Here is a 54504-nt window from a genome sequence, read left to right as displayed (position 1 = left end):
AGATTTCGAGATGGCAATGAGCAAGGTGATCAGGCTGGTCGGTGCCAATCCTGACCGGGCCGTCGCCTTCATCTGCGTTCTGTGCGTCGCCTGGCCGGACGGCCACACCGAATGCTTTGAGGGCCGCGTTGACGGTACCCTGACCGCACCGCCACGGGGCACCAACGGCTTCGGGTATGACCCGATGTTTACCCCCGATGGCTACGATCAGACGTTTGGGGAAATGGACCCGACGGCCAAACACGCCATCAGCCACCGGGCCCGGGCTTTCACCAAACTGGTCGAAAGCTGCTTCACCGCCTGATATGGCACCCTGAAAAAGCCGGTCGCCGCAGGGCACCGGCTTTTTCCGGTCAGAATGCCTGCATTTTTGCAGACCATATCGGCAAATTTCCGGATTTTATCTGCCTGTCCGCAGAGAGAAGATGCCTTCAGAGCCGACCCCCGGCCTGTTCCTGCCTCTCTGACGGAGACCCCGATCATGACCCAGCCCAAGACCATTCAGCAGATGCGCGGTCTCGACCCGGTTCCGCCGCCGCTGGAAAAATCAGCCCTGATAATCATTGATGCTCAGGGTGAATATCAGGCTGGCCCCCTGGCCCTGCCCGGACTGGAGGCGGCCGTGGCCGAAGCGGCCACCCTGCTGAAGCGTGCCCGCGCTGTGGGGGCTCCGGTGCTGCACATCGTCCATCAGGGGGCACCCGGTGGGGCCTTCGATCTGGATGGCCCGCGTGGGGCGATCCTGCCGGATCTGGCCCCGCAGGACGGGGAGCCGGTGATCCGCAAGACCCGGGCCAGCGCCTTTTCCGGAACCGATCTTCAGCTGCGGCTGGACGCCCTTGGCAATCCGCCGCTGATTCTGGTCGGCTTCATGACCCACAACTGTGTTGCCGGAACCGCCCATTCCGCCTCGGCGCTGGGGATGACCGTCACCATCGTTGACAGCGCCAGCGCCACCCGGGCCCTGCCATTGCCTGCGGGGGGAGCCATTGATGCCGATGCCCTGCATCAGGCGACCCTGAGCGGCCTGAGTGACACCATTGCCCGGATCGTCAGCAGCCCGGCGGATATCCCCGACCGGTAAAACAGCGGAAACAGCCCCGGAGATATCCTGAGCCTCTCCTGATAATCCCTTTGCTGTCAGCCCCGCTGCGGGCACAGTAAGGAAGGAATCCTGTCCCGGCTGACACGGAGCAGCCGGGACTTTTTTACAGGAGGGTCAGATGGACCAGCTACAGGCCACTGTCATGAAATGGACCGATACGCTGGTGGCGATTGTCACAACGTATGGTCTTCAGGTGATTGCCGCCATTATCATTCTGGTGATCGGCTGGATTGCCTCCCGCTGGATTTCCGCCGGGGTGGCCCGGACCCTGTCGAAGATCAAGGCCTGCGACAGCATGCTGGTCGAATTCTTCGCCTCTCTGGTCCGCTACGCCATTCTGGCCTTCACCGTCATCGCGGTTCTGGAGAAGTTCGGGGTCGCCACCACCAGCTTTGTCGCCATCCTCGGCGCGGCCGGTCTGGCCATCGGTCTGGCCCTTCAGGGCACCCTGACCAGTGTGGCCGCCGGGGTGATGCTGCTGATCTTCCGCCCCTTCCGCGCCGGAGACACCATTGAGGTCGGGGCCCTGTCCGGAACCGTCAAAGGCCTGTCGCTGTTCGTCACCGAGCTGGCCACCGCCGACAACGTGAAAGTGATCGTTCCGAATTCAAAACTGTGGGGCGATACCCTGCGCAACCTATCGGCCAATCCCCGCCGTAAGATCGACTTTACCCTGAACATCGGATACCGCGAGGATGTCACCGCCGCCCTTGCCCTGTTGACCGAGGTGGTCGGATCGGATCAGCGGATTGACCCGTCCCCGGCGCCGAAAGCGGTGATTGCCACCCTTGGCGATGCCGGGCTGAAGATCTCGATCAGCGGCTGGTGTGCGGCGTCTGATGTCGGGGCGGTCAAGGCTGACCTGAACCAGCAGATCGTGACCCGCTTCACCGCCGCCGGATATGCCCTTGCCGTTGGCGGATAAACCGGGTTTCAGTCCCCGCCGGTCAGGTGCAGGACCAGATGGCGGGAATGCCCCCGGGCGCGGTGTTCCATCAGGTACACCGCCTGCCAGTTGCCCAGAAGCATCCGCCCCTCTCCGACCGGAATGGTCAGGCTGACATCGGTCAGCATGGTGCGGATGTGGGCGGGCATATCGTCATCCCCTTCAGCACTATGGCGGTAGCGGTGGGGATCTTCCGGGACGATCCGCTTCAGGAAGACTTCCAGATCATGGCGGACCGCCGGATCCGCGTTTTCCTGAATGGTCAGGCTGGCGGAGGTATGCTGACAGAACACTGTCAGCAGGCCGGTCCTGATCCCGGTCCCGTGCAGCCAATGGCTGATCTCGTCCGTTATGTCTGTCAGGTCTTGACCACGGGTGCGGATGGTCAGGATCGTCTGGCTCTGGCGCATGATGCCCCCCTGTTCGTTCCTGTCCGGAAACCACCGGCCTGTCCGGAAATCACCGGGCGGTTGCCAGTATACACCCCTTTTTAAAGAAGGGGCTTCAGGATTTCCCCCAACCAGTCCGCCACAACCCTGACCCGCAGGCTGCGCAGGACATCGGACTGCACCGCCAGCCACAGCGGGCGGCGCACCACCACCTCACTCAGCCGCATCACCCCCGGTGCCCGGTCCGCCAGAAGACAGGGCAACACCGCCCGCCCGAGCCCTGCCTGTACGGCGGACAGCAGCAACGCGGCTGAGGACGCCCGCAGGACCGGCCGTTCCCCGTTTTCTTCCAGTTGACCGGTCAGCCAACGCGCTTCCGGGACATCCTGAAGACTGTCATCGTAGCCCAGCCACGGCACCCTGTGCGCGTCGGCCCCTTCCGGGCCATAAACCGCCATCGCAACATCCCCGACCTTCCGCACCGTCAGCCCGGCATCCTGCGGCATTGCCAGCCGCAGGGCGATATCAGCCTCCCGGCGGTTGAGGTTGGCATTGGCCTGACTGCCCAGAAGCTCCAGCGTCAGCCCCGGATAGCGCTGATACAGGGTCGCCACCGCCGGGATCACCAGACAGCTCAGCACCGAATCCACCGCGGTCAGGCGGACAGTTCCGGTCACCGCGCCCCCTTGCCGCAGGGCATGGGCTGCCCCCAGCAATTCCTCCTCAACCCGGCGCGCATGGTGCAGCAGCACCGCACCGCTTTCGGTCGGGATCAGATCACCTTCAAGGCGATGAAACAGCGGCCTCTTCAGGGTCAGCTCGGCCGCCTGTAAACGCCGCGACACCGTGGTCTGGTTGATCCCCAGCCGCCGCGCCGCCGCTGACAGGGTCCGCCCCTCGGCAATGGCCAGAAGAAGCCGCAGATCATCCCAGTCGAGCGGAAACTCTTCTGCCTGTAAGGGATCGGTCATCGGGGGGTTTCCGTTATCGGAGACCGCTCAGGCACCAGCCCCCCAATGGCGGCCCCGCCCCAGACCCCGCTGCCGGTCAGACTGCGGACGGTGGAGAGCGACAGGCCGCCCAGCGCCAGAACCGGGATCCGGCTGTGCCGGACACAGGCCCGGACCGGCCGCAGCCCCAACACCGGAGATCCGGGATGGCTGAGGGTCGGAAACACCGGGGACACCAGAACCGCATCAATCCCGGCCCGCTGCGCCCGTAAAACCGCAGGCAGGGAATGGGCGGCGGCGGTGATAAATCTCCCAACCCCGCCCTGCCGCCACAGCCGCAACCGTGTCAGGCCGACCGACCGGAGAATTCCTTCCGGAAGATGCAGACCCCCGGCCCCGATCCGGAGAGCCAGATCAAGATCCCGGACCGGATCCTTCACCGCCAGCATCAGAACCAGCCGCCGCCGCCGGGCAACGGTTGCCAGCCGGAGGGCCAAAATCTCCCGCGCCGGATCATCATAATTGCGGATGAGGACCGCTGCCCCGGCAGGAAGGGCCTGTGCCGCCCGCAGCGGCGATCCCCGGCGGGTATCGGTCATCAGGATCACTGCCGGAAGGGCGCGGTCACCGCTTCCGGCAGAGCCGGAACGGAAGGACCGACACGTCTCGGAATTGAGCCGGAGAAGGCTGTCTGCTAGGGTCAGGGTCATCCCGGAACCATACCGGGTTCCTCCCCGTTTCAGCACCAGGATTTTGGTCATGTCTGCCGCTTCTGCCGTCGAAAATCTGCACGCCATCCGCACCGCCATCGCCGACAGTGCCCGCCGTGCCAAACGGGACCCCGATGCCGTGACACTGGTCGCGGTGTCCAAAACCTTCGAGGCTGAGGCGATCCGCCCGGTTCTGGAGGCCGGACAGCGGGTGTTCGGGGAAAACCGGGTGCAGGAAGCCCAGTCAAAGTGGCCAGCCCTGCGGGATGCCTTCCCGGATCTTGAGCTGCACCTGATCGGACCACTGCAATCCAACAAGGCCAAAGAAGCGGTGGCCCTGTTTGATGTGATCGAAAGCGTTGACCGCCCGAAAATCGCCGAAGCCCTTGCCGCAGAAATGAAGCGTCAGAACCGCTTTCTGCCGTGCCTGATTCAGGTCAACACCGGGAAGGAACCGCAGAAGGCCGGAATCCTGCCGGAGGAGGCGGATGCCTTTCTCCACAGCTGCCGCGATCTCGGCCTGACCGTCACCGGCCTGATGTGCATTCCCCCGGTGGATGAAGAACCGGCCCTGCATTTTGCCCTGCTGCGGGAAATTGCCCGTCGCAACGGCCTGTCGGTGCTGAGCATGGGGATGAGTGCTGATTACCCGACCGCCGTTGCCCTTGGGGCCACCCATGTGCGGGTCGGTTCTGCCCTGTTCGGCAGCCGCTGAAAACAGACCGGGGATCCTTTATCCCCGGATCTCCATCACGGTCTCCGGGCCGCAGTGCCGGAGCAGCCAAGCCAGATCCTCCCGGCTGAGGGCAACGCAGCCCTCGGTCGGGGGATATCCCTCCCGGGCAATGTGCAGAAAAATCGCGCTGCCGCGCCCGGGTTGCGGCGGGGCGTCGTTGTAACCAAGATCGACGATCAGGTCATAGACCGCCTCATCCCGCCACAACAGTTCATGACTGGCAGGATAAGGCAGCGGGACCGGGCGGTTATAGGCGCGATCCGCCGGATCGTCACACCATCCATCCTGCGGGGTCAATGGCTGCACCGGCAGGGCCGTTTCAGGGGCCACAGGCCAGCGGTCCGGCCGGTACATCAGATGCCGCAGCGGGAAAACGCCAACCGGAGTCCGGCCATCTCCCTCGCGCTTGTCCTCAGCCGGACAAAGGCCGCCTTTTCCCAGCGCACAGGCAAACTGCCGCTCCCCGGCGGTCAGAATCCCCCGGGATGGTCCGGTCACGGAAACAGTCAGTCGGTCAAACAGGGGCACGGCTTTCCCTTTATCCACAGAGGCTGTGTTCTTATCGCCGATAAACATCCGGGCAGCATTTTCCACCCGGCATATTTTTCCCGGTTGTCTCTGTCAGATCAAGTGGAACCCATTACGGGGCAGAGGTGACCTTATTGGTCTTCTGATAGGCGGCACTGGCCTTCATCATCGCGGAGTCAAACCACGCCGGAACATCCACCGGGGCTCCGGGCTGGGCCGCTGCATTCTCCGTTGCCGGGGGGGCCGTCGGGGTTGCCGCAGGCATCAGCTGCGTCGGGGCACCCGTGTGGGCCGCTGCCGGAGCCGACGCGGTCTGGACCGGGGCCGGGGGAGTGCTCTGGCCCTGTGCCTGTGCCTGTTTTTCCGCAGCAATCATCTGCGCCGACACCGCCGTGGCCGACCGGGACGGCACCGTGATCAGTTTGGACGGTTCCAGCCCCTGCGCCTGCATGGCCATCGCCAGATGGTCCTGTGAGGCCTGTGGCGACCGGGCCAGACGGGCCCGGGGACGGGTTGACTCGAGGGAACGGGTATTGGCCACAGCATCCTGTGCGCTCTGGCTGGCCACCGCCTGTGTGGACGCGGCCCCCATCAACCCCAGCGGGGCATTCGCCGGAGCGGCGGCCTGTGCGGTCTGGGCCGCGGCGGGGGCTGCCACAGACGTGAACAGTCCCAGCGGAGCAGTCGCCGCTTCAGCGGTGCCGATCGGGGTTGCCTCAACGGTCCCCCCGGACGTCCGGACATCAGTCGCCGGAGCTGCCGTTCCTTCGGCTTTGGCGGCTTTGGCAACCTTGGCGGCTTTCTGGGATTCCTCAGCGGCGGCAGCCACCCGGGCATTTTCCCCGGCATCTTCGCCTTTGATCATCGCCACGACATGTTCGTCGATCGCCGCGCCGGTCATTTCCTTAACGCCGACATCCAACGCGGCAAAGCCAAGACCGATCGGCCCGAAGAACAGGGCTCCCCCGGCCAGTTTGGCTCCGGAGGTGATTTTATCCCCGGTCAGTTCCCGGTAGACCGAATTGACGATCGGGATGTGCTGCAAAGGATTGATGACATCGAGAACATCCCAGAAGGAAAGCTCTTCCCCATCATCCCCTTTAACGGCGGACTCCGCCTGATACTCCGTCAGTTCCGCACGGGACTGACCGTTTTCGCTCAGATCCTGCTGGACGTAAGCGGGTTTTTTCTGGGTCGTGGTCGGGGTCAACGGCGGCGTCTGTGCCGGAACAGGCAGGGTATCAACGGAACTGATCGCCATCGTCTGTCCTGCCTCCTGTTGAAATCTGCCGTGGTGGGTACCGCTTTATCTTCGGTCATGAAGACGCCGCTCGGCACCACCAGAGGACGCCCCTATGGGACAAGACAGAGTAAGCAAAAAGCAGGCCAATATTACAAGACATTGATTTTTATTGATTTTCTCACAGATCCCCGGTTAGCCCGGAATCTTTTACCGGGCTAACCGACCCCGTCGGCACCGATTGGTCAGACCGATCAGAACAAATGACCGCCCTTCAAGGCCTTGGTCCGCAGGTACGACAGGTTATGTGTATTGGTTTCAAACACATGCGGGACCCGTTCTTCCACCTGTACGCCATGGCGGGACAGCGCGTCGACCTTGAACGGATTGTTGGTCATCAGGCGGATCCGGCTATATCCCAGCAGCCGCAGCATTTCGGCGGCGGGAAGATAGACCCGTTCGTCGTCATCAAAACCAAGCTGACCATTGGCATCCATGGTGTCGTATCCGGCATCCTGCAACCGGTATGCCCGCAGCTTGTTGACCAGACCGATGCCACGCCCTTCCTGCGCCAGATACAGCAGAACCCCGCTGCCGGCCTGATGGATGGCATCAATGGCCCCGCGCAGCTGATCGCCGCAGTCACAGCGCAGGGATCCCAGAAGATCCCCGGTAAAGCATTCTGAATGCAGACGGGCCAGAACCGGCTGCTCCGGATCCGGGGTTCCGATCACAATCGCCAGATGTTCAATCCCGCCATCTGCCGGACGGAACGCCAGAATCCGGGTGTTCTCCGCCTCCACCAGCGGCACCCGCGCCTCGCCGACCAGCCGCAGGCTGCGGGCCGCCGTCTGGGCATAGCCCAGCACCGCCGCCGCCTCGACCACCAGCAGGTTCCGGCTGGACGCCCAGGAGCGGACCGTTTCGGCGCAGGCCACCGGAGTGGTGACAATGCCGGGCAGAAGGCGGGCCAGCTTGGCCAGCTGTACCCCGGCATCCGCAACCGTCCCCGCCAGCAGCGGGACGACCGACAGATCATCAATCCGCCCGACACCGCCCATGTCCTCCGCCGTGCCCGGATCGGCGAGACGCAGCATCCGGTCAGCGGTCAGCGGCAGATCCGAGGTCAGGGCGGCAACCACCCCGGGGCCCGGATCAAGGCCGATCAGACGGGTGCGCCGGGCGGTCAGGCACAGGGCCAGCGGCTGTCCGGACAGATGCACCAGCCGTTCAAGACTGTCCCCGGTCACACCTTCCACCGACTGGATCAACAGCGGAGCCTGATCCGGCGCAAGAACAACAACCGGCCCCCCCCGGCGCAGTTCGGCGGCCGCACGGTCCACGGCAAGCAGCGGGGCAGGGGGAGGAGACGACAGCGGGGCAGCGGGGCGGAGTGTTTCAGTCATGACAAGCCTTATACTGTGCGCCCCGGCACCGGGCAAGAAACGCGACGTCATCTGTAAAGAGGACAGACCGGGGGTTTCTTGCCCCGGAATCCCGGTGAAACAGTCTGGAACAGAGTGTGATCGTAAGCACCCTTCCCGAAGACCGCGACGGAATGATAGATAGGGCATGATCTGCAAGCTGCAAAGAGGGGCAAATCAATGGCTGCCGGACGCTCCATCCTGATTATTGAGGACGACGACCTGCTGCGCCGGACCCTGACCGAACAGCTGTCCCAGCAGGAGGATGTGGCCACGGTGACCGCAGTTGCCACCGGAGCGGAGGGGATCGAGACCGCCACAGGCCCGGCCGGTCCCTTTGACCTGATCCTTCTCGACATCGGCCTGCCCGATCAGGATGGGCGGGATGTCTGCCGCGATCTGCGCCGTCTGGGGGTCCGGTCACCGGTGATCATGCTGACCGGGGCCGATAGCGATGATGACACCATCACCGGGCTGGATGCCGGGGCCAATGATTATGTGACCAAGCCATTCCGGCTGGCGGTTCTGATGGCCCGGATCAAGGCCCAGATCCGTCAGCACCGCCATTCTGACGATGCGGTGTTCCCGCTGGGGCCTTACCGCTTTCTGCCCGCCGCCAAAATGCTGGAAACCGCCGAGGGCAAAAAAATCCGGCTGACGGAGAAGGAAACCGCAATCCTGAAATATCTCTACCGTCAGGGGCGGATGGTGGACCGTGAAACGCTGCTGGCCGAAGTATGGGGATATAATTCCGGCGTCAGCACCCATACGCTGGAAACCCACATTTACCGGTTGCGCCAGAAAATTGAACCGGTCAGCGGGGAAAATACCCTGCTCCTGACCGAAAGCGGCGGCTACCGGCTGGCCGGGCCGGGCTGATCAGGGACTGAAAACACAAAAAGGCGGAGGATCACATCCCCCGCCTTTTTTCATGCCCTGTAACGGCAAAAGCTTCTGATCCGGACCGGATCAGTTGTTCATCGCTTCAAAGAAATCATCATTGCTCTTGGTTTCCCGCAGCTTACCCAGCAGGAATTCCATGCTGTCCTGCACCCCCATCGGGTTGAGGATCCGGCGCAGCACCCACATCTTTTGCAGGTTCTGGCGGCTGACCAGCAGCTCTTCCTTCCGGGTGCCGGAGCGGGTGATGTCAATGGCCGGGAAGGTCCGCTTGTCAGCGAGCTTGCGGTCAAGGATCAGTTCGGAGTTCCCGGTGCCCTTGAACTCTTCGAAGATTACTTCGTCCATGCGCGATCCGGTATCGATCAGCGCGGTGGCGATGATGGTCAGCGACCCGCCTTCCTCGATATTCCGGGCGGCCCCGAAGAAGCGCTTCGGACGCTGGAGGGCGTTGGCATCAACACCGCCGGTCAGCACCTTGCCGGAAGACGGCACCACGGTGTTGTAAGCGCGGGCCAGACGGGTGATCGAGTCCAGCAGGATCACCACATCGCGCTTGTGTTCGACCAGACGCTTGGCCTTTTCGATCACCATTTCCGCCACCTGAACGTGGCGGGTGGCCGGTTCGTCGAAGGTGGAGGAAATCACTTCGCCCCGGACGCTGCGCGCCATGTCGGTGACTTCTTCCGGGCGTTCGTCGATCAGCAGGACGATCAGATAGACTTCCGGATGGTTGGCGGCGATCGAATGGGCGATGTTCTGCAACATCACCGTCTTACCGGTGCGCGGCGGCGCCACGATCAGGCCACGCTGGCCCTTGCCGAGCGGGGCCACCATTTCAATGACCCGGGGCACCATGTTGCGGGTGGTCGGGTCATCGACCTCCAGCTTTAGCTTCTGGTTCGGGTACAGCGGCGTCAGGTTATCGAAGTTGATGCGGTGGCGGACCGCTTCCGGATCTTCAAAGTTAACCGTATCGACCTTGACCAGCGCGAAATAGCGTTCCCCGTCCTTGGGGGCGCGGATCTGGCCTTCCACCGTATCGCCGGTGCGCAGGGCAAAGCGGCGGACCTGACTGGGGCTGACGTAAATGTCATCCGGACCCGGCAGATAGTTTGCTTCCGGGGAGCGCAGGAACCCGAACCCATCCTGAAGCACTTCCAGCACACCGTCGCCGTAGATGGCGGTTCCGCGGTCGGCAAAGCCCTTAAGGATGGCAAACAGCATATCCTGCTTGCGCAGGCTGCTGGCGTTTTCGATTTCCAGTTCCTCTGCCAGCTTCAACAGCTCGGCCGGGGACTTTTTCTTCAGTTCCTGCAAATGCATGGGAGAGTCGCCAGTGAAGGTCCATAACCTGCGGCCAGCCGGTCCATCACCATCTGATGGTCAGCCCCGCAGGGGGATAGTCAGAAAGCCGCAGATCAGGCAGACACGGAAAACACCGGATCAGAACAGGAAGGCCCGGAAAACACCGGCTCTGTCGGTGAATTCAGACAGAAAACCGGGGTCCGGACGGCGGACTGGACGATGTTTTATGGTCAGGAAGCAGCGGCACAAAGGAGGGACCGGCCATCGTCAGACCGGTATTCCCGTCAGTCCGCATCAGGCCGTGCGCCTACGGTTAGGCGCATTGTCCGGCCTTGTCAAGCCTTACGGCGGCCCGATCCGGCAGGATCAGAACGGCTTGAGGACCACCAGCAGCACAATCCCCAGCAGCAAGACGGTCGGGATCTCATTGGCAATCCGGTAAAAACGGTGATCCCGGACATTGGCATCCCCGGCAAACTGGCGGCGCCAGCGGGCATAAAACCCATGGCACGCCGCCATTGCGATGACCAGAACCAGCTTGGCATGCAACCAGCCCTGTCCTGTCAGCCAGGCCGGGGCCATGGTCAGCCCGGTGATGAACACGACGATCATCGACGGTGTCATGATCGCCCGGTGCAACCGCCGTTCCATCACCTTGAAGGTTTCCGACAGCTCGCTGCCCGGGGTTGCCGAAGCGTGATAGACGAACAGCCGCGGCAGGTAGAACATCGCTGCCATCCAGGTGATGACGCTGATGATGTGCAGCGCCTTGACCAGCGCATAGGCGGTGGTGCCGGGATCAACAAGAGTGGGCATCAGGGTCTCTCCGTATCGGCAGGCAGCAGGCCGACAGACTGGGGCCTTTTCCGACCCGGCAGACAGCGGTCAACCGGGGCAAGGCTCGCGGGATCAGGGCTGGCAGGGGCATTTGCCCCAGCGGTCGGCACACCGGCGCAATCCGCCATCCGGACGTGGGGTTGCCCCCTGTGGCCAGTCAAGGGTCTGCCGGACCAGACCGGCAAGTCCGCCGATAAAATCCGGATGGCTCTGCACCGTTGCCGCCCGCAGGTAGAGGGGAACCCCGGAGTCTGCCGCCAGCTTCCCGTATTCGATATCCAGTTCCACCAGCGTCTCGGAATGTTCCGACACAAAGGCCAGCGGCATCAGCACCAGCGGCACCCCATCGCGGCCCGCCCGTTCAATCTCGGCATCGGTTGATGGCCCGATCCATTCCAGCGGCCCGACCCGGCTTTGATAGCAGACCTGCCAGTCGAGCCCATGCCACTGCGGGTCCCGCTGTTCCAGCACCCGGATAACGGCGGCGGCGGTCTGTTCGACCTGAGCCTGATAGGGGTCCCCACCGTCGACCACCTTTTTCGGCAGCCCATGGGCGGAGAACAGCAGACGCGGGGTCCCCGTTTCCATCGCCTGCCGGAGGAGGGGAACAAGCGTTTCGACCATCGCGGAAATAAACCCTGTCTCCGCCGGATAACAGCAGACCGCCTGCGTCGGCACCGTCAGGCCCTGACGGGCGGCCTCCTGCTGCCACAGCTTCAGGGACGATCCGCTGGTGGTGGTGGAAAACTGGGGATACAGCGGCAGCAGAACCACGGCATCCGGCGCATAGGCCTTCACCTCTGCCACCGCCCGGTCCGTCATCGGGTGCCAGTAGCGCATGGCAATGAACACCCGGGCCTCGGTTTCCCCCTCGGTCAGGGCGGCGGCAAGGGCATCTGCCTGCTGTTGGGTCTGTTCCAGCAGCGGCGATTTGCCACCGAGGTGATGATAGATTTCCTGTGCGACCGGAGCCCGGCGGCCGGAAATCATTTTGGCGACCAGCCAGCGCAGGGGCTGCGGCAGGCTGATGATCGCCGGATCACTGAACAGGTTGAACAGAAAGGGCTGAACGGCCTGCGGGGAATCCGGTCCACCGAGATTGAACACCACCACCGCAAGCCGTTTCATCGGTCTACCCTTCCCGTTCAGACAAAACTATCAACACTGATACGATCCGGCGCCCGGTCTGGATCAGCCTTTCCAGCCCCGGATCCGGTCAGCCAGACGGGCGACGTTCTCCGGCGGGGTCGGCGGCACAATGCCATGCCCGAGGTTGAAGACAAACGGCCCCTTGCCGAGCGTTTTCAGAATGTGGTCCACCGCGTGATCCAGATGATCGCCGCCGACCAGCAGGGCAATCGGATCAAGGTTCCCCTGAACGGTCAGCAGGGGCTGAAGGGTTTCCGCCGCCCAGTCGAGCGGGATCATGGTGTCGAGGCTGACCGCATCCACCCCGGTTTCGCGGGCAAACGGCAGATACATCAGCCCGGCCTGACGCGGGAACCCGATCACCGGCACCCCCGGATAGCGGTCTTTCACCCGTTCGGTGATCCGGCGGATCGGATCAATCACCCAGCGGCGGAATTCCTCTTCCGGCAGCACACCGGCCCAGCTGTCAAAAATCTGCACCGCTTCGGCGCCGTGCTCGATCTGGAGGCACAGATATTCTGCTGAAGCCTCAACCAGCGTATCGATCAGCCTCTGAAAGCGTTGCGGATGCCCATAGGCCCATTCCTTGGTCCGGGCATAGTCCTTGGATCCACCCCCTTCGACCATGTAGGTGGCAACGGTCCACGGCGCTCCGCAGAAGCCGATCAGCGCGGTGGTCTCCGGGATCGCCCCTGCCAAGCCTGACACGGTTTCAAACACCGGCTTCAGATGGTCTTTCAGGCGGGAGGGATCCAGCGCGTCTACGGCGGCATCATCGGCAAGGGGAGTCAGGCAGGGACCTTCCCCAACCTTGAAGGACACCGGCTGACCGATCGCATCCGGGACCACCAGAATGTCGGAGAACAGAATGGCGGCATCCATCCCATAGCGGCGCAGGGGCTGGAGCGTCACTTCAACCGCCAGCGGCGGATTGTAGCAGAGGTCGAGGAAACCCCCGGCATCCGTGCGGGTGGCCCGGTATTCCGGAAGATAGCGGCCAGCCTGACGCATCAGCCAGAACGGCGGAGGGGTCAGGGTTTCACCCTTCAGAGCCCGGATGAAACGCTTGCTGTCGGTCGCTGGTCGGCTCACGGCGGGGATACTCCTCTTTTGGTATGTCTTTCTCTTACACAAGAAAGGTATTTTTTTAAAGATTATGGTGGTTTTTGATAGGGCCTGTGGATAACGGGGATTCAGGCTCTTCTCGCTTTTGTCCACAGAACGCCTGTTGATAACGCTGTGTGTAAGGACCGCTTTATCCCCGCTGGGGACGACTCCGGGGGAAGTTCGGGACGACTCCAAGCGACTCGTGAGAATCCCGTTGTGGGAAAGGGTGTGGATAGTGTGGAAAACAAGCTTTCCCCGGGCTGATCTGTTCCTTGATTCAGGGGATTCACAGTCTGAGGGGGAATTTGAGTCACAGCGGGATCAGTCGTGGGGTTAAAACAGGGACTGCGTGTGTGGATTATCCTCTTTGGAAGGAAAGGGCGGCTTATTCAGGGTCATTCCCTGTCTGTCCACAGCATTTATCCACAGATCCGGACGCGGGGAATGTCGCAGGATCAACCGGAGGCCGAAGCCGCGGTTTCCCCCGCTGCTGAAAATGAGGTATTCGAAGGGAGGAGAGAGTGTCTGTCCGGAAAGGAACGCCATGCCGGTCAAGAGCCTGAATCTGCATCTGGTTTCTGACTCATCGGGGGAGACGGTCTCCTCGGTCGCCCGGGCCTGTCAGGTCCAGTTTGAGGATGTCGATGTCCGGCATCATCAGTGGTGGCTGATCCGCACCAGGGGGCAGGCCCTGCGGGTGCTGGACAGTATTGCCGCCGCACCGGGGCCGGTGCTGTATACGGTGATGGATCCGGCGATCCGGGCCACTCTTGAGGAGGGTTTTGCCCGGATTGATATTCCCTATATCCCCATTCTTGACCCGGTGCTGTCGACGCTGTCGGCGGTGCTGGATCTGCCGATCCGGGGCAAGCCCGGGCGGCAGCATGTGATGGATGCTGAATATTTCCGCCGGATTGAGGCGATGCAGTTCACCATCGATCATGATGACGGTCAGGTGATCGATGGGCTGGAAAATGCCGATGTCGTGGTGTTCGGGGTTTCCCGCACCTCGAAGACACCGACCTGTATGTATCTGGCCAACCGGGGCCTGAAAGCCGCCAATGTGCCGGTGGTGCCCGGCATTCCCTTGCCGGAACAGCTGTTGACCCTACAGGGACCGCTGAAAGTGGGCCTGACGCGGGAACCGCGCAGCCTGTCTGATATCCGCCGCAACCGGCTGCGGATGATGAACCAGAGCGATGAAAACACCTATGCCGACGAGGAGAACGTCCGCGAGGAGGTTCTCGGAGCTCGCCGTCTGTTTTCCCGCCTTGGCTTTCCGGTTATTGATGTGACGCGGAAATCAATCGAGGAAGCGGCAGCGGCGATTTTGCAGCTGCATGCTGAGCATAAGCGCCGCCAGCAGGAAGAGCAGGCGGTACTGGAAGACCTGTCAGGATATCCAACATGACTGAAAGTTCCGGTGTCCCCCCTTTGATTCTGGCCTCGGGCAGTGCATCCCGTCGGTTGATGCTGGAAAGTGCCGGACTGGCTGTCCAGACTGTTGTTTCCGGTGTTGATGAGGACGAAATCAAGGCGGCGCTGAAAGCAGAGCAGGCCCCGGTTGAGGAAGCCGCCGTTGTGCTGGCGGAGATGAAGGCCGGTCGGGTTGCCCGCCGGTATCCCGGGGCTTTGGTCCTGGGGGCTGATCAGATGCTGGACTGTGACGGGGTCTGGTTCGACAAACCGCAGAGCCGGGCCGAAGCCCGGGAACAGTTACAGGCGCTGTCGGGGAAAACTCACCGGCTGATCAGTGCGGCGGTAATATTCCACAAGGGCGAGCGGATCTGGCATCAGATCGGTGAAGCCCGGATGAGTGTGCGGGCCCTGTCAGACTCTTTCATCGACGGCTATCTTGATCAGGCGGGCGAAGCGGTTCAGGCCACTGTCGGCTGTTATCAGATTGAAGGTCTGGGAGCCCAGCTGTTCAGCCGGGTACAGGGCGATCACTTTGTGATCCGTGGCCTGCCGCTGTTGCCGTTGTTGGAGTTTCTGCGTCAATGGAAGGTGGTTCCCGCATGATGATGACCGGAAAGGCCCGTCTGGCCGGGGTTCTGGGGTGGCCGGTCAGTCACTCGCAAAGCCCGCGTCTGCATGGTTTCTGGCTGGACCAGCATGAAATTGACGGGGCTTATCTGCCGTTGCCGGTGGCGCCCGAGCATTTTGCTTCGGCGGTCCGCAGTCTGATCCACCTCGGCTTCCGGGGGGCGAACGTGACGGTTCCGCATAAGGAAGCGGCGTTCCGGCTGTGTCAGGAACAGGGCAATACCCTGACAGCACGGGCCCGTCATGTCGGCTCGGTCAATACGCTGGTCTTTGATGCGGATGGGCATCTTCACGGCGATACCACCGACGGCTTCGGATTTGTGGAAAATCTGCGGGCCGGAGCTCCCGGCTGGCAGGCGGGCACCGGTCCGGCCCTGATCCTTGGCGCCGGTGGGGCGGCCCGTTCAGTGATCGCGGCGCTGCTGGAGGCCGGGTGTCCCGATGTGATCCTGACCAACCGCAGCCGGGACCGGGCAGAGGCTCTGGCCGCAGATCTCGGGGGGCCGATCCGGGTTGTCGACTGGGATCAGCGGGGACCGGCCTGTGCCGGGATTGCCCTGTTGGTGAATACCACCAGTCTGGGGATGACCGGTCAGCCGCCGCTGGAGATGGATCTGTCGGCTCTGCCGCAGTCAGCACTGGTGACGGATATTGTCTATGCCCCGCTGGAAACCGCTCTGCTGGCGGCCGCCCGGCTGCGGGGCAATGTGGTGGTGGACGGGTTGGGGATGCTGTTGCATCAGGCCCGGCCGGGGTTTGAAGCCTGGTTCGGTGTCGCCCCCGCTGTCACCGAGGCTTTGCGGACCCATATTATTTCGGGAAAGAAATAGCGGTCACTGATGAAAATCCTTGGGATCACCGGTTCCATCGGGATGGGAAAATCCACCGCCTGCCAGCTCCTGCGGTGTCTGGGGGTGCCGGTGCATGATGCCGATGCGACGGTTCACCGGCTGTATCAGCAGGGGGGCGCTGCGGTGCCCCTGATTGCGGCCCGTTTCCCCGAAGCGGTGCGGAACGGACAGGTGGACCGGGTGGCGCTGGGCCGGATGGTGTTTGGCAATCCGGCGGCCCTGCGGGTTCTGGAACGGATTGTCCACCCCTTGGTACAGGCGGAAGAGCGGGCCTTTCTGGCCCGGCATCGCCGTCGCCGGACGCCGGTGGTGGCCTTGGATATCCCCTTATTGTTTGAAAGCCGGGGGCAGCGCCGCTGTGATGCGGTGGCGGTGGTTACAGCCCATGCCCTGATTCAACAGCAGCGGGTTCTGGCCCGGCCGGGAATGACCCTTGACCGTCTTCGGCAGATCCGTTCCAAACAGATGCCGGATTCCGAGAAACGGCGGCGGGCCGATTATATTGTTCCCAGCGGATTGGGCCGGGGGGTGACGATCCGGGCGCTGAAGCGTATTCTTGCCGATCTGAACCGGCCCGGATAAGGCATGATCTGCAATGCGTGAAATTGTACTCGATACCGAAACGACAGGCTTTGAACCGTCCGAAGGCCACCGGCTGGTGGAAATCGGGTGTGTCGAGTTGGTGAACCATGTTGCGACGGGGCAGACTTTTCACAAGTATATCAACCCGGAACGGGAAGTGCCGGAGGAAGCGGCACGGGTGCATGGCCTGACCTGGGACATGCTGAAGGACAAGCCGCTGTTCTCTGATGTGGCGGCGGAATTTCTGGATTTTATCGGCGATTCTCCGCTGATCATCCATAACGCCGCCTTCGACATGAAATTCATCAACGCAGAACTGGCGTGGGCCGGATTTGCCACGGTGCCCTTTGACCGGGCGATTGACACCGTGCAGATGGCCCGCCGTAAGTTTCCCGGGGCTCCGGCCAGTCTGGATGCTTTGTGCCGCCGTTTCGGGATTGATAACAGCCACCGTGAGAAGCACGGGGCGCTGCTGGACTCCGAGCTTCTGGCCGAAGTGTATCTGGAACTGCGGGGAGGGCGTCAGCCGGGGCTGGTGCTGACCGCATCGACCGGGCCGGTGACAACAGCGGTGGAGCGGATGCGGGTTGACCGGCCTTATCGGGCACCCCGTCCGCATGCCCCCAGCGCCGGGGAGCAGGACCGGCACCGGGCTTTTCTGGCCAAAAAGGTCAAAGGGGCTTTGTGGGAGACTCTTCTGCCGGCAAAGCCGGAGGATGGGGCCGGATCCTCCTGATCCGATCAGGGAAGCAGATGGTGGAGAACCGCGCCTGAGGCCGCACAGACCGTCAGGGTTGTCACCGGCCCGCGCCGCAACAGCATAAACGCCAGCACAGTAAGCCCCAGGGCGACCGGTTGCAGGCTGATCAACTCGGGAACCGAAACCTCCACGGGGCCGAGGGTGACAGTCGTAACGGTGGCGAACAGAACGTGCAGCCCGAACCATAAGGCCAGCGTGCCGATCACCCCGACCACGGCAGCGGTCAGGGTGGTGAGTCCGGTGGCCAGAGCCCGGTTATGGCGCAGGGTTTCGACAAACGGCGCACCGAGAAAGATCCACAAGAAGCAGGGGGCAAAGGTCACCCAGGTGGTCAGCAGTGCGGCCAGACTGCCCCCAAGCAGGGGGGGCAGTGCCCCGGGATCGCGGTAACCGCCGAGGAAACCGACAAACTGGACCACCATGATCAACGGTCCCGGCGTCGTTTCCGCCAGCCCCAGCCCGTCAACCATTTCAGCGGTGGACAGCCAGCCGTAGCCTTCCACCGCCTGCTGGGCGACATAGGTCAGGACAGCATAGGCCCCGCCAAAGCTGACCACCGCCATTTTTGAAAAGAAAACCGCGATATGCTGATAGGTGCTGCCGGGCAGAAGGACGCTGAGGGCGGCGACCGGCAGCAGCCACAGACAGAGGAAGACGCCACCAACCCGCAGGGACCAGCCAACCGAGACCTGTGCATGCGGGGGAAGGGTCTCCCCCAGAAGGGTCCCGGAACCGGAGGGGGTGGACACCGCCGGGGCAGCAGAGTGTCCCTGCCGCCAACCGGACAGGACCCCCAGCAGCAAGGCGGCAAGGACCACCACGGGGAAGGGACTCTGGAACAGGGTCAGGGCCAGAAAGGCGGCGAGGGCGATCAGCCGCAGAAATCCGGTCTTCAGGGCCCGTCCGGACAGGCGGATCATCGCCTGTAACACCAAGGCCAGAACGGCGGTTTTCAGCCCGAAGAACATCCCTTCGATCATCGGGACCTGCCCGAACAGCACGTAGACCCAGCTGAGGCCAAGAATGGCAATCAGACCGGGAAGAATGAACAGGCCCCCGGCGATCAGTCCACCCTTCAGCCCGTGCATCAGCCAGCCGATATAGGTGGCCAGCTGCTGGGCTTCCGGGCCGGGCAGCAGCATGCAGTAATTCAGGGCATGCAGAAACCGTTGCTCACTGATCCAGCGCCGGTCTTCCACCAGTTCCCGGTGCATCAGGGCAATCTGCCCGGCCGGTCCGCCAAAGCTGAGCAGGGCAATCCGGGTCCAGACCCGGATTGCCGCAGAGAGGGAGACGGGATGATCGGTCATGGTCGGGGAATCCTGAGAGCATTATCTGCTCTGGGTACGGTCTCGGGGGACTGCGGGGCAAGCGCAGAGTCACCCGGTCATAAAACGATCATCAGGGAGAGGCCGGTTTGGCCGGGCAGGTTCCGTCGGCGATGGCAACGATCCATTTGGCGACCACGGCATTGATGGCATCGGTTTCCCACGGGATGATGAATTCGTGGTCATTGGGGAAATCGCGCGGTGCTTTGGGAGCCAGACTCAGATAAGTCACGAACTTATGGTCGTTGATATCGTTGAAGAAAAACTCCAGACGCGGCCGCTGGCCCTCGGCGCGGCGGTCGTCGGTGCCATAGGTGATGGCAAAGCCGTCCCCGCCGTACAGGCTGGCGGTCCGGCGGGCGAAACGCCCCTGATAGCACAGGGGATCCGCCTCCATCACCGCCTGAACCTGTGACGCCTCCGGGGGGACCGCCGCCGGGGGCGGAGCCTGTTCCGGCAAGACGGATCCTAGGTCCTGAACGGCAGCGGTCACGCCTTTCTGCGGCGGCGGCGGCGGAGCGTCTTCCGTTGGCGGGGGGGAATCGGTGGAGACCGAGCGGGCCATTTTCTCCACCGGTGCCGCTTCCTTCACCACGGTTTTGCGGGAAGGATCCTGTGCCTGAACCTTGGTGATCGGGGCTTTCTTTGCGACAGGGTCCGGTTCCGGATCCGCGCTGATCTTGACGTTCTGATAAAAGTACACGCCCCCCACCACCGCGCCGATGGCGAGGAGGGCACTCAGGCAGCCGATTGCACCGGCTTTGTCTTCTGCATCAAGGGCCATAGCTCAGTTGTGCCGTAAGTTGGGAAGCCCGTCCAGTCCTTCTCCCTGCCGTTGTGGCAGGAAGAGGAAGAGGCCGTCTCAGGGAGTCCGTCCGGCGGCACGGATCAGGGTTTCCGCCGACGCCCGCAGAAGGGCGTGTTCTTCGGGGCTGAGGATCGGCATGACAGTCCCAAGGATGCCATCAGCCCCAAGGATCCGGGGCAGCGACAGGGCAACCGGGCCGACCCCTTCAATCGAATCCTCGACCTGCGAAACCGTCATCACCGCCCGTTCATCGCGGGCAATGGCGCGGACCATCCGGGCCAGACCGGCCCCGATGCCAAACCATGTCGCCCCTTTGCCTTCGATAATGGTGTAGGCAGCGCGGCGGACGCCGTGATCAATCCGGGCCTTCACCACGTCATCCAGCGGCTTCCCCTGCTGTTCAGCCAGAGAGGCCAGCGGAACCGTGCCGATACTGGCAGAGGACCAGCACAGCACCTCAGAGTCGCCGTGTTCCCCCAGAACGCTGGCATGGATGGAATTGGGAGACACCCCGAGATGATCCGCCAGCAGCGCCCGGTAGCGGGCGGTATCGAGAATGGTACCGGACCCGATGCAGCGGTGACGGGGCAATCCGGAAACCCGCTGTGCCACTTCGGTCATCACATCCACCGGGTTGGTGGCGACAATCAGGATCGGGTTGGGGGTCACTGCCAGAACCTGCGGCAGGATCTCGGCAAAGACGGCGGTGTTGCGGTCCAGCAGTTCCAGCCGGGTTTCCCCCGGCTTCTGGTTGACGCCAGCAGTCAGGATGATGATCCCGGCACCGGTCAGGTCGCTGTAGGCACCTGCCTGAACCCGCACCGGGGCGGCAAACGGAGTGGCGTGCAGAATATCCTGCGCCTGTGCCACCGCCAGTTTTTCGCTGCGGTCGATCAGCACGACATCGCTGGCAGCCCCGCTGAGGGCGACGGCATAGGCGGCGGCGCTGCCGACCTGACCGGCCCCGATAATTCCGACCTTCATCTGACTCTCCCCATAAAGCTCTGTAGATCAGCCTAACGGATTACGGCGCGGGGAGGAATTCCCTTCTCCTGATCCTTTTGTGATACAGGGATACTTCAGCGCAGGGTGACGTCGGGCCTGCCATCCTGACGGTAACGGTCCCGCACCCACAGGCAGACCACAATTGCCAGCAGGCTGCCCATGATGGTGTCAGAGAGATAATGGGCCCCGACGGCGACCCGCGAAAAGGTGATCATCACAGCGATCACCGCATAGGCCGGGCGGTAGCGCGGATACACAAACCACAGGGCAGCCATCGCCCCGACAATCGCCTGAGAATGGCCGGACGGGAAGGAGTTATGGCCGGAGAACGGGTGGAAGCCGTAGAGGCCATCACTGAAGTAATACTTGGGCCGGGGACGGCCGAAGAGGAACTTCAGGACCTGTACCGCAATCCCGGAGGCTGCCAGCGACAGCAGGGCGAAGCTCCAGCTGCGGGCCCGGGTTCGCCACAGTTCGTGCGCGTCGGTGGTCAGGGCCAGACCGGCGGCGGCCATACAGATCAGCCAGCCGGCGGCAAAACCGATGTACCAGGGTCCGCCAAGGCCGATGTCGGTGATGATGCTGAAAAAGCCGCGCAGATCCTCTGACATCTTCAGGCGGAGGGTCTGCGACAGCCACGGATCCAGACCCAGAAACAGCGGCAGGCATCCGACCATTCCCCAGCCCAGAACCGCCAGACGCGGATGGCGGCGGCACCAGCCCTTGGTCAGACACAGGGCCTGATGGCCCTGACGGAATACGGCCTGAAACCGGGACGGGGAAGGGGACTGGTCCATCGGTCTGTCCTCCGCTGACGGGGCTGTGGGATTACGGGGCGGCCGGGGTCAGCAGATGCAGGCGTACCGGCTTGCCACGGGAATAGTTCAGGCCGGTGACAACACCGTGATCGGTGACCTTGAAGGTCGGGGGCAGGGCTGCGGTGAGCTGTGGCAGATCCGCTTCATTCACAACCGCAATGCTTTGCGGTGTTCCGGTCAGAAAGGCGGCGGCTCCTTCGGCGGAGGTCAGGCGGGTTTTGGTTCCGGTCAGGAACACCAGACTGGGTTCATGATAGCCCACCGCCGCCACGGCGGCCCCGGGGGCAACCTCGTCAATACGGCGGGCCACCGCTTCACTGACCCACAGATCCGACAGGTGCGGCCCGACCAGTGTCACCAGCGTGACCTGAGTCATCGCGCCAAGGGCCAGCGCCCAGATCAGAGCATTGAGGAAATGTCGCTTCAGCAGGTGCCACCAGACGGTCACCACCAAGGCCACGGCGGCCACCGCCGTCGGCACCGCCCACAGGGTAAAACCTTCCCCGTATTTGACCGGCAGCCACAGCGCAGCCCCGGCCACCGCCAGCCCGATCAGGCTCCACAGAGCGTACCACAGCCGGGCAGCTCCTCCGGCCAGACGGTCATAGGTTCCGTCCCGCACCGCCATCAGGGTGGCGGCAATCATCAGGATAATCGCCGGGTACATCGGCAGACTGTAATGCGGCAGTTTGGTCGGGATCAGTTCAAACACCAGCCACGCCGGTCCGGCCCACGCCAGCGCAAAACGCAGGCCGGGCAGGGCGCGTTCCCGCCAGCTGCGGGCAAGGGACGGCCACAGGAACAGGGATCCCGGCCACAGGGTCAGGGACAGCAGCAGCAGATAGAAGCCGGGAGGAGCCCCATGGCTTTCCTGCGCCCCCAGCAGTTTCGGCAGCAGGTCTTCCCGCACCGCCTTGCCAAGGAACTGGCCGTCGGTCTGGCCGCTGACCGCCGCCATCCACGGGGCCACCATCGCCACGGTGATGATGATCCCCATCACCGGGCGCAGGCCGTGCAGCCAGCCGACCCGGCGGTCGGCAACACTCAGGGTGATGACGGTCAGGGCGGTGATCATCGGAGTGACCGGCCCCTTGACCAGAATGGACGCCCCCATCCCCAGCCAGAAGGCGAGGGAGGCCCACGATGGGGCTGCCTTCCCGCCCCGGGACTGCATGTAAACCAGACCAAGGCAGCCCTGCACCAGCGTCGTCAGGGCCAGCAGGGTGGCATCGGTTTTGGCAAGGTGGGCCTCCACCGTCAGCATCAGGGTTCCGGCCATGGTCAGCGCCGCGATCATCCCGATCCGGCGGTCGAACAGACGGCTGCCGAAGAAGAAGGTCATCAGCACCGTGGCGAACGCCGCGAACAATGATGGCAGACGGTAGGGCCAGGCTTCCGTCTTGGCCGGGTGGCTGAAGGTATTCACCGCCGCCGCCTGCAACCAGTAGATCCCGACCGGTTTCTTGGCCCGCAGTTCCTCCTGAAACCGCACCACCACATAATCCTGACTTTCCGCCATCTGGCGGGTGGCCTGCATGAAGCGGGATTCATCCCGGTCCATGGCCGGCAGGCTGGTCTGGCCGGGCAGGAAGATGGCGGCGCAAACCACCAGCAGCAACAGATAGGGACGGAAGCCTTGAAGGATGGCCTGCACGAAACACCCCCGGGTCGGGATTTAAGGGACGGCGACCATGCCGGGGCGGACCGTCGGTCGCGGGAAAACAGGGTTCAACAACAGGCCACAGCCGGGGATGACGGGCATCTCCGGCTGTGGGAAGCAAGGATCAGGGAAGGGGCGGATTGCCTCAGACCGTCTGGTTCACACCGGCGGCAGAGGGGGTATCCGCTTCAGGGGTCCGGGCCGGACCACCCTTGGACACCACCACCATGGCCGGGCGCAGCAGGCGGTCCTGAATCAGATAGCCGTCCTGATAGACCATCACCACGGTCCCGCTGGGGATATCCGTCCGGTCCACTTCCTGCATCGCCTGATGGTGGTGCGGGTTGAACGGCTGGTTCAGGCTGTCAATGCGGCGGACCCCATACTTGCCAAGGGCGTTCTGGAGTTCCTTTTCCGTCATCTCCACGCCGACGGCGAGGGTGTTGAGATCGGTGCTGGCGGCGCGGGCGGCCTCCGGTGCGGCCATCAGGGCCCGGGTCAGGTTATCGGCAACCGGCAGCAGTTCCTTGGCGAAGTTGGACATCGCGTACTTGCTGTTGTCCTCGATCTGCTTCTGGGCCATGCGCTTGGCATTCTGGGTATCGGCCAGCGCCCGCAGATAGTCGTTCTTCAGCTGGGCCACTTCCGCTTCCAGCGCCGCGATCTTTTCTTCGGGGCTCTGCACGGGCTCCGCCGATCCGGCAGCACCTTCGGGGGCCTGTTCGGTCGCGGTGGCGGCAAGGATATCGTCGAGGGTGGAGTCAGTGGGATTGGTGGTCATGGTCGTTCTGCTGTTTTTACAAAGATCAGGGTGACTGTACGGGAAAGGGCGGGGCAGGGCCACCACCGAACCGCGTATCCGGTGAACCGCTGCCGGTTGACCGGGGAGGCGGCTAACCGATCATCCGGCCGATCACCTTGGCGGTATAATCGACCAGCGGGATAATGCGGGCATAGTTGATGCGGGTCGGGCCGATCACGCCGATGGCCCCGACAATCTGTTCCCGGCTGTTCTGGTACGGGGCGACGATCAGCGAGCACCCGGCGGCGCTGAACAGCTGATTTTCTGAGCCGATATAAATCTGCACGCCGTCAGCCCCCTGCACCAGATCCAGCAGGCGCAGCATGTGCTCCCGCGTTTCCAGCGCATCGAACAGGGTGCGGATCCGCTCCAGATCGCCGACGGCATGGACATCATTCAGCAGGTTGGCCTGACCGCGCACGATCAGGGCGGCATCGGATCCGGTTTCGCTCCAGGTGGCCAGTCCGGCCTGCACCACCCGGCTGGTCAGTTCATCCAGCTGGGCTTTTTTGGAATCGAGATCGGCAAGGACGGTGACCCGGGTTTCATCCAGCGTCCGGCCGTTGAGGTGGGTGCTGAGGTAATTGCTGGCCTGATTGAGGGCACTGGGCGGCAACCCGTGCGGCACTTCGATCAGGCGGTTTTCCACCACGCCGTCGGCACTGACCATCACCACAAGCGCCCGCCCCGGGCCGAGACTGACGAATTCGATATGGCGCAGGGCGTTTTCGCTTTTCGGGGCCAGCACCAGCCCGGCCCCCTGCGACAGGCCGGACAGCATCAGCGAGGCTTCGCCCAGCACCTGTTCAACGCTGCGCCCGGCACTGCGGCATTTGGTTTCCACCTCAATGCGTTCGTCATCACTCAGGCGGCCGACTTCCAGCAGCCCGGAGACAAACAGCCGCAGCCCCTGTTCCGTCGGCAGGCGTCCGGCCGAGGTATGCGGGGAATACAGCAGGCCAAGGTCTTCCAGATCCGCCATCACGTTGCGGACGGTGGCGGGGGAGACGCTGTCATGCATCAGGCGGGACAGGGTGCGGGAGCCTACCGGTTCGCCGGTCTGCACATAGGCATCGACGATAAGCCGGAGGACCTCGCGACTGCGCTCGTTCAGTTCGGCGATGGAGGTCATGGTGTCCGTGCAGATCCCGTGCGGCACATGGGTTCCGCCGGATGCGGTCCCCTGTTGGGAATGTAGTTGCGGGGAGGCGGGCCGTCAATTGCACGGCGTCCGCCGGGGCAGGCGGGAACCGGGAAAAAGTGCCGGTAGGACAATTCGCCGGTTGCTGGAGGCTGATGTGGATCGGTACGCTTTTTGGGACCGGAGAGACATCCGGATCTTTCATAAAACCAGAAACTGATCAGGGGCTTCACGATGAGACAGGGTAAAGCAAAGGCCGCACTGCGGGGCTCTCCGCTGGTGGCCGGGATGGCTCTGGCGCTGATGATGACCGGCCCGGCGCTGGCGCAGCAGCTTCAGCAGCCGGAACAGGGGACCGGACTGACGGTCAAGCAGGGGGCTGTGGCCCACCGGATGATGGTGGCGGCGGCCAACCCCTATGCGGTCAGCGCCGGGTATGATGTGCTGAAGCGGGGCGGCACCGCCATGGATGCCGCCGTTGCCGTCCAGATGATGCTCAATCTGGTCGAGCCGCAGTCTTCCGGCATCGGCGGCGGGGCCTTTCTGGTGTACTGGGACGCCAAAACCCGCAAGATGACCACCTATGACGGCCGCGAGACCGCGCCGCTGGGGCTGAAGCCGGATGTCTTCCTTGCCGCCGGGGGGAAGGAGAAGGAGTTCTATGACGCCGTTGCCCATGGTACCGCCGTCGGAACCCCGGGGACGGTGCAGGTCTTGGACAAGGCGCAGAAGGCCCATGGCCGCCTGCCGTGGGCCAGCCTGTTTGACCCGGTCATTGCGCAGGCCCGGGAAGGCTTTCTGGTTTCGCCGCGTCTGACGGCAGCGATTGCCGATGCCAAGGCCAAGGGCATGGACCGCTTTCCGCAGACCGCAGCCCTGTATCTGACCCCGTCGGGGGATCCGCTGCCGGCAGGCAGCAAACTGAAGAATCCGGCCTTCGCCGCCAGTCTGGAGGCGGTGGCCAAGGACCGTTCCGCCGGATTCTATCAGGGGCCGCTGGCGGATGCGGTGGTGTCTGCGGTGCAGGCGGCCGGGGGTGTGCTGACCAAGGCAGACCTTCAGGGCTATGAGGCCAAGGAACGGCCGCCGGTCTGCGTGCGCTACCGTGTCTATGATGTCTGCGGAATGGGGCCGCCGTCCTCCGGCGGGATGACCGTTGGCATGATCCTGAAGATGCTGGAACGCTTCGATCTGAAGACCATGGGGCCGAGCCCGATGGCGATGCATCTGTTTGCCGAAGCCTCCAAGGTCGCCTTTGCTGACCGTAACACCTACATGGGCGATGCCGACTTTGTTGATGTGCCGATGGGTCTGCTGGACAGCGGGTATCTGGCTGAGCGCGGGGCGATGATTGACCCGGCGAAGGCCTTAGCACCGGTGGCGGCCGGGGATCCGCCGCGGAAGCGGGCTGATTTTGCCGTGGACACCAATCTTGGCCGTCCCGGCACCAGCCATATCGTGATTGCGGACCGCTATGGCAACATGCTGTCGATGACCACGACGATTGAAGCCGGGTTCGGCAGCCGGGTTCTGGCCGGTGGGTTCCTGCTGAACAACGAGATGACCGACTTTGCCTTTACCCCGACCAAGGACGGGAAGCCGGTTGCCAATGCGATTGCCCCGGGCAAGCGGCCGCGCAGCTCGATGGCACCGACCATTGTGCTGAAGGATGGTCAGCCGGTTCTGGTGGTCGGATCTCCGGGCGGCAGCCAGATTATCGGCTATGTGGCCCGGACCATTGTCGGGGTGCTGGACTGGGGGATGACCCCGCAGGCCGCCATTGATATGGGCCACGTCATCAACCGCAACGGCAAGGTGACGGATCTGGAAAAAGGCAGCAGCGCCGAAGCCCTGAAGGCAGAGTTTGAGGCCAAGGGGCATGAGGTGCGGATCAGTGATCTGAACAGCGGTCTTCACGCCATTCAGATCAACCGGACGCCGGGCGGCAAGGTGACGCTGGTCGGTGGGGCTGATCCCCGCCGCGAAGGCATCGTCCTCGGCGACTGATCTTTCCGGTCAGGCCGGTCTGTCTTGAGAAGAAAACAGCCCCGGGATTGTCCGGGGCTGTTTTTTATTGTCCTTTCGGGCTCAGCGGTTCCGCCGCAGCAGGACGTAAAGCGCGCCATAGCCGCCATGCTCGACCTGGGCCTGACTGAAGGACAGAACCATTGGGCGCAGGGTTTCATCATTCAGCCAGCGCGGGACCATTTTCTTCAGCACGCCCTGACCCCGCTCCCCTTGTCCGGTGATCACCAGAACACAGCGGAGCCCGGCGGAGGCACTGCCACTGATGAAGCGGATCAGGGCGATATGGGCGGCTTCCTGTCCCATTCCATGCAGATCAATCCGACCGTCTATATCCATCCGTCCGCGTTTAAACCGCTGGGCGGTGCGGTGATCGACGCCGGGGCTGTGACCATGCGCCAGCTTTGGCAACTGCCGTTTGCCTTTGGCGTTTGGCATCCCCGGGGCCGGGCTGGCGGAAGAGGGACCAAGAGATCCGATCTGGAAGGTTTCGTCCAGAAACACCGGAGTCCGGGCGGGCGCTTTCGGACGGATGTCCTGCTGATCTGCGTGGGGTGATGACGGTGTTTCACGTGAAACAAGATCGGCGACCGGGTCTGTTTCACCGGCGATCAGGGCGGCGATGGTCGCATCATCCGGCAGGCTGTGACCGGGCAAAGGGGTGACACTGCGGGCAATGGCCTTCCACAGCATCAGGTCTTCGGCGGTGAACAGGTTGCGCTTACGCGGGCGTTGCATCATCGACGATCACGATGTGCAGCTGGCGCGGGCCATGCGCTCCCAGCAGCAGGGTCTGTTCAATGTCCCCGGTGCGGGACGGTCCGGTGATCAGATTGACGGTCCGTGGCATTCCTTCCGGAAAGCGGCTGCGGATCCGGGCCCAGGCCTCTTCAAATGGGCCGACCATCAGCGAGGCGGGCAGGGCGACAATATGGATGTCTGGCAGAAAGTTCAGGGAGGTCGGCGTTTCCGGGCCGGAGACCATCAGCAGGGATCCGGTTTCCGCAACACCACCTTCCGCAACGGAGACGCCGATCAGGTCCTCCGGCAGGGCCGGACCGCGATGAACGGTATAGAGCGGGTGCTGTGCCACCGGATCAAGCCGGGCATCAGGGGCAACGGCCAGTGTGGTCGGCAGGTTACGCGCCTTCAGCCAGTCTCCGATGTCCTGCGGCAGGGCATTCCATCCGGCAACCCGGCTGACGGTGGCGTCAACGCTGGTGGCCATGGTGGTGAACAGCGCGATCCGGGCTTCGCGATCCCCGTCGCTGCGGGCGGGGATGGTGGCGGCCGGATGGCTGTGTAACCGGTCCCGCAACGCCTGTTGCCGCTCGGCTGACAGTTCTCCCCGGCCATGGGACCGCCGGATGGATTCCAGAATTGCGGTACGGGAAGAGGGCATGGCCGCAACCTTCTTGTTCAGGGGGACCGGGCAGGGTGTCAGGGGGACCGGCGGTCGCGCGACGGGGCGTTCAGGGTCATCCCGTCTGCGGCGACCGAAGCGGTAAAATCAGGACGGAGTTCGGCAGTGTCAAGGGTTTCCCCCGCCTTTGGCAGCAGGCGGCGGACAAAGGCCTGCCAGCTGCCGTCCGGGGCCTGCACCAGGGCGGTCGGCCGTTCGGTCAGGCACAGGGCAATTCCGCCGAACTCCCACAGGGTGGCGAAGGTCTGCGGGCTGTGCAGGATCATCCGGGTGGCCCGGGCGTGCATATTCTTGATCAGTTTCGGGCGGACCAGCACGCCATAAACCAGTAGGGCAAACAGCAGGGCCATGACCCCGCCGATGATGCCGACAAAAATCATCACCACCAGAGAAATCATCAACAGCCCGAGCAGCGGGGCAATCGCTTCCCACGGGCTGAACACCGGGCAGCCGGGGGTGTTAAGGGTCCGGAAATTGATCAGCACCGAGATCAGGTTTTTTTGCAGGGCCCCGACGATGCGTGTGTGAAGGTCCCGTTCCTCGGCCGTCAGTTTGACCATCTGTAGCGGATCCTTGTGTTTAATCCGAAGGGGGCTGATGGATACCAGCTTCGGCCCGGTAGCGGGCCATAAATGTCTGCCCCTGCGGAACCGGCATCACCCGGTGGCGGGTCCAGTCCTCGGCAAAGGGCAGGCGGGACAGGAAGCCCCGTCTGCCACCGATCAGGCGCAGGGTCAGGGCAGAGATCCGGGTTGCCAGACGCCAGAGTGCGGGACGGGTAGCAAACCAGCCGAAAACCTGCAAGCCCAGACGGGCCCGCTGCGGGGTCAGATGGCGGGAAAACTCCTGTTCCCGCCAGTGGCGTAACAGTTTGGGCAGGGGAATCCGCATCGGACAGACCGCTTCGCACCGCCCGCACAGGGTGGAGGCATTGGGCAACGGGGCGGACTCTTCAATCCCGATCAGGGCCGGGGTCAGGACGGATCCGATCGGGCCGGGATAGACCCAGCCATAGGCATGGCCCCCGATGGCGCCATAGACCGGACAGTGGTTCATACAGGCACCGCAGCGGATACAGCGCAGCATCTCTTCAAACTCGGTACCAAGCAGCCGGGACCGGCCGTTGTCGAGCAGCACGACATGGAAATGCTCCGGCCCGTCCGGGTCCTCGGCGCGGCGCGGCCCGGTGGAGAAGGAGGTATAGCTGGAGGCTTCCTGCCCGGTGGCGGAGCGGGCCAGCAGCCGCATCAGCAGGGCGGCATCCTCCAGGGTCGGGACAATCTTTTCCAGACTGGCGAGGACGACATGAACCTTTGGCAGCAGCTGGGTCAGGTCGCCGTTGCCTTCGTTGGTGACAATCACCGTCGATCCGGTCTCGGCGATCAGGAAATTGGCCCCGGTAATACCGACATCCGCCGCCAGAAACTTATCCCGCAGCACCGCCCGGGCTTCATCGAGAAGCTGGCGCGGTTCGCTGAGCGGGCGGTCGGCGGGCAGATGGGTATGGGTGGCGCGGAAGGCGTCCGCCACCATTTCCTTCTGCACATGGATCGCCGGGGCGATGATGTGGCTCGGCGGTTCGTTGCGCAGCTGGATGATGTATTCACCCAGATCGGTTTCCACCGGCACAATGTCGTGGTCAGCCAGATAGGCATTCAGCCCGATCTCTTCCGAGATCATCGACTTGCCTTTGGTGACGGTGCGGGCGTTGTGATCCCGGCAGATGGAGAGCACGATTTCCCGCGCTTCCGCCGCATCCCGGGCCCAGTGCACCACCCCACCGGAGGCCTCAACCTTGGCCGCGAAGGTTTCCAGATAGAAGTCGAGATTTTCCAGAACGTGATTTTTCAGGTCGCGGCCCTGATCACGCAGGGTTTCAAATTCCGGCAGCTTTTCTGCGGCCTGCGCCCGGCGGACCCGGAACCCGACCTTCAGTTTTTGTAGGGGTTGCCGCAGGGAGGCGTCGTTCAGGGCGGCGCGGGCGTTTTCCTTGAACTGGCGGGTCGTCGCGTGCATCAGCGGGATCCCTCCGCTTCGCCGATGGCCGGTTGATCCGCCATGTCGGCCAGCACCTCGGCCACATGGCGGACCCGGATCGGGCTGCCGATCTTTTTCAGTTTTCCGGCCATGTTCAGCAGGCAGCCGACATCCCCGGCCAGCAGGGTATCAGCCCCGGTGGCGATGATGTCTTCCACCTTGTCGCTGACCATCTGATTGGAGATGTCGCCATACTTGACGCAGAAGGTGCCGCCGAACCCGCAGCATTCTTCCGGATTGGCCAGATCACGGACTGTCAGCCCTTTGACCTGCGCCAGCAGGGCGCGGGGTTGGGCCTTGATCTTCAGGCGGCGCAGCCCGGTACAGCTGTCGTGGTAGGCGGCGCTGCCGTCAAGCCGGGCCTTGATGCCGTTGAAGTGCAGCACGTCGGCCAGAAAGCTGGTCAGCTCCCAGGTTTTGTCCGCCAGTGCGGTGGCGCGGGCCTGCCAATGGGCGTCGCCATCCAGAACCGCCGGATATTCCTTCAGCATGCCCCCACAGGAACCGGAGGGCAGGACCACATAGTCAAAGCCTTCAAAGGCGGCGATGGTGGCTTTGGCGATGCTCTGGGTGGTGGGCCGGTCCCCGGAATTCCAGGCCGGTTGCCCGCAGCAGGTCTGGGACTCCGGGACCGAAACCCGGCAGCCCGCCTGTTCCAGAAGCTTCAGCGCGGCGAAACCGACACTGGGGCGATAGACATCAGCGAGGCAGGTCACGAACAGACCCACATGCGGCTGCACTGTGGCGGTGGCAGAAGACGATGTCTGGGACATACTGCATTTTTCCGGCTGATCGGACTCCGAAGCCCCACCATAGCAGGGCTGTGGGGCCCTGAGAACAGGCAGACGGGCCCGGCAGAGCACGGGCCCGTCTGTCTTGGCAGGAGAAGAACCGGAGATCCGGGTCAGCTGGTCGGGCGGCGGTTTTTCGGCAGCAGCAGATACCAGCGTCCGGCGCTTTTCATCCGTCCGGCTTTTTCCAGCGCCTGCTCGCCCGGACCCCAGAAGAAATCGCCGCGGACCACACCTTTGATGGCGCTGCCGACATCCTGCGCCAGCATCAGGCGGCGCAGCGGTTCCCCATCCGGATCAACCGTATCCAGCCAGATCGGGATTCCCAGCGGGACAAAGTTGGTATCGACGGCGAGGGACCGTTTTGCCGTCAGCGGCACGCCAAAGGCCCCGACCGGGCCATCTCCGGTGATCCGCCGGAAGAAGATATAGCGCGGGTTTTCCCGCATGATTGAGGTGGCCTGACCGGGGTTCCGTTTCAGCCAGTCACGGATATAGGGCATGGTGGTCTGCCCGGGGCCGAGGATCCCCCGGTCGAGCATGATTTTGCCAAGCCCTTTGAACGCCATGCCGTTGTTCCCGGCATAGCCGACCCGTTCGACGCTGCCGTCAGACAGGGCGATCCGTCCGGATCCCTGAATATGCATGATATGCACATCCACCGGATCCTCGGCCCAGTAGAGGACCGGGGCCTTGCCATCCAGTGCCCCGGTTTCAATCGCGGCGCGGTCTGGCAGACCGGCCGTGGATTTTGGGGCACCATGGATCGGAACCGTACAGCTGGCGGTGCGGGTCCGGCATCCGCGCAGGTCGGCTTCATAATAGCCGGTGAAGGTGCCGGTTTCGCCGCCGTTCTCTCCCTGAACCAGATAGGGGTCAAGGGTCTCTTCAATGAAGGCCCGGGCATCAGCGGCGCTGCCGGTTCCATTGGGGAACCGGCGGCTCATGGTGCGGCACAGGGCCTGCCAGTCACCGACGGAGCCGGTGATGGTGAAGTCGCCCAGCCACTTCTTCGGGTTGGTCTGCCTGGAGAACGCCTCGCAGGAGCGGGCAAGGGCGGGCAGGGCTTCATTCTGGCGGTCCCGCTCCCACCCCGGCAGCGCGGAGTAGTTGACCGGGATCAGCGACAGCCCGCCGCTGGCGGAGCCTGAACGGTCGGAACGGCCGGAGTCACTGGTGCCGCAGGCCGCCAGAAGGGAAGCCGCGGCAAGCAGCGGTAGAAATCGGAACGGAACGGCTGTTTTCACCGGGTCCCTCACGCCTCCGGCGTTGCGGTGGTCACCAGAGACCAGTTCGGATTCCCCGAAGAGACAGAACGGGAGAAGGTCCAGTCATCGGTCAGGCGGATGGCTTCGGTCGGGCTGCCGTCAATCACGGTGCCTTCCCGGTCCCGCAGGACAGAAATCTGATCCGTCACAAACCGCACGGTCACCGAGGCGACATCGCCGGTCAGGCTGGCGGCAACGAAGGACAGGCCGAGCATGGCGTCGACCTCAGTGGTCAGCTGTTCGCCCCGGCTTTCGCGGTCGCTGATCGCTGCCTCAAAATTCCGGTAAACGGTCTCGCCGAGCAGGGGGCGCAGGGCCTCCCGGTCACCGGCGGCGAAGGCGGTCAGGATCATCTCGAAGGCCCGGCGGGCACCGCCGAGGAAGCCATCGGGATCAAACGACGGGTCAGCCAGCGCAATCCGGGTCAGGCCTTCTGCCGCCGGGCCTTCCGGGATCACCGGGGCAGGCGGGGGCGTGGACGGGCGACGGCTGCCCAGATCAATCACGTTATCACCGGCGGCTCCCCCCGGGGCAGCGGCGGGATCGGCATCCTGCTGCTGGCGGTTAAGGCCGTAGGGATCACGCGGTGGGGCTTCCGAGCCATTGCGGCGGCCAAGAACACTGCGCAGGCGCAGGATCAGAAATCCGGCCACCAGTCCGAGGAAGATGATATCGATGAACTGAATGCTCTGGCCCATAGCGTCCCTGACGTGTCACTCTTGAAAGGTGAAAAGGCATCCCCGACCTTACCACAGTCAGCCTTTGATCTGTAACGCTGTCTGCCCCGGCCCCCGAGCGGGTGGCCGGAAAAGAACAGGACTGCCGCAGGCTGGACGGAGATCCGTTGACTTCCTAAATAAGCCCTGACCTGTGAAAGAGCAAGCATGGCCCCCCTGATTCTGATCCTTCTGATTGCCCTTCCGTTTCTTGAGATTGCCGGCTTTATCATTGTCGGTGACTGGCTTGGCGCGTTGCCCACGCTCGGCCTGCTGATTCTGTCGATGCTGGCCGGGTCCGCGCTGCTGCGCGGGCGGGGGCTGGGGGCGATGCTGCGCACGCCGCAGGGGCGGGATCCGTCACGTCTGGTGGCGGATCTGGGGGATACCCTGTTCCTTGCCCTTGCCGGTCTGCTGCTGCTGATTCCCGGATTTGTGACGGACCTTCTGGCCCTGCCGCTGCTGTTGCCGCCGGTGCGGAAAATTCTGATGGTTCTGGCCCTGCACCGGCTGACGGTGGTGTCCTCCGCCGGGGTGGGGGCTGCCGGGATGGGGCCGTTCGGCGGGTTTCCCCCGCCCGGCGGTTTTCCGGGGGAAGGCGGGGCTGACATCGAGGCGGAATACCGCGATGTGACAGACCGCAACCCGCCGGAACAGGGTGCATCCTCCGGTGCCGCGACGCGGCCGCTGTTGTCGCCCGCAGCGAACCGTGATAGGTCTGACCAGCCTTTTAACGGAGAGCCCAACCCATGACCGATACCGATACCACCGGGCAGGAAGAACAGGGTCTGCCGCCCATCGTGATGCAGGGGCAGTACATTAAGGACCTGTCGTTCGAAGTTCCGAACAGCCCGGAAATTTTCCGGAAAATGTCCGGGTCGCCGGATATTCCCATTTCGGTGGACGTCAAGGCGCGCCAGCTCGGCGGCAATGTGTTTGAAGTGGTCCTGCACTTCAATATCGAAGGGAAGGTGGACGATGAGACCGCCTTCATTCTGGAGCTGGCTTACGGTGGCGTCGTGCAGGTCAATCCGGCCGAGCCCGACCACACCCAGCCGCTGCTGCTGATCGAAGCGCCGCGCCTGATGTTCCCGTTTGCCCGGAACCTGATTGCCGACATCACCCGTGATGGCGGTTTCCCGCCGCTGATGCTCCAGCCGATCGATTTTGTCGCGCTGTACCGTCTGCGGGCGCTGGAAGCGATGCAGGCCAGCCAGCAGGCTGACGCCTGAGCCTCATCAGGATAACAGACAGGGATACGGGATCATGACCCCCTTTGGTGCGCGGCTGCGTGACCTCCGGCGGCAACGGTCCCTGACCCTGACACAGATGGCCGCCGACCTGAATGTGTCGGCGGCTTATTTGTCTGCACTGGAACACGGGAAGCGGGGACGCCCCGGCCCCGGTCTGGTGATGGAAATCTGCGGATATTTCGGCCTGATCTGGGATGAGGCTGAAGCCCTGAAGCGGCTGGCCCTGCTGTCACAGCCGAAAGTGACCCTCGACACATCGGGCCTCAGCCCCCGTGCCACCGGTTTTGCCAACCGGCTGGCAGAATGCCTGCGCGATCTGGATGATGAAGCGATTGTTGCGCTGGATGAGTTGCTGGTCCGGGTCCGCCCGATGCGGAGGCAGGGGCGGAAAGGCCGCCGCTCCGACCGCTTTTCCGCGTGATTTTTGTAAAGGCGGGAAAATTCTGGTTTCCGCTGATGCCCCGGTTTCCGGTCAGCGTGACCGGGCTTAGCCGTCGCTGTCGGCGACCAGTTCCGCAATCACCGCATTCAGGACCGGCATCCCCTTGGCAGTGACCCGCAGAGGGGCACCCGCGTGCAGGCTGTCGGCGGCAATCAGCTCCTCCCGGATCAGCAGCTCCAGCATATCTCCATCCAGTACGTCCCGCAGGGCGATGCCGCCCAAGGCTTCAAACTGTGTGGGGTCGATGCCATCGCGCAGGCGCAGCCCCATCATCACCCGCTCAATGGCGCGGTCGCGGCGGCTGATCGGGTCGTTGGTCCGGGTGGCGTGGCCGTGGGTGAGGGTTTCTTTCAGCCAGATCTCGGGTGCCCGGTGTTGTCGGGTGGCATAATCAATCCCGTTTTCAAAAATCCGGCCATGAGCACCGGGGCCGATCCCCACATACTCTCCGCCCCGCCAGTAGAGAAGGTTGTGGCGGCTTTCTTCGCCCGGGCGGGCGTGGTTGGAAACTTCATACGCAGGCATTCCGGCCCGATTCATTTCCTCCTGCGTAACGTCCCATAATGCAATGGCCAGATCATCGTCGGGGATATGGAACCGTCCGGCGGCATGATCGAGATAGAAGCGGGTGCCTTCTTCGATGGTCAGCTGGTACAGCGACAGATGCCCGGCAGACGCAAGGGGCAGGGCGCGGCGGAGTTCGTCCCGCCACTCCGCCGGGGTCTGGCCGGGACGGGCGTAAATCAGGTCAAAGGAAAAGCGCGAGAACAGGGTGGCGGCGGACTCGATGGCCCGCAGGGCTTCTGTCCGGTCATGACGCCGCCCCAGAAAGACCAGAGCCTCTTCATCCAAGGCCTGAACACCCAGCGACACCCGGTTGATTCCAGCATCCCGGAATGCCTGAAATTTATCGCGGTCGACCGCACCGGGGTTGGCTTCCAGCGTGATCTCAATGTCATTGGCCGTCGGCCAGTGTTGGCGGGCGCGTTCAATCAGGGCCGCGGTGGTCGCCGGGTCCATCAGGGATGGCGTACCGCCGCCGAAAAAGATCGAGGTCAGGATCCGTCCCGGGGTGCGGGCGGCGTAGTGATCGAGTTCGGTCAGCAGGGCCCGCCGCCAGGCCTGATGGTCAATGCGCTCGGCGACATGGCTGTTGAAGTCGCAATACGGGCATTTGGACAGGCAATAGGGCCAGTGAATGTACAGACCAAACATCGGATCAAAACCCATATCGGGAAAAGGAAACCCCGGTGTTTCACGTGAAACACCGGGGCAGGGAAGGGGAAGGGGAGCTTAGACCGTCAGGACAGTGGAGCCGGTGGTTGCCCGGCTTTCCAGCGCTTCATGGGCGGCCCGGGCATCGGTCAGGGCGAAGGTCTGGCCGACCTCGATCTTGACGGTTCCGTTGGCAACCACCGAGAACAGGTCAGCGGCAGCTTCTTCCAGTTCAGCCCGGTTGGCGGTGTAATGGGCCAGCGTCGGGCGGGTCAGGAACAGCGAACCCTTCTGGCTGAGGGTCAGCGGGCTGATATCCGGGACCGGGCCGGAGGCATTGCCGAATGTGCACATCAGACCACGCGGGGCCAGACAGTCCAGCGACTTTTCAAACACTGTCTTGCCAACGCCGTCATAGACCACCGGAACGCCCTTGCCACCGGTGATCTCCTTCACCCGGGCCACAAAGTCTTCGCGGGTGTAGAGCACCGGATGGTCGCAGCCGTGGGCGCGGGCCAACTCGGCTTTTTCCTCGGTGCTGACGGTCCCGATCACGGTGGCGCCAAGCGCTTTCAGCCACTGGCAGGCAATCAGACCGACCCCACCGGCAGCGGCATGGAACAGCACGGTCATCCCCGGTTCTACCTTGAACAGGCGGCGGATCAGGTACTGGACGGTCAGGCCGCGCAGCATCATCCCGGCGGCCTGCACATCGGTGATGGCATCGGGCACCTTGACCAGACCGGTGGCGGGCATGACGCGGGCTGCGGCATAGCCGCCGATCGGGCCGGTGCCATAGGCGACGCGGTCGCCGACATTCAGGCCGGTGACGCCGTCGCCAATGGCTTCAATGATGCCGCAGCCTTCCAGACCCAGACCATTCGGCAGGCCACCGGGGATCGGGTACAGGCCGGAGCGGTGATAGGTGTCGATATAATTGACGCCGCAGGCGCTCTGGGCCAGCCGGACCTGACCGGGGCCGGGATCGCCGACGCTGGTGGTTTCCACGCGCAGAACCTCGGGGCCGCCGGTTTCGTGAAGACGGATGACGGTGGTCATGGGATTTGTTTCCTCGTTGGGTGGCTTGGGGGAGTGGAGGAACGGACAGGGTTACGCCAGCAGGACCTTTTCCAGCCGCAGCAGGGTGCGCTTGGTATCGACGCCATCAAGGCCGGAATAGCCGCCAAGGCTGCCATTGCTGCCGAGGATGCGGTGACAGGGGATGATGATCGGGATTGGGTTGCGGCCGCAGGCAAGGCCAACGGCGCGGGGGCTGGTGCCCAGCCGGGCGGCGACCTCGCCATAGGTCAGGGTCTGGCCGAAGGGGATGGTGTTCATCACATCCCACACCTTTTTCTGAAAGGCGGTGCCGGGCGGGGCCAACGGCAGATCAAACACCGTCAGGCGACGGTCGAAGTAGGCATCGACCTGATCGCGGGCGGCGGTCAGCAGCGGGGTTTCCTCATTCCCCATCCCCCATCCCCAGTCCAGAGACAGGATGGCACCGTCTTCCTCGGTCAGGGTCAGGGCCCCGAGGGGACTGTTGAAGGAAAGCTGGGGCATGGCAGGCGGTATCCTTGCTGAGGCAGTCGCCGGGCCGACCGGCCAGACGGAAAGATGGGGTGAGGGTGCCAATAAGCCTAGAGGCTTTTTGGGGATCCGACAACGCGGACCGGTATGGGAGTTCATTCGCATAAGGGGGGATGTTGGCAGGGGCTGCTTGGCGGTTGCCACTCTTCGGGGTGTGCCTTACCTTGGACTCCTGTCGCTGCGCCCGGAGAGGTCCGATGAAAATTTCTGTTGATATCGACTGTACCCCGGAAGAGGCCCGGGATTTTCTCGGGCTGCCGGACGTCAAGCCGATGCAGGACGCCATGATGAACGAGATCCAGAAGCAGATGACCGCCAATTTACAGGCGATGGATCCCGAGACCCTGTTCAAGACCTGGCTGCCGGCACAGGTGCAGGGGCTGGAACAGATGCAGAAGTTTTTCTGGTCGCAGTTTACCAAGGGCGGCGGATCGAAGGGATCCCTCTGATTTTACCCGGTTGCTGCGATCCTGATGAAAGGGACACACCGTGTCTGACACCACTGATCTTTTCTACACCGCCCATGTCTTCCTCTGTACCAATGAACGGCCGGAGGGGCATCCGCGCGGATCCTGCGCTGCCCATGGGTCGGTAAAGCTGCGGGACTATATGAAAGCCCGGGCCAAGGAATTCGGCCTGAATGAACGGCGGATCCGCACCCAACAGGCCGGGTGTCTGGACCGCTGCGAACTGGGGCCGGTGCTGGTGATCTATCCGGAAGGGGTGTGGTATGCCCCGCGCACCAAGGAAGACATTGATGAAATCCTGCTGACCCATCTGCGCGATGGTCAGCGGGTCGAACGGCTGATGGTGTTGCCCACCGATGCCGACCGTGCGGCGTTTGAAGCCCGGCAGGCTGCGTCTGCGTGATGGGCCGCCCGGAAACGATTTTTGCTCTGGCCACCGCTCCCGGCCGGGCCGGGGTGGCGGTCATCCGGATTTCCGGCCCGCAGGCCGGTGCGGCGCTGACCGCGCTGTGCGGCAGGGTGCCGGTGCCGCGTCAGGCGGCCCGGAGCCGGTTCAGCCACCCGGTGGATGGACGGGTTCTGGACGATGGTCTGGCCCTGTGGTTTCCCGGCCCCGGCAGTTTTACCGGCGAGGATGTGGCCGAGATACAGGGGCATGGTGGCAAGGCGGTGATCGACAGCCTGCTGTCGGCCCTGTGTCTGGTGCCCGGTGTCCGTCCGGCAGAGCCGGGCGAATTCACCCGCCGGGCTTTTGAGAACGGCAAGCTGGATCTGACGCAGGCCGAGGGGCTGGCGGACCTGATCAATGCGGAAACCGAGGCCCAGCACCGGCAGGCCCTGCGGCAGATGGACGGGGCGCTGGCCCGGCTGTTTGATGGCTGGCGGTCTGACCTGATCCGCCATCTGGCGCATCTGGAAGCCTTCATTGATTTCCCGGATGAACCGATCCCCGACCATCTGGATCAGGCGGTCCGGGCCGGGATCAGCACCCTTGCCGGGGCGATGACGGCCTATCTGGCTGACGGTCATCGGGGGGAACGGATCCGGGATGGCCTGTATATTGCCGTGGTCGGGGCCCCGAATGCCGGGAAATCCAGTCTGGTGAATGCCCTTGCTCGGCGCGAGGCGGCGATCGTCTCGGCGACGGCCGGGACCACCCGCGATGTGATCGAGGTCCACCTTGATCTTGGCGGCTATCCGGTAGTTCTGGCGGATACCGCCGGACTGCGGGAGGCTGCCGAGGATATCGAGGCGGAAGGGATCCGCCGGGCCCTGCTTCGGGCGGAAAACGCTGATCTGCGTCTGGCGGTGTTTGATGCGGCCTGTGCCCCGGAGTGGGATGCCCCGACTCTGGCTTTGATTGACGGCCGGACCGAAGTGATCGTCAACAAGGTGGAGACGGTTGCTCTTCCGGATGACCTGCGGATTTCCGGGCGGGTGCCGCACCGCATTTCCGCTGCGGGCGGGCAGGGGATGGCCGACCTTCTGGAGGCTCTGACCGCCCGAGTCCGCGATGCGCTGGAAACGCAGGGGGCTCCGGCCCTGACCCGGCAGCGGCACCGGGTGGCGCTGGACGAATGTGTGGACAGCCTGCACCGCAGCCTGACGGCCCCGGATCTGGAGCTGATGGCGGAAGACCTGCGCCTTGCCGCCCGGGCACTCGGGCGGATCACCGGCCGGGTTGAGGTTGATGATCTGCTGGATGTGATTTTCCGCGATTTCTGCATCGGGAAGTAAGTCCGGCTTATCCCGATCAATCCGCCTGTCCCGGCAGGGACGAGAGTATCTCATACCCGGCAGGGACGAAAGTATCTCACACCCGGCAGGGACGATAGTTGCCCACCCCCGGCAGGGACGATAATCCCCGGTCCCGTCAGGGACACAGACACGCTGCCGCCCCTCGGTTCTTGAACCGGGGGGCGGTTCGGCGTATGTCTAGGCACGACTCTGGACGCAGGGGCTGACCCGTTACCGGGCAAGCCGATCCACCGTCCATTTTTTTCTGACAGGATGCCGCATGTGGGATCCGTGCCACCCGGAACCGGGGCAGGGCGCGGCCAGCGGCATATGCCGAATCCGGGTGAGAGTGGGATGAACGACTCCTTTGACGTGATCGTGGTCGGTGGCGGCCATGCCGGAACCGAAGCGGCGGCGGCAGCGGCCCGGATGGGGGCCAAGACTCTTCTGCTGACCCACAAACTGGAAACAGTTGGGGAAATGTCGTGCAATCCGGCGATCGGTGGATTGGCGAAGGGCCATCTGGTCCGCGAGATTGATGCGCTGGACGGGGTGATGGGGCGGGCCACCGACCGGGGCGGCATCCAGTTCCGGATGCTGAACCAGAGCAAAGGGCCCGCCGTGCGGGGGCCCCGGGCTCAGGCCGACCGCAAACTGTACCGTCAGGCGGTGCAGGATATCCTGCGGGAAACCGAAAACCTGACCCAGTGGGCGGCTGCGGTGGAAGACCTGATCCTGACCGCGGATAACCGCGTTGTCGGGGTGAAGACGGCGGACGGGCGGGAGATCGGGGCCGGGGCGGTGGTGTTGACCACCGGAACCTTCCTGCGCGGGATTATTCATCTGGGGGAACAGACCTGGCCAGCCGGGCGGATTGATGAGGCTCCGGCGCTGGGGCTGTCGGTGACGCTGGAGCGTCTGGCCCTGCGGCTCGGGCGTCTGAAGACCGGAACCCCGGCCCGTCTTGATGGCCGGACCATTGACTGGGATGGGCTGGAGATGCAGCCGGGCGATGACCCGCCGCAGCCGTTTTCCTTCCTGACGGACCTGATCACCACGCCGCAGATTGCCTGTGGAATCACCTATACCACCGAGCAGACCCACCAGATCATCCGCGATAACATTCACCGGTCGCCAATGTATTCCGGTCAGATCCAGAGCGTCGGTCCACGGTATTGTCCGTCGGTGGAAGACAAGATTGTCCGCTTTGCGGACAAGGAACGCCATCAGGTCTTCCTTGAGCCGGAAGGTCTGGAGGATCCGACCGTCTACCCGAACGGGATTTCGACCAGCCTCCCGGCGGAGGTGCAGGACGCGCTGATCCACTCGATTCCGGGTCTGGAGCGGGTGACGATTCTGCGGCCCGGGTATGCGATCGAATACGATTTTGTTGATCCGCGCGAACTGCGGCCATCGCTGGAAGTGCAGAAGGCGCCGGGCCTGTTTCTCGCCGGGCAGATCAACGGCACCACCGGCTATGAAGAGGCGGGGGCGCAGGGGCTGGTGGCCGGGATCAATGCGGCGCTGCTGGCCTCCGGCCGGGCGCGGGAAGACGTGTTTGTTCCGGACCGGGCCGATGGCTATCTTGGGGTGATGATCGACGATCTGGTGACGCTCGGCACGCAGGAGCCGTACCGGATGTTCACTAGCCGGGCCGAATATCGTCTGCTGTTGCGGGCTGATAATGCCGATCTGCGGCTGACCCAGAAGGGGATCGACGTGGGCGTTGTCGGCTCTGGCCGCGCCGCTGTGTTTACGGAAAAGCGCGGGGCGTTGGATGCTGCCCGCGCCCGGATGCAGGGCCTGACGGCAACGCCGAAGGAGCTGGCTGCCGCCGGGCTGCATGTCAATCAGGATGGTGTCCGCCGCTCGGCGCTGGATCTGTTCAGCTACCAGACCGTGACGTGGCAGACCCTGCATGGCCTGTGGCCGGAACTGGCGGCGATCCCGGCGACCGTGGCGGAACAGCTGGAAATCGAAGGCCGCTATGCCGGATATCTGAACCGTCAGACCACGGATATTGTGGCTTATCGGAAGGATGAAGGGCTGGTTCTGCCCGATGATCTGGACTATGCCACGGTCGGCAGTCTGTCGGCGGAGATCCGCCTGAAGCTGTCGAAAGCCCGCCCGGCGACCCTTGGTGCAGCCGCCCGCATTCCGGGAATGACCCCGGCGGCCCTGACCGCGTTGCTGGGTCATGTGAAGAAGATGAAGAAATCTGCTGCGTAAGGCTTGGCCTTTCGGATCAGAGTCGATTATAAGAAGGGGCTGCGGTCCGGGATGGACCGCCCCCTTTTTTGTTTCACGTGAAACAGACCGATCCCATCGTGACTGCACCGCTGACGCCCGAGGCCTTTCAGGCCCAGACCGCTGTTTCACGTGAAACAGTGGACCGATTGACCGCTTATGCCGATCTGCTGCGCAAGTGGCAGCCGAAGATCAACCTCGTCGGACCGTCGACGATGGATGATCTGTGGCGACGGCATTTTCTGGACTCCGCCCAGTTGTGGCCTTTGCTTCCGGCAGAGACCAAGACCCTGATCGACTTCGGCAGCGGGGCCGGATTTCCCGGTCTGGTGCTGGCGGTGATGGGAGTGCCGGAGGTGCATCTTGTCGAGTCGGACCAGAGAAAATGCGCCTTCATGCGGGAAGCTGCCCGGGCCACCGGGGTCTCGGTGACGATCCATAACAAGCGGATTGAGGCGATCGCGCCGTTTCCGGTGGATGTGGTGTCGTCCCGCGCTTTGGCAGCCCTGCCGCAATTGCTTGAGTTCGCAGCGCCTTTTCTTGCACCGCACACAACCTGCCTGTTCCCCAAGGGGCAAAATGTTGAGGCAGAGTTGACCCACCTTAACAAAATATGGACACTGCGCGTGGACCGTCAGCCCAGTCTGACTGACGCCGACGCGACCATTCTGCGACTGAGCGAGGTTCGCCGTGAGCAACCAGCAGACACCCGTTAAAGCACCCCCGGTGTCGTCCTACGGCCCGAAGATCATCGCCATCGCCAACCAGAAGGGCGGGGTCGGCAAGACCACCACCGCCATCAATCTGGGCACAGCCATGGCGGCGGTGAAGAAAAGGGTCCTGATCATTGATATGGATCCGCAGGGGAATGCATCGACCGGGCTGGGGGTGGAACGCTCCAAGCGCCGGATCAACAGCTATGCCCTGATGACCGGGGAAGCCCGGGTGCAGGACGCGGTGTCTGATACCACGGTGCCGGGTCTTCAGCTGATCTCCTCCGGGGTTGATCTGGCCGGGGCCGAACTGGAACTGGTGGATGTCGAAAAGCGGGAATACCGCCTGCGGGCTGCCCTACAGGGGCGTCTGGATGCCTATGATTATGTGTTGATCGACTGCCCTCCGGCTTTGGGGCTGCTGACCCTGAATGCGCTTGTGGCCGCCGATGAGGTGATGGTGCCGTTGCAGTGTGAGTTTTTTGCGCTGGAAGGGATTTCGCATCTGATCAAGACCATTGAGCGGGTGCGCCGCAGCTTTAATCCCCGTCTGGAAATTCAGGGGATTGTCCTGACCATGTTCGACCGGCGCAACAACCTGTCGGGGCTGGTGGAAAGCGATGTCCGCGGCTATTTCGGCCCGAAGGTGTTTGACACGGTGATCCCGCGCAACGTCCGCATCTCGGAAGCGCCGTCACACGGGAAGCCGGTGCTGCTGTATGATTTTAAGTCCTCCGGGGCACAGGCCTATGTGCATCTGGCGGGAGAAGTGTTGAAACGCGATCGGCGGGAGGCTCGCGCGTAATGGAAGATCGGCGGAAGCGGGGCGTTCTCGGGCGTGGGCTGTCAGCCCTGCTGGGTGATGAAGGCGATGTTGCCTTCAACACCGGCGGAGAGGGGGGCGGGGAAGCCCGGTCCCAGACCATGGTCCCGGTGGAATTCCTCCAGTCCGGCCGGTTCCAGCCGCGCACCCAGTTTGATCAGGAAGCGCTGAATGATCTGGCGGACAGTATCCGCGAGAAGGGGATCATCCAGCCGATTCTGGTCCGGATTCTGCCGGAGGATTCCAACCGGTATGAAATCATCGCCGGGGAACGGCGGTGGCGGGCGGCACAGATTGCGCAGCTGCATACGGTCCCGGTCATTGTCCGTGAGTTCTCTGATCGCGATGCGGCGGAAGTGGCGCTGGTTGAAAACCTGCAACGCCGCGATCTGTCGCCGCTGGAAGAAGCCGAGGGCTACCGTCGCCTTCAGGAAGAGTTCCAGCATACGCAGGATGATCTGTCGAAAGCGGTGGGCAAAAGCCGCAGTCACGTCGCCAATATGATCCGCCTTCTGGCGCTGCCGGACCCGGTGAAGGATATGATGCGGACCGGAACCCTGACCGCCGGTCATGCCCGGGCGCTGCTGAACGCCGATGACCCGGGCATTCTGGCGGAACAGGTGGTCAAGAAGGGTCTGAACGTCCGCCAGACAGAAAAGCTGGCGACGGAGAAGGGCGGGGTCAAGGCCCGGAAAGCCCGCCCTGAAACTGCGGAGAAAGCGGAAAGATCCCCTGCCGTTGCCAAGGACACCGATACGCTGGCGCTGGAACGGGATCTGGCCCGGGTTCTGGGCCTGAAAGTGAATATCGAGTTCGAAGGCCGTGGCGGCCGCGTGGTGATCCACTATTCGACGCTGGAACAGCTGGACGATATTCTCTATCGGCTGAACAACCCGACCGACAATGCGGCGGACCGCCGCCGGGAGGCTCTGGAAGCCGAGCATGCCGCTGACGAAATGGCCGATCAGGCCTTCGCCGCTGTCTTTGCCGCCAAGCCGGTTCCGGCTCCGGAGGAAGAGGCTTCGGGGGTTGCCGGTGTGACCGCCGCCGATCTTCTGGCGGATGCGACCTTTGAGGACGATCTGGTCGAGGATCTGGAAGCGTTGGAAGACGATGACTTCGAAGACTTTGATTTTGAAGAGATCGAGAAAGAGTCTTCCGGGCGGATCAATGCTTCGGCGGTGTTCTCTGCGGCACCGGAGGACGAGGCTGAAGAAGACAGTGACCGCGTGATGGCCGCAACGGTTGATTCGCTGCTGGAAGACTTTCTGCGCGAACGCCCGGCGGAAACAGAGGATCCGGAGACCGGCGAGTCACGCTGAGCCCATCTGTCGGGAGAGAGACCGGACCATGGAAAACGGAGGCTGAGGGCCTCCGTTTTTTATTTTCATAGCAATGGATGGGGGGCGCGTTGCCCTCAGGCTGCTACGGCCCGCGTTTTGCCGCCCGCGCCGCATTGGCGATGCTGAGGAAGGCGCGGGAGGTCAGCTCCTGCTCCGGCATCCCGGTTGTCTTGCAGTCGATTTCGGTTTGTAGCAGCAGATCAAGGGCGGTCATGGCCCGTGCCGGGGACCACAGGCGCAGTTGCGCCGTAAACCGGGGCTTGGTCTTGAAAAACACCGGAGGCTTCAGCAGCCCCAGCGCCGAGTCCGCCGTATGCCCATGACTGAGGGCGGATGCAGCCAGATGCAGGCGCTGAAAATGCCGGAGGGCGGCCCGCAGGATCGGGACCGGATTGGTTCCTTCGGCAAACAGCCGGTCCAGCAGCCGCTGGGCTGTCAGCGAGTCGCCCTCGGCCGCCGCCAGAATCAGGTCATCCTGCGCCAGTGCCGACATATCCCCGATGCAGGCCATGGCATCTTCCAGACTGACGGAGCGGGGGCTATCCCCGGCGGGGCCCATATAAGTGACAAGTTTGTCCAGTTCCTGACGGGTCACCGCCCGGTCGCCGCCGAGATTGGCCACCAGATAATCGAGCGTGTCTTTTCCGGCACTCAGGCCATGGGTGTTCAGGGTGCGGTTGATGACCGCAGCCAGAGCCCCCTCATCATCGGCATAGCAGGGCACTGCGGCCGCGAGGGTGTGGGCCTCAAACAGCTTGCGCAGGGTTGATTTGGCGGCCAGATCGTCGGCCTGAACAACGATCAGGGCATCCCCGGCCGGGGCATTGAGAAAGGCTTCAAAGGGTTTGGTCAGGCCGTCTCCGGCATCGCGGATCCGGATCACCCGGCGGCCCCCGGTCAGGGCCATGGCGGCGGCTTCATCCGCCAGCAGGGCGGGGTCTTTGGTAATGGCGGCTGCGGTCAGATCGGCAACCCGGAAGGGGTCTGACAGGTCTGCGACCACGGTTTTCATCGCCGTCACAACCCGTTCCCGCACCAGTCCGTCATCGGGGCCGTAAATCAGGACCGACCGGATCTTGGCATCCGGGCGGGCGCAAAAGGAATCGGCGCGGTCTGCGCTGATTTTCATGGGGCGGACCCGGCTGGCGCCGTTCCAAGGCTGGGGTTCTGCTTCAGGAAGACGGCAACCGCTTCGCTGATCTGGTCAGAAAGCTGCTCGATTGTCCGTTCCCGGGCATTCCGGTAGGCCATTTCGACCGTAAAATGATCGGCGGTGATATTATAGCCGGTCATTGCACTATGCTGCCGGGACCAGACCACTTTGCCGCCGCTTTCCAGTTTGGATGTGGTGGCCAGCGTCACCGATTCCCGGGTGCTGGTCGCATCCTTACGGAAGCCCGACTCGGTTTTCACCTCGGTCATCTTAACGGTCAGGCGATAGCGTTTCTGGACCGTATTCCCGGCACCCTGCTCAAAGCGCCGTTCCAGCGCGTTGCGCAGCATCTGCCCCTGACGGTCCTCGATGATGCCCACGTCAACCGCCGCCATGGCGGTCTTCAGGGCATCCCCGTTGTTGGACCGGGCATACATCGGCTGGAAGCCGCAGCCTGCCACGGCCGAAGCCGTGGCAAGCGTGCAGCCCAACAGAGCCGTGCGGATGGTGCGCTTAGACGACCACATTGACGATCTTGCCCGGGACAATGATGATTTTCCGTACCGGCTGACCGCCGATCTGGGCCTGAACGGTTTCCAGCCCCAGAGCGGCGGCTTCGATCTCAGCATCGCTGGCGGTCTTGGCGACCTCAATCGTTCCGCGCAGCTTGCCCTTCACCTGAACGGCAAGGGTCACGGTGTCTTCCACCAGCAGGGCCGGGTCATAGGTCGGCCACGGGGTATCGGTCAGCAGGGTGGCCCCGCCCAGTTCCGACCACAGTTCTTCGGCCAGATGCGGCATCATCGGGGCGCTGATCCGCACCAGCGTTTCAATGCCGAAACGATAGGCTGAGCGGGCGGCGTCATCGGTCTGTTCCAGACCGCCAACGGCATTGGCCAGTTCGCGGATACGGGCGACAGCGGTGTTGAAGCGCAGCTTTTCCAGATCTTCGGTGATGGCGGCGATGGTCTTGTGGGCCATCCGCACCAGCTTCCCGGCGGGGGAGGAGTCGGTCGGCACCGCAGCGGCCGAAGCCTGAATCTCACCAGCCATGCGCCACAGGCGGTTGATGAAGCGCCATGCCCCTTCAATGCCGCTGTCGGTCCAGTCCAGATCGCGTTCCGGCGGGCTGTCAGACAGCATGAACAGGCGGGCGGCGTCGGCACCGTAGGCATCGAAGATCCTGTCGGGATCGACCACGTTCTTCTTCGACTTCGACATTTTGATCGAGCGGCCGACGGTGACCGGGCTCTGGTCGGCGGTGCGGATCCACAGGCCGGAGTCGGTCTTTTCGATCTCCGACGGATCCAGCCACTTGCCGTCAGCGGTCTGATAGGTTTCGTGGCAGATCATCCCCTGGGTGAACAGGCCGTCGAACGGCTCTTTCACGTCCAGATAGCCGCATTCCTTCAGGGCCCGGGTGAAGAAGCGGGAATACAGCAGGTGCAGAACCGCGTGTTCCACCCCACCGATGTATTGATCGACCGGCAGCCAGTAATCGACCGCAGTGCGGTCAAAGGCCACATCCGGGTTCTTCGGGGCGCAGAAGCGGGCGAAGTACCACGACGACTCGAAGAAGGTGTCGAAGGTGTCGGTCTCGCGGCGGGCGGCTTTGCCGCAGCACGGGCAGGTGGTGTGCTTCCACGTCGGGTGACGTTCCAGCGGGTTGCCCGGCTTGTCGAAGGTGACATCCTCGGGCAGCTGCACCGGCAGGTCCTGCTCCGGCACCGGCACCACGCCGCAGTCATCGCAGTGGATGACCGGGATCGGGCAGCCCCAGTAGCGCTGGCGGGAGACGCCCCAGTCGCGCAGACGGTACTGAATGGTGCCGTGGCCCTTCTCCAGCGACTCGATCTTGCGGATCGCCGCCGACTTGGCTTCGGTCTGCGACAGGCCGTTCAGGAAGTCGGAGTTGATGGCAATGCCATCATCGGAATAGGCGGTCTCGGAGGCTTCCAGCGTGGCGACAAAGGCGGCGGTATCCTCGCCCTTCGGGGCGACGACGGCCTTCACCGGCAGGCCATACTTGCGGGCAAAATCCATATCGCGCTGATCGTGGGCCGGGCAGCCGAACACCGCACCGGTGCCGTAATCCATCAGCACGAAGTTGGCGACATAGACCGGCACGGTCCAGTCCGGGTTGAACGGATGGCGGACGGTCAGGCCGGTGTCGAAGCCCTTCTTCTCCGCCGTCTCAATCGCTTCTTCCGAGGTGCCGAGGCGGTCACAGTCGGCGATGAACTCGGTCAGGGCGGCATTTCCGGCCGCCAGCTCGGCGGTCAGCGGGTGATGCGGCGACAGGGCGAGGAACGAGGCCCCGAACAGGGTATCCGGGCGGGTGGTGAACACCTCGATGGAGCCGTCGCGGCCGACCAGATCCCAGGTCACGCGGGCTCCTTCCGAGCGGCCGATCCAGTTGGTCTGCATGGTGCGGACCTTTTCCGGCCAGCGCTCCAGACCCTTGATGGCTTCAAGAAGGTCATCGGCATAGGCGGTGATCTTCAGGAACCACTGGCTCAGCTTGCGGCGCTCCACCAGCGCGCCGGTGCGCCAGCCACGGCCATCAATCACCTGTTCGTTGGCGAGAACGGTGTTGTCGACCGGATCCCAGTTGACCCACGACTCCTTACGGTAGGCCAGACCGGTCTTCAGGAAGTCGAGGAACATCTTCTGTTCGTGACGGTAGTAGTCCGGGGCGCAGGTGGCGATTTCCCGCGACCAGTCGATCGACAGACCCATCGGCTTGAACTGGGCGCGCATGGCGTCGATGTTCTGATAAGTCCAGGTGCCCGGGTGGGCGCCGCGTTCGATGGCGGCGTTTTCCGCCGGCAGGCCGAAGGCATCCCAGCCCATCGGGTGGAGGACGTTGAAGCCCTGCGCCCGTTTGAAGCGGGCGACCACGTCCCCCAGCGTATAGTTGCGGACATGGCCCATGTGGATTCGCCCCGACGGATAGGGGAACATTTCCAGCACGTAGTATTTGGGGCGGGAGGTATCCTCGGTCACCTCGAAGCAGCGGGCCTGATCCCAGGCGGTCTGCCACTTCTGTTCGGTTGCCTTGACGTTGTAACGATCCTCGCGGGCCATGATGACACTTCACCTGAAACAGGGGCCGGGACGGACAGCAGAAAAGACGCCCGCCGCCGGCAGAGAAAAAGACAGTGGAGCAGAACCGCCCCCGTGACCGGGGATGCTCCGGGGTGGGCAGAGCCGGAAACCGGCCTGTTATTTCGAGACGGCAACCCGCATCTGGCGGGCGCGGGTCAGGATGGCATTTTCCATTTCCGTCGCCACGCTGGCGTTGACCGGGGTATCGGCCCAGCGGCCGGAGGAGGGATCCACCGCCTGACGGAACACCGATACCTTCACGCCGTCGGAGCGCAGGGCGCGGCCGAGGATGAAGACGTTGACCTTAAAACGTTCCTGCGGGGTTTCCGGGGTGGAATACCAGTCGGTGATAATCACACCGCCGAAGGGATCCGCCGAGGACAGCGGCATGAAGGAAATGGTATCGAGCGAAGCGCGCCACAGGAAAGCGTTGACGTTGATCCCGTTGCCGCTGCCGCCGCCATCGGACTGGTCGGCGTTCTTGTCACCGCCGAGAATGTTCAGGCCACCCTTGCCGAAGATGCTGCCGGTACCGCCTTCGCCGCCGCGGGTCCACTGACCGTCGGAATTCTTTTCATAGGGGCGGGCATCCATATTTTCCCCACCGCAGCCGGACAAGGCCAGGACGGCGACAGCCAGCCCCCCCAGAAAAACCCGCCGGAGGCGGCGCTGCCGCGTGAGGGAAGCGGAAGACCGGGGTGTGTCCATTTTCGTCATCACGATCCGTAACCTTGGGTAAAACGGGGGGGTAAAACAGGATATAAAGCGGGTGCCGGAGGCCAGAGGTAAAAACAGAACAGGGGCAGAGGCCGGAGTCGGCGCGGTAGCCCACGACAGGAGACGCCTGCCCCGGCAGGGTACTCTATATATCAGTCCTCCCCTGACAGGGGGAAGAGCCTGCACCATCAAAATCCCCCAAAATTCGGGCAAAATCCCCCAAGTTCCGGGATGGAGAGGTCCGGCAGAAGATCTGCGGAGGATCGGGCTTATCCTTCCCGGGGACTGCGGGGCGGATGGGGCCGTGCCCCCGGCCGGGCTGAAAGATCGGGCCGGTCAGACCGCTTTCTGATCTGTTGCCCGACCTGTTGCATGGAAAACACACTGTGGGCAAATTGGCACAACGGCCGGTGCACGCCGGTTGACCCGCCGGACGTTAAGTGGCTTCATGGCCTCACCGTGATGTGATCGCCGCTCCGGTAGGGGGCTGTGTTCATGGCCCCCAGGGGGTCGCAGCGGTTAACGACCTCGTTCCACTGAACCAAATTAGGGATTTGGGAAGAATGAAAAAGATCCTCATCGGCACCAGCGCTCTCGTCGCCGCCGCTGCTTTCGCTGGCTCCGCCAACGCTGCCGACCCGATTAAGCTGTCCATCGGCGGCTACGGTGCCGTGATGGTTGGCTATGCCTCCAACGACGACGCCTTCATCCGTCAGTCCGGCAACGAAGTGTCTGCCGTTGACGTCAAGGGCGACAACGAAATCCACTTCTCCGGCAAGACCACTCTCGACAACGGCCTGACCGTTGCCGTGAAGTATGAGATCGAGTCCGGCGGCCGCTCCATGAGCGACGTGTCCGACGAATGGTCCATCAGCCTGTCCGGCAACTTCGGTACCATCAAGACCGGCGCTGACGACAACGCCCTGACCATGATCCACAACAACGCCCCGATCGTCGGTGGCGGTCTGGCCGGTGGCGACCTGCTCGACGGCGCTTATGTCGTGAAGCCGGGTTCGGTCAGCACCGAAACCGATACCGCGATCGACACCAACGGCGACCGTGAAGCGATCAGCTACATCTCCCCGTCCTTCGCTGGCTTCACCTTCGGCGCTTCCTATGTGCCGTCTGCTTCGTCCACCCATGGTGACGACAACCCGGGTGCCACCACCACTGCCAACACCGTCGTGTCTGATGCCTATGGCGTCGGCCTCGGCTACGCTGGCAAGTTCGGCGACGTCACCGTGTCTGCTGACATCGGCTGGCTGACCGCTGATACCGGCAACCAGGTGAAGAACCGTGACGAATACCAGGCTGGCCTGAAGTTCGGCTACGCTGGCTTCGAAGTGGGCGGCGCCTACCGCAAGATCAACATGGACGGTATCACCGGCCAGCTTGATGCTGACGGCACCGTTTGGGAAGCTGGCGTGTCTTACAAGACCGGCCCGTACGGCATCTCCCTGACCTACCTGGATGCCAAGCAGGCTGACGTCGGTCAGACTTCTGTCACCAGCAAGTCCGACGACAAGTCCAAGGCCCTGCAGCTGTCCACCTCCTACAACATGGGCCCGGGCGTCGATCTGGTCGGCGGTCTGGCTTATGTGAAGTTCGACTCTGCCGGTACCGCTTCCACCGGCAACGACAACGATGGCTGGGTTGCCGCCACCGGTCTGTCGCTGACCTTCTAATTTCTGACCTGTCCGCAGGTTTGAAATGGGAAAAGGGCTCCTTCGGGAGCCCTTTTTCTTTGTACGGATAGCTTCGCATATAAAAAAACACCCTCAGATCATCTGAAGGTGTTTTTCGTTATTCATCAATCTGGAAAAGAGACCCTTATTTACAGGTGTTGCTCGGCCCTTCTTCTTCTTTGCTATAGGGCATATCCTGCGTTGACACCTCGATCTGCCGGTACAGGCGTCTTCCGGTGCCTTTCATGACGATGCTCTCGATGATTGATTGCAGCTTTTTGGGATCCGAATAGTCACGCTTGCGTATCGGATTGTCGGAAAGTGCAATGATCAGCATTTCCGGGATGTAGGCGATTTTGACGCAGCCTTCATACCGTTCTGTTTCCGACAGATAGAGACGGACAAACAGCCCCTGATAAATCGGGCGTTCGCCGGGGTCTGCCACCGGGGCCCAGACCACGTCAAGCTGAACAAAACTCCCCGGGACATCATCAATCTGGCTTTTAGGTTTTGCCGTCTTTTTGCCCTGCTGGGCTGCGGCGGGCTGCGGTGTGACAGCAATAGCCCCCCCCGCCACCAGACCGATCAGGCAACAGGCATGCAGGACAGACCGCCAGACGGGCCGGGCAGGAAAGCGGCTGAGGGGCATCAGGAGTGTCTCCGGCAGAACAGGGCAATCCGGGTTATATCACAGGCAGACTGGCCGGGCATTTTCCGATTGGGTGTGCCCGCTGCGGGAAGAGAATCCGACCTGTCTTCGGGCGTGAAAGCGCTTCCAGCGCCAAAGCCTGCGCCCGTCTGCCTGTGCGGGAAACGCTTATGCGGTTTCTGTTCTGGCAGCCATGTATTGGTCAAATGCTTCGACGGTCATGGATCCGTAGATCATCGACGGCCCGCCGCCCATGTAGATGGCCATCCCCACGGTTTCCATGATCTCCTCGCGGGTGGCACCATGGTCGACGGCAGCCTTGACGTGGAAGGTGATGCAGCCGTCGCAGCGGGCGGCGATGGCAATGCCGATGGCGATCAGTTCCTTGGTTTTCACATCCAGTGCGGCTGGAGCGGTTGCGGCTGCGGCCAGGGCGCTGAAGGCTTTGGCCACAGCGGGAATACCACCGCGCATTTCCTTGATGGCACCGCGCAGGTCGTCGGCCATGCCGATCCAGTCTTTGGCGGTGGTCGGGGTCTCGATGCTCATGCAAAAGCTCCTGAGAGAAGATGACTATATATTAGTATAAACTTATTTATCGGAGCGTCGAGAAAAACCGGCGCAGCAGGGTGGCCGCCGGCCGTTCCCCTAGTCCCCCATAACTCTCAGGGGCGTGCAGGCAGGTCGGTTGCTGAAACCAGCGGGGACCATGGTCCACAGCCCCGCCTTTCGGGTCATAGGCCCCGAAATACAGACGGCGGATCCGGAACAGGGAGATCGCCGCCGCACACAACGCGCAGGGCTCCAGCGTGACGTACAGGTCGCAGCCGGGCAGACGGGGAGACCCGAGAACACGGGCAGCCTCGCGCAGGGCGAGGCATTCGGCATGGGCAGTGGGGTCCATCAGTTCTTCGGTCCGGTTTCCGGCGCGGGCAATCACCACCCCATTCCGGACCACCACCGCCCCGACCGGCACTTCGCCACGCGCCGCCGCCGCCGCCGCTTCATCCAGCGCCAGCCGCATCGGCAGGGAAAGAGAAAAAACAGGATCTTGCATGCGGTGACTGTTACGGGTGTGATAGGGGGCGTCAAGTCACGATTGCCGCACCCCGGCGAAGGCGCTATGAACACCACCATGATGACACAGACTTCTTCTGCCGGGGTCCGCGCCAGCGGCCGCCCGGTGATCGGCATTCCCCTCGACGCCGAGGACGGGGGCGGCTACTCCAAGATGCCGTGGTACGCCCTGCGCAAAAACTACGTCGAATCGGTGGTGGCGGCCGGTGGCCTGCCTTTGCTGCTGCCGCATGAGCCTGCACTGGTCGAGGACTATCTTGACCGGATTGATGGCCTGCTGGTTCCCGGTGGGGCGTTCGATATTGATCCGGCGATGTTCGGGGCCAGGACCCGCCATGATACAGTGGTGCTGAAGGAAGGCCGGACAGCCTTCGAGGTGGCGATCACCCGGGGGGCACTGGCCCGTGATCTGCCGGTGCTGGGCATCTGTGGTGGTCAGCAGCTTCTGCATGTGGTCCTGGGGGGGACCCTGATCCAGCATATTCCGGATGAGGTTGACAATGCGCTGGCGCATGAACAGCCCAATCCCCGGACCGAGGCCGGGCACATCGTCCGCGTTGCCCCCGGCAGCCTGCTGCACCGTGTGACCGGGGCACTGGAGTTTCCGGTCAACTCGGCCCACCATCAGGCGGCCAAGGCCTCCGGGCCGGATGTGGTGATCAGCGCCATTGCCACCGATGGGGTGATTGAGGCGATTGAGCACCCTGCCTATCGATTCTGCCTCGGGGTGCAGTGGCATCCCGAGTACCATATCAGCGATGCTGATACGAAAGTGTTTACGGCCTTTTTGCAGGCCGCCAAAGAAAGCCGCCCGTCATGACCGCTGATTACGATTTCCCCGAGTCTGAACCCGATCTGGGACCTGATCTGGAGCCCGATCTGGACTTTGATGCCC

Annotated in this window: 58 protein-coding genes (2 of these 58 running past the window's edge); 24 read left to right on the top strand and 34 right to left on the bottom strand. The window is 63.3% G+C overall.

Going from position 1 to position 54504, the window contains the following annotated elements; all coding sequences use genetic code 11:
- From rdgB to FHS48_RS05820, 3 genes are all read left to right on the top strand, one after another.
- Nucleotides 1–304: the final stretch of an RdgB/HAM1 family non-canonical purine NTP pyrophosphatase gene (gene rdgB / locus FHS48_RS05830; RefSeq protein ID WP_184262308.1), read on the top strand. The gene continues 305 nt to the left of window position 1, outside the view; only the last 304 of its 609 coding nucleotides appear in the window; its start codon lies beyond the left edge, outside the window; the stop codon is at nt 302–304.
- Nucleotides 305–481: 177 nt separating this feature from the next.
- Nucleotides 482–1084: a cysteine hydrolase family protein gene (locus FHS48_RS05825; RefSeq protein ID WP_184262306.1), complete on the top strand. Its 603-nt coding sequence runs from the start codon at nt 482–484 to the stop codon at nt 1082–1084.
- A gap of 139 nt (nt 1085–1223) precedes the next feature.
- Nucleotides 1224–2030, top strand: coding sequence for a mechanosensitive ion channel family protein (locus tag FHS48_RS05820; protein WP_184262304.1), 807 nt, complete (start codon nt 1224–1226; stop codon nt 2028–2030).
- An 8-nt stretch (nt 2031–2038) separates the two neighbouring features.
- On the opposite strand, the gene FHS48_RS05815 is transcribed toward FHS48_RS05820, so the two are convergent.
- The 3 genes from FHS48_RS05815 to FHS48_RS05805 all read right to left on the bottom strand — a co-directional run bounded on the left by FHS48_RS05815 (nt 2039) and on the right by FHS48_RS05805 (nt 4151).
- Nucleotides 2039–2461 carry a secondary thiamine-phosphate synthase enzyme YjbQ gene (locus FHS48_RS05815; protein ID WP_184262302.1) on the bottom strand — a complete coding sequence of 141 codons (423 nt, stop codon included), beginning with the start codon at nt 2459–2461 and terminating at the stop codon, nt 2039–2041.
- 80 nt (nt 2462–2541) lie between these two features.
- Nucleotides 2542–3411 carry a LysR family transcriptional regulator gene (locus FHS48_RS05810; RefSeq protein WP_184262300.1) on the bottom strand — a complete coding sequence of 290 codons (870 nt, stop codon included), beginning with the start codon at nt 3409–3411 and terminating at the stop codon, nt 2542–2544.
- Complete coding sequence (locus tag FHS48_RS05805) at nt 3408–4151, bottom strand: thiamine phosphate synthase (RefSeq protein WP_184262298.1); 744 nt, start codon at nt 4149–4151, stop codon at nt 3408–3410. The genes FHS48_RS05810 and FHS48_RS05805 overlap by 4 nt, the downstream gene beginning before the upstream one ends.
- On the opposite strand from FHS48_RS05805, the gene FHS48_RS05800 reads away from it, so the two are divergent.
- Nucleotides 4150–4815 (top strand): YggS family pyridoxal phosphate-dependent enzyme, encoded by a 666-nt coding sequence (locus FHS48_RS05800; RefSeq protein WP_184262296.1) that lies wholly within the window; start codon nt 4150–4152, stop codon nt 4813–4815. The two genes, FHS48_RS05805 and FHS48_RS05800, sit on opposite strands and share 2 nt — an antisense overlap.
- Before the next feature lie 18 nt (nt 4816–4833).
- Here the strand turns inward: FHS48_RS05800 and FHS48_RS05795 are convergent, their stop codons facing one another.
- The 3 genes from FHS48_RS05795 to ribA form a co-directional block, all read right to left on the bottom strand.
- Complete coding sequence (locus FHS48_RS05795; protein ID WP_311769091.1) at nt 4834–5334, bottom strand: L,D-transpeptidase family protein; 501 nt, start codon at nt 5332–5334, stop codon at nt 4834–4836.
- A gap of 142 nt (nt 5335–5476) precedes the next feature.
- Nucleotides 5477–6625 (bottom strand): hypothetical protein, encoded by a 1149-nt coding sequence (locus FHS48_RS05790; protein WP_184262294.1) that lies wholly within the window; start codon nt 6623–6625, stop codon nt 5477–5479.
- 233 nt (nt 6626–6858) lie between these two features.
- On the bottom strand, nt 6859–8010 hold the full coding sequence (gene ribA / locus FHS48_RS05785; protein ID WP_184262292.1) for a GTP cyclohydrolase II: 1152 nt from the start codon (nt 8008–8010) through the stop codon (nt 6859–6861).
- A gap of 198 nt (nt 8011–8208) precedes the next feature.
- Between ribA and FHS48_RS05780 the strand changes: the two genes are divergently transcribed.
- Entirely contained in the window at nt 8209–8907 is a 699-nt protein-coding gene (locus FHS48_RS05780; protein ID WP_184262290.1) for a response regulator transcription factor, read from the top strand.
- Between the two features lie 90 nt (nt 8908–8997).
- Here the strand turns inward: FHS48_RS05780 and rho are convergent, their stop codons facing one another.
- From rho to hemE, 4 genes are all read right to left on the bottom strand, one after another.
- The gene (rho, locus tag FHS48_RS05775; RefSeq protein ID WP_184262288.1) at nt 8998–10254 is read right to left on the bottom strand and encodes a transcription termination factor Rho; all 1257 of its coding nucleotides are present in this window, start codon (nt 10252–10254) and stop codon (nt 8998–9000) included.
- Between the two features lie 348 nt (nt 10255–10602).
- On the bottom strand, nt 10603–11052 hold the full coding sequence (gene hemJ / locus FHS48_RS05770) for a protoporphyrinogen oxidase HemJ (RefSeq protein WP_184262286.1): 450 nt from the start codon (nt 11050–11052) through the stop codon (nt 10603–10605).
- Between the two features lie 93 nt (nt 11053–11145).
- Entirely contained in the window at nt 11146–12201 is a 1056-nt protein-coding gene (gene hemH, locus FHS48_RS05765) for a ferrochelatase (protein WP_184262284.1), read from the bottom strand.
- 63 nt (nt 12202–12264) lie between these two features.
- Nucleotides 12265–13314, bottom strand: coding sequence for a uroporphyrinogen decarboxylase (hemE, locus tag FHS48_RS05760; RefSeq protein ID WP_184262282.1), 1050 nt, complete (start codon nt 13312–13314; stop codon nt 12265–12267).
- Nucleotides 13315–13873: 559 nt separating this feature from the next.
- On the opposite strand from hemE, the gene FHS48_RS05755 reads away from it, so the two are divergent.
- From FHS48_RS05755 to dnaQ, 5 genes are read left to right on the top strand one after another with little or no spacing between them, the layout of a single operon-like run.
- The gene (locus FHS48_RS05755) at nt 13874–14740 is read left to right on the top strand and encodes a pyruvate, water dikinase regulatory protein (RefSeq protein ID WP_184262280.1); all 867 of its coding nucleotides are present in this window, start codon (nt 13874–13876) and stop codon (nt 14738–14740) included.
- A complete protein-coding gene (locus FHS48_RS05750; RefSeq protein WP_184262278.1) occupies nt 14737–15351 on the top strand; it encodes a Maf family protein in 615 nt (204 codons plus the stop codon). Before FHS48_RS05755 ends, FHS48_RS05750 begins: the two co-directional genes overlap by 4 nt.
- Complete coding sequence (locus tag FHS48_RS05745) at nt 15351–16205, top strand: shikimate dehydrogenase (RefSeq protein ID WP_184262620.1); 855 nt, start codon at nt 15351–15353, stop codon at nt 16203–16205. Before FHS48_RS05750 ends, FHS48_RS05745 begins: the two co-directional genes overlap by 1 nt.
- A 9-nt stretch (nt 16206–16214) precedes the next feature.
- Nucleotides 16215–16808 carry a dephospho-CoA kinase gene (coaE, locus tag FHS48_RS05740; protein WP_184262276.1) on the top strand — a complete coding sequence of 198 codons (594 nt, stop codon included), beginning with the start codon at nt 16215–16217 and terminating at the stop codon, nt 16806–16808.
- Between the two features lie 13 nt (nt 16809–16821).
- A complete protein-coding gene (dnaQ, locus tag FHS48_RS05735; RefSeq protein WP_184262274.1) occupies nt 16822–17544 on the top strand; it encodes a DNA polymerase III subunit epsilon in 723 nt (240 codons plus the stop codon).
- A 5-nt stretch (nt 17545–17549) separates the two neighbouring features.
- On the opposite strand, the gene chrA is transcribed toward dnaQ, so the two are convergent.
- The 7 genes from chrA to hrcA all read right to left on the bottom strand — a co-directional run bounded on the left by chrA (nt 17550) and on the right by hrcA (nt 25121).
- Nucleotides 17550–18878 (bottom strand): chromate efflux transporter, encoded by a 1329-nt coding sequence (gene chrA / locus FHS48_RS05730; RefSeq protein ID WP_184262272.1) that lies wholly within the window; start codon nt 18876–18878, stop codon nt 17550–17552.
- 91 nt (nt 18879–18969) lie between these two features.
- The gene (locus FHS48_RS05725) at nt 18970–19680 is read right to left on the bottom strand and encodes a hypothetical protein (protein ID WP_184262270.1); all 711 of its coding nucleotides are present in this window, start codon (nt 19678–19680) and stop codon (nt 18970–18972) included.
- A 78-nt stretch (nt 19681–19758) separates the two neighbouring features.
- Nucleotides 19759–20688: an L-lactate dehydrogenase gene (locus FHS48_RS05720; RefSeq protein WP_184262268.1), complete on the bottom strand. Its 930-nt coding sequence runs from the start codon at nt 20686–20688 to the stop codon at nt 19759–19761.
- A gap of 95 nt (nt 20689–20783) precedes the next feature.
- Nucleotides 20784–21506 carry a phosphatase PAP2 family protein gene (locus tag FHS48_RS05715; protein WP_184262267.1) on the bottom strand — a complete coding sequence of 241 codons (723 nt, stop codon included), beginning with the start codon at nt 21504–21506 and terminating at the stop codon, nt 20784–20786.
- 31 nt (nt 21507–21537) lie between these two features.
- On the bottom strand, nt 21538–23181 hold the full coding sequence (locus FHS48_RS05710; protein ID WP_184262265.1) for an ArnT family glycosyltransferase: 1644 nt from the start codon (nt 23179–23181) through the stop codon (nt 21538–21540).
- Between the two features lie 151 nt (nt 23182–23332).
- A complete protein-coding gene (gene grpE / locus FHS48_RS05705; RefSeq protein ID WP_260402361.1) occupies nt 23333–23968 on the bottom strand; it encodes a nucleotide exchange factor GrpE in 636 nt (211 codons plus the stop codon).
- A gap of 112 nt (nt 23969–24080) precedes the next feature.
- Nucleotides 24081–25121: a heat-inducible transcriptional repressor HrcA gene (hrcA, locus tag FHS48_RS05700; protein WP_184262263.1), complete on the bottom strand. Its 1041-nt coding sequence runs from the start codon at nt 25119–25121 to the stop codon at nt 24081–24083.
- Between the two features lie 243 nt (nt 25122–25364).
- On the opposite strand from hrcA, the gene ggt reads away from it, so the two are divergent.
- Complete coding sequence (gene ggt / locus FHS48_RS05695; protein ID WP_184262261.1) at nt 25365–27137, top strand: gamma-glutamyltransferase; 1773 nt, start codon at nt 25365–25367, stop codon at nt 27135–27137.
- A gap of 81 nt (nt 27138–27218) precedes the next feature.
- Here ggt and FHS48_RS05690 read toward each other — a convergent pair whose 3' ends face one another.
- From FHS48_RS05690 to FHS48_RS05660, 7 genes are all read right to left on the bottom strand, one after another.
- The gene (locus FHS48_RS05690; RefSeq protein ID WP_184262259.1) at nt 27219–27896 is read right to left on the bottom strand and encodes a Smr/MutS family protein; all 678 of its coding nucleotides are present in this window, start codon (nt 27894–27896) and stop codon (nt 27219–27221) included.
- Nucleotides 27877–28557, bottom strand: coding sequence for a LutC/YkgG family protein (locus tag FHS48_RS05685; RefSeq protein ID WP_184262257.1), 681 nt, complete (start codon nt 28555–28557; stop codon nt 27877–27879). The genes FHS48_RS05690 and FHS48_RS05685 overlap by 20 nt, the downstream gene beginning before the upstream one ends.
- A 38-nt stretch (nt 28558–28595) precedes the next feature.
- Nucleotides 28596–29138 (bottom strand): hypothetical protein, encoded by a 543-nt coding sequence (locus FHS48_RS05680; RefSeq protein WP_184262255.1) that lies wholly within the window; start codon nt 29136–29138, stop codon nt 28596–28598.
- Between the two features lie 19 nt (nt 29139–29157).
- On the bottom strand, nt 29158–30594 hold the full coding sequence (locus FHS48_RS05675; RefSeq protein ID WP_184262253.1) for a LutB/LldF family L-lactate oxidation iron-sulfur protein: 1437 nt from the start codon (nt 30592–30594) through the stop codon (nt 29158–29160).
- Nucleotides 30594–31388: a (Fe-S)-binding protein gene (locus tag FHS48_RS05670; RefSeq protein ID WP_184262251.1), complete on the bottom strand. Its 795-nt coding sequence runs from the start codon at nt 31386–31388 to the stop codon at nt 30594–30596. Before FHS48_RS05670 ends, FHS48_RS05675 begins: the two co-directional genes overlap by 1 nt.
- A gap of 131 nt (nt 31389–31519) precedes the next feature.
- Complete coding sequence (mltA, locus tag FHS48_RS05665; protein ID WP_184262249.1) at nt 31520–32653, bottom strand: murein transglycosylase A; 1134 nt, start codon at nt 32651–32653, stop codon at nt 31520–31522.
- An 8-nt stretch (nt 32654–32661) separates the two neighbouring features.
- Nucleotides 32662–33372: a Tim44/TimA family putative adaptor protein gene (locus tag FHS48_RS05660; RefSeq protein WP_184262247.1), complete on the bottom strand. Its 711-nt coding sequence runs from the start codon at nt 33370–33372 to the stop codon at nt 32662–32664.
- A gap of 186 nt (nt 33373–33558) precedes the next feature.
- On the opposite strand from FHS48_RS05660, the gene FHS48_RS05655 reads away from it, so the two are divergent.
- From FHS48_RS05655 to FHS48_RS05645, 3 genes are read left to right on the top strand one after another with little or no spacing between them, the layout of a single operon-like run.
- Nucleotides 33559–34143 carry an FxsA family protein gene (locus FHS48_RS05655; RefSeq protein ID WP_184262245.1) on the top strand — a complete coding sequence of 195 codons (585 nt, stop codon included), beginning with the start codon at nt 33559–33561 and terminating at the stop codon, nt 34141–34143.
- Nucleotides 34140–34622, top strand: a complete 483-nt coding sequence (gene secB, locus FHS48_RS05650) for a protein-export chaperone SecB (protein ID WP_184262243.1) — start codon at nt 34140–34142, stop codon at nt 34620–34622. The genes FHS48_RS05655 and secB overlap by 4 nt, the downstream gene beginning before the upstream one ends.
- A gap of 34 nt (nt 34623–34656) precedes the next feature.
- The gene (locus FHS48_RS05645; RefSeq protein ID WP_184262241.1) at nt 34657–35064 is read left to right on the top strand and encodes a helix-turn-helix domain-containing protein; all 408 of its coding nucleotides are present in this window, start codon (nt 34657–34659) and stop codon (nt 35062–35064) included.
- A 66-nt stretch (nt 35065–35130) separates the two neighbouring features.
- On the opposite strand, the gene hemW is transcribed toward FHS48_RS05645, so the two are convergent.
- The 3 genes from hemW to FHS48_RS05630 form a co-directional block, all read right to left on the bottom strand.
- Entirely contained in the window at nt 35131–36300 is a 1170-nt protein-coding gene (hemW, locus tag FHS48_RS05640; protein ID WP_260402359.1) for a radical SAM family heme chaperone HemW, read from the bottom strand.
- A gap of 78 nt (nt 36301–36378) precedes the next feature.
- Nucleotides 36379–37359, bottom strand: a complete 981-nt coding sequence (locus FHS48_RS05635) for a quinone oxidoreductase family protein (protein WP_184262237.1) — start codon at nt 37357–37359, stop codon at nt 36379–36381.
- A gap of 51 nt (nt 37360–37410) precedes the next feature.
- Nucleotides 37411–37863, bottom strand: a complete 453-nt coding sequence (locus FHS48_RS05630) for a methylated-DNA--[protein]-cysteine S-methyltransferase (RefSeq protein ID WP_184262235.1) — start codon at nt 37861–37863, stop codon at nt 37411–37413.
- 224 nt (nt 37864–38087) lie between these two features.
- On the opposite strand from FHS48_RS05630, the gene FHS48_RS05625 reads away from it, so the two are divergent.
- From FHS48_RS05625 to FHS48_RS05595, 7 genes are all read left to right on the top strand, one after another.
- Entirely contained in the window at nt 38088–38339 is a 252-nt protein-coding gene (locus FHS48_RS05625) for a DUF6489 family protein (RefSeq protein ID WP_184262233.1), read from the top strand.
- A 40-nt stretch (nt 38340–38379) separates the two neighbouring features.
- The gene (locus tag FHS48_RS05620; RefSeq protein WP_184262231.1) at nt 38380–38760 is read left to right on the top strand and encodes a (2Fe-2S) ferredoxin domain-containing protein; all 381 of its coding nucleotides are present in this window, start codon (nt 38380–38382) and stop codon (nt 38758–38760) included.
- Nucleotides 38760–40094: a tRNA uridine-5-carboxymethylaminomethyl(34) synthesis GTPase MnmE gene (gene mnmE / locus FHS48_RS05615; protein ID WP_184262617.1), complete on the top strand. Its 1335-nt coding sequence runs from the start codon at nt 38760–38762 to the stop codon at nt 40092–40094. The genes FHS48_RS05620 and mnmE overlap by 1 nt, the downstream gene beginning before the upstream one ends.
- Before the next feature lie 354 nt (nt 40095–40448).
- The gene (mnmG, locus tag FHS48_RS05610; protein ID WP_184262229.1) at nt 40449–42323 is read left to right on the top strand and encodes a tRNA uridine-5-carboxymethylaminomethyl(34) synthesis enzyme MnmG; all 1875 of its coding nucleotides are present in this window, start codon (nt 40449–40451) and stop codon (nt 42321–42323) included.
- A gap of 110 nt (nt 42324–42433) precedes the next feature.
- Complete coding sequence (gene rsmG, locus FHS48_RS05605; RefSeq protein WP_184262615.1) at nt 42434–43057, top strand: 16S rRNA (guanine(527)-N(7))-methyltransferase RsmG; 624 nt, start codon at nt 42434–42436, stop codon at nt 43055–43057.
- A complete protein-coding gene (locus FHS48_RS05600; protein WP_311769090.1) occupies nt 43032–43859 on the top strand; it encodes a ParA family protein in 828 nt (275 codons plus the stop codon). The genes rsmG and FHS48_RS05600 overlap by 26 nt, the downstream gene beginning before the upstream one ends.
- Nucleotides 43859–45199, top strand: a complete 1341-nt coding sequence (locus FHS48_RS05595; protein WP_184262227.1) for a ParB/RepB/Spo0J family partition protein — start codon at nt 43859–43861, stop codon at nt 45197–45199. Before FHS48_RS05600 ends, FHS48_RS05595 begins: the two co-directional genes overlap by 1 nt.
- 103 nt (nt 45200–45302) lie before the next feature.
- Here FHS48_RS05595 and holA read toward each other — a convergent pair whose 3' ends face one another.
- From holA to FHS48_RS05575, 4 genes are all read right to left on the bottom strand, one after another.
- The gene (gene holA / locus FHS48_RS05590) at nt 45303–46349 is read right to left on the bottom strand and encodes a DNA polymerase III subunit delta (RefSeq protein WP_184262224.1); all 1047 of its coding nucleotides are present in this window, start codon (nt 46347–46349) and stop codon (nt 45303–45305) included.
- Nucleotides 46346–46900: an LPS assembly lipoprotein LptE gene (gene lptE / locus FHS48_RS05585; protein ID WP_184262222.1), complete on the bottom strand. Its 555-nt coding sequence runs from the start codon at nt 46898–46900 to the stop codon at nt 46346–46348. The genes holA and lptE overlap by 4 nt, the downstream gene beginning before the upstream one ends.
- The gene (gene leuS, locus FHS48_RS05580) at nt 46887–49460 is read right to left on the bottom strand and encodes a leucine--tRNA ligase (RefSeq protein WP_184262221.1); all 2574 of its coding nucleotides are present in this window, start codon (nt 49458–49460) and stop codon (nt 46887–46889) included. Before leuS ends, lptE begins: the two co-directional genes overlap by 14 nt.
- A 138-nt stretch (nt 49461–49598) precedes the next feature.
- A complete protein-coding gene (locus FHS48_RS05575) occupies nt 49599–50075 on the bottom strand; it encodes a DUF3576 domain-containing protein (RefSeq protein ID WP_311769089.1) in 477 nt (158 codons plus the stop codon).
- 686 nt (nt 50076–50761) lie between these two features.
- Between FHS48_RS05575 and FHS48_RS05570 the strand changes: the two genes are divergently transcribed.
- The gene (locus tag FHS48_RS05570; protein ID WP_184262219.1) at nt 50762–51883 is read left to right on the top strand and encodes a porin; all 1122 of its coding nucleotides are present in this window, start codon (nt 50762–50764) and stop codon (nt 51881–51883) included.
- A 145-nt stretch (nt 51884–52028) separates the two neighbouring features.
- Here FHS48_RS05570 and FHS48_RS05565 read toward each other — a convergent pair whose 3' ends face one another.
- The 3 genes from FHS48_RS05565 to FHS48_RS05555 all read right to left on the bottom strand — a co-directional run bounded on the left by FHS48_RS05565 (nt 52029) and on the right by FHS48_RS05555 (nt 53556).
- Nucleotides 52029–52460: a hypothetical protein gene (locus tag FHS48_RS05565; protein ID WP_184262217.1), complete on the bottom strand. Its 432-nt coding sequence runs from the start codon at nt 52458–52460 to the stop codon at nt 52029–52031.
- Nucleotides 52461–52700: 240 nt separating this feature from the next.
- A complete protein-coding gene (locus tag FHS48_RS05560) occupies nt 52701–53081 on the bottom strand; it encodes a carboxymuconolactone decarboxylase family protein (protein WP_184262215.1) in 381 nt (126 codons plus the stop codon).
- A 46-nt stretch (nt 53082–53127) separates the two neighbouring features.
- Nucleotides 53128–53556, bottom strand: a complete 429-nt coding sequence (locus FHS48_RS05555; RefSeq protein WP_184262609.1) for a nucleoside deaminase — start codon at nt 53554–53556, stop codon at nt 53128–53130.
- 111 nt (nt 53557–53667) lie between these two features.
- Between FHS48_RS05555 and FHS48_RS05550 the strand changes: the two genes are divergently transcribed.
- Nucleotides 53668–54429 carry a gamma-glutamyl-gamma-aminobutyrate hydrolase family protein gene (locus tag FHS48_RS05550; RefSeq protein WP_260402358.1) on the top strand — a complete coding sequence of 254 codons (762 nt, stop codon included), beginning with the start codon at nt 53668–53670 and terminating at the stop codon, nt 54427–54429.
- Nucleotides 54426–54504, top strand: the 5' portion of a protein-coding gene (locus FHS48_RS20400) for a pseudouridine synthase (RefSeq protein ID WP_184262211.1). Its footprint extends 1982 nt past the window's final position; only the first 79 of its 2061 coding nucleotides appear in the window; the start codon lies at nt 54426–54428; its stop codon lies off the right edge, out of view. Before FHS48_RS05550 ends, FHS48_RS20400 begins: the two co-directional genes overlap by 4 nt.

The organism is Novispirillum itersonii, assembly GCF_014205675.1.
Classification (GTDB): Bacteria; Pseudomonadota; Alphaproteobacteria; order Rhodospirillales; family Rhodospirillaceae; genus Novispirillum; species Novispirillum itersonii_A.
This window is presented reverse-complemented; position numbering and strand designations above follow the sequence as displayed.

Excerpts from the sequence above, each read along its gene's own strand:
- FHS48_RS05630 (WP_184262235.1), bottom strand. The coding sequence starts at position 37,863 with ATGCCCCAGCTTTCCTTCAACAGTCCCCTCGGGGCCCTGACCCTGACC.
- FHS48_RS05825 (WP_184262306.1), top strand. The coding sequence starts at position 482 with ATGACCCAGCCCAAGACCATTCAGCAGATGCGCGGTCTCGACCCGGTT.
- FHS48_RS05805 (WP_184262298.1), bottom strand. The coding sequence starts at position 4,151 with ATGACCAAAATCCTGGTGCTGAAACGGGGAGGAACCCGGTATGGTTCC.
- FHS48_RS05690 (WP_184262259.1), bottom strand. The coding sequence starts at position 27,896 with ATGATGCAACGCCCGCGTAAGCGCAACCTGTTCACCGCCGAAGACCTG.
- FHS48_RS05820 (WP_184262304.1), top strand. The coding sequence starts at position 1,224 with ATGGACCAGCTACAGGCCACTGTCATGAAATGGACCGATACGCTGGTG.
- FHS48_RS05670 (WP_184262251.1), bottom strand. The coding sequence starts at position 31,388 with ATGTCCCAGACATCGTCTTCTGCCACCGCCACAGTGCAGCCGCATGTG.
- ggt (WP_184262261.1), top strand. The coding sequence starts at position 25,365 with ATGAGACAGGGTAAAGCAAAGGCCGCACTGCGGGGCTCTCCGCTGGTG.
- hemJ (WP_184262286.1), bottom strand. The coding sequence starts at position 11,052 with ATGCCCACTCTTGTTGATCCCGGCACCACCGCCTATGCGCTGGTCAAG.
- FHS48_RS05745 (WP_184262620.1), top strand. The coding sequence starts at position 15,351 with ATGATGACCGGAAAGGCCCGTCTGGCCGGGGTTCTGGGGTGGCCGGTC.
- holA (WP_184262224.1), bottom strand. The coding sequence starts at position 46,349 with ATGAAAATCAGCGCAGACCGCGCCGATTCCTTTTGCGCCCGCCCGGAT.
- FHS48_RS05715 (WP_184262267.1), bottom strand. The coding sequence starts at position 21,506 with ATGGACCAGTCCCCTTCCCCGTCCCGGTTTCAGGCCGTATTCCGTCAG.
- chrA (WP_184262272.1), bottom strand. The coding sequence starts at position 18,878 with ATGACCGATCATCCCGTCTCCCTCTCTGCGGCAATCCGGGTCTGGACC.
- FHS48_RS05550 (WP_260402358.1), top strand. The coding sequence starts at position 53,668 with ATGATGACACAGACTTCTTCTGCCGGGGTCCGCGCCAGCGGCCGCCCG.
- FHS48_RS05675 (WP_184262253.1), bottom strand. The coding sequence starts at position 30,594 with ATGCACGCGACGACCCGCCAGTTCAAGGAAAACGCCCGCGCCGCCCTG.
- FHS48_RS05725 (WP_184262270.1), bottom strand. The coding sequence starts at position 19,680 with ATGGCCCTTGATGCAGAAGACAAAGCCGGTGCAATCGGCTGCCTGAGT.
- FHS48_RS05575 (WP_311769089.1), bottom strand. The coding sequence starts at position 50,075 with ATGGATGCCCGCCCCTATGAAAAGAATTCCGACGGTCAGTGGACCCGC.
- lptE (WP_184262222.1), bottom strand. The coding sequence starts at position 46,900 with ATGTGGTCGTCTAAGCGCACCATCCGCACGGCTCTGTTGGGCTGCACG.
- FHS48_RS05555 (WP_184262609.1), bottom strand. The coding sequence starts at position 53,556 with ATGCGGCTGGCGCTGGATGAAGCGGCGGCGGCGGCGGCGCGTGGCGAA.
- FHS48_RS05720 (WP_184262268.1), bottom strand. The coding sequence starts at position 20,688 with ATGAAGGTCGGAATTATCGGGGCCGGTCAGGTCGGCAGCGCCGCCGCC.
- secB (WP_184262243.1), top strand. The coding sequence starts at position 34,140 with ATGACCGATACCGATACCACCGGGCAGGAAGAACAGGGTCTGCCGCCC.
- ribA (WP_184262292.1), bottom strand. The coding sequence starts at position 8,010 with ATGACTGAAACACTCCGCCCCGCTGCCCCGCTGTCGTCTCCTCCCCCT.
- FHS48_RS05680 (WP_184262255.1), bottom strand. The coding sequence starts at position 29,138 with ATGGTCAAACTGACGGCCGAGGAACGGGACCTTCACACACGCATCGTC.
- mnmG (WP_184262229.1), top strand. The coding sequence starts at position 40,449 with ATGAACGACTCCTTTGACGTGATCGTGGTCGGTGGCGGCCATGCCGGA.
- FHS48_RS05755 (WP_184262280.1), top strand. The coding sequence starts at position 13,874 with ATGCCGGTCAAGAGCCTGAATCTGCATCTGGTTTCTGACTCATCGGGG.
- FHS48_RS05645 (WP_184262241.1), top strand. The coding sequence starts at position 34,657 with ATGACCCCCTTTGGTGCGCGGCTGCGTGACCTCCGGCGGCAACGGTCC.
- rho (WP_184262288.1), bottom strand. The coding sequence starts at position 10,254 with ATGCATTTGCAGGAACTGAAGAAAAAGTCCCCGGCCGAGCTGTTGAAG.
- FHS48_RS05560 (WP_184262215.1), bottom strand. The coding sequence starts at position 53,081 with ATGAGCATCGAGACCCCGACCACCGCCAAAGACTGGATCGGCATGGCC.
- FHS48_RS05780 (WP_184262290.1), top strand. The coding sequence starts at position 8,209 with ATGGCTGCCGGACGCTCCATCCTGATTATTGAGGACGACGACCTGCTG.
- mnmE (WP_184262617.1), top strand. The coding sequence starts at position 38,760 with ATGGGCCGCCCGGAAACGATTTTTGCTCTGGCCACCGCTCCCGGCCGG.
- FHS48_RS05635 (WP_184262237.1), bottom strand. The coding sequence starts at position 37,359 with ATGACCACCGTCATCCGTCTTCACGAAACCGGCGGCCCCGAGGTTCTG.
- FHS48_RS05625 (WP_184262233.1), top strand. The coding sequence starts at position 38,088 with ATGAAAATTTCTGTTGATATCGACTGTACCCCGGAAGAGGCCCGGGAT.
- FHS48_RS05815 (WP_184262302.1), bottom strand. The coding sequence starts at position 2,461 with ATGCGCCAGAGCCAGACGATCCTGACCATCCGCACCCGTGGTCAAGAC.
- coaE (WP_184262276.1), top strand. The coding sequence starts at position 16,215 with ATGAAAATCCTTGGGATCACCGGTTCCATCGGGATGGGAAAATCCACC.
- leuS (WP_184262221.1), bottom strand. The coding sequence starts at position 49,460 with ATGGCCCGCGAGGATCGTTACAACGTCAAGGCAACCGAACAGAAGTGG.
- hemH (WP_184262284.1), bottom strand. The coding sequence starts at position 12,201 with ATGAAACGGCTTGCGGTGGTGGTGTTCAATCTCGGTGGACCGGATTCC.
- grpE (WP_260402361.1), bottom strand. The coding sequence starts at position 23,968 with ATGACCACCAATCCCACTGACTCCACCCTCGACGATATCCTTGCCGCC.
- FHS48_RS05660 (WP_184262247.1), bottom strand. The coding sequence starts at position 33,372 with ATGGGCCAGAGCATTCAGTTCATCGATATCATCTTCCTCGGACTGGTG.
- dnaQ (WP_184262274.1), top strand. The coding sequence starts at position 16,822 with ATGCGTGAAATTGTACTCGATACCGAAACGACAGGCTTTGAACCGTCC.
- FHS48_RS05800 (WP_184262296.1), top strand. The coding sequence starts at position 4,150 with ATGTCTGCCGCTTCTGCCGTCGAAAATCTGCACGCCATCCGCACCGCC.
- FHS48_RS05790 (WP_184262294.1), bottom strand. The coding sequence starts at position 6,625 with ATGGCGATCAGTTCCGTTGATACCCTGCCTGTTCCGGCACAGACGCCG.
- FHS48_RS05810 (WP_184262300.1), bottom strand. The coding sequence starts at position 3,411 with ATGACCGATCCCTTACAGGCAGAAGAGTTTCCGCTCGACTGGGATGAT.
- FHS48_RS05750 (WP_184262278.1), top strand. The coding sequence starts at position 14,737 with ATGACTGAAAGTTCCGGTGTCCCCCCTTTGATTCTGGCCTCGGGCAGT.
- hrcA (WP_184262263.1), bottom strand. The coding sequence starts at position 25,121 with ATGACCTCCATCGCCGAACTGAACGAGCGCAGTCGCGAGGTCCTCCGG.
- FHS48_RS05570 (WP_184262219.1), top strand. The coding sequence starts at position 50,762 with ATGAAAAAGATCCTCATCGGCACCAGCGCTCTCGTCGCCGCCGCTGCT.
- FHS48_RS05685 (WP_184262257.1), bottom strand. The coding sequence starts at position 28,557 with ATGCCCTCTTCCCGTACCGCAATTCTGGAATCCATCCGGCGGTCCCAT.
- FHS48_RS05655 (WP_184262245.1), top strand. The coding sequence starts at position 33,559 with ATGGCCCCCCTGATTCTGATCCTTCTGATTGCCCTTCCGTTTCTTGAG.
- hemW (WP_260402359.1), bottom strand. The coding sequence starts at position 36,300 with ATGTTTGGTCTGTACATTCACTGGCCCTATTGCCTGTCCAAATGCCCG.
- FHS48_RS05595 (WP_184262227.1), top strand. The coding sequence starts at position 43,859 with ATGGAAGATCGGCGGAAGCGGGGCGTTCTCGGGCGTGGGCTGTCAGCC.